The 57671-nt window shown below is 67.2% G+C and carries 51 protein-coding genes, 1 tRNA gene, 1 other RNA gene and 1 pseudogene (1 of these 54 running past the window's edge); 34 read left to right on the plus strand and 20 right to left on the minus strand.

Features of this window, described 5'->3' with window-relative positions; genetic code table 11:
* Positions 1–233: 233 nt before the first annotated feature.
* Genes EII35_RS01285 through EII35_RS01295 form a run of 3 tightly spaced genes read right to left on the minus strand, consistent with a single transcriptional unit; the run spans position 234 to position 3855 of the window.
* Positions 234–1670, minus strand: a complete 1437-nt coding sequence (locus EII35_RS01285; protein WP_125226660.1) for a recombinase family protein — start codon at positions 1668–1670, stop codon at positions 234–236.
* A 43-nt stretch (positions 1671–1713) separates the two neighbouring features.
* Positions 1714–1965 carry an LLM class flavin-dependent oxidoreductase gene (locus tag EII35_RS01290; protein ID WP_221739647.1) on the minus strand — a complete coding sequence of 84 codons (252 nt, stop codon included), beginning with the start codon at positions 1963–1965 and terminating at the stop codon, positions 1714–1716.
* Positions 1966–1992: 27 nt separating this feature from the next.
* Positions 1993–3855 (minus strand): alpha/beta hydrolase family protein, encoded by a 1863-nt coding sequence (locus EII35_RS01295; protein ID WP_185744099.1) that lies wholly within the window; start codon positions 3853–3855, stop codon positions 1993–1995.
* A 128-nt stretch (positions 3856–3983) separates the two neighbouring features.
* On the opposite strand from EII35_RS01295, the gene EII35_RS01300 reads away from it, so the two are divergent.
* Positions 3984–4508 (plus strand): DUF3145 domain-containing protein, encoded by a 525-nt coding sequence (locus tag EII35_RS01300; protein ID WP_125226662.1) that lies wholly within the window; start codon positions 3984–3986, stop codon positions 4506–4508.
* A gap of 70 nt (positions 4509–4578) precedes the next feature.
* Here the strand turns inward: EII35_RS01300 and EII35_RS01305 are convergent, their stop codons facing one another.
* The 7 genes from EII35_RS01305 to EII35_RS01335 all read right to left on the minus strand — a co-directional run bounded on the left by EII35_RS01305 (position 4579) and on the right by EII35_RS01335 (position 11963).
* Positions 4579–5835 (minus strand): beta-ketoacyl-[acyl-carrier-protein] synthase family protein, encoded by a 1257-nt coding sequence (locus EII35_RS01305; RefSeq protein WP_125226663.1) that lies wholly within the window; start codon positions 5833–5835, stop codon positions 4579–4581.
* Positions 5836–5915: 80 nt separating this feature from the next.
* Positions 5916–6161, minus strand: coding sequence for an acyl carrier protein (locus EII35_RS01310; RefSeq protein WP_125226664.1), 246 nt, complete (start codon positions 6159–6161; stop codon positions 5916–5918).
* A 32-nt stretch (positions 6162–6193) separates the two neighbouring features.
* Positions 6194–7189, minus strand: coding sequence for a beta-ketoacyl-ACP synthase III (locus tag EII35_RS01315; protein WP_125226665.1), 996 nt, complete (start codon positions 7187–7189; stop codon positions 6194–6196).
* 10 nt (positions 7190–7199) lie between these two features.
* On the minus strand, positions 7200–8135 hold the full coding sequence (locus EII35_RS01320; RefSeq protein ID WP_125226666.1) for an ACP S-malonyltransferase: 936 nt from the start codon (positions 8133–8135) through the stop codon (positions 7200–7202).
* Positions 8136–8319: 184 nt separating this feature from the next.
* Positions 8320–9510 (minus strand): PucR family transcriptional regulator, encoded by a 1191-nt coding sequence (locus tag EII35_RS01325; RefSeq protein WP_125226667.1) that lies wholly within the window; start codon positions 9508–9510, stop codon positions 8320–8322.
* Positions 9511–9556: 46 nt separating this feature from the next.
* Positions 9557–10216, minus strand: a complete 660-nt coding sequence (locus tag EII35_RS01330) for a carbohydrate ABC transporter permease (protein ID WP_260464973.1) — start codon at positions 10214–10216, stop codon at positions 9557–9559.
* Between the two features lie 367 nt (positions 10217–10583).
* Positions 10584–11963, minus strand: a complete 1380-nt coding sequence (locus EII35_RS01335; protein ID WP_125226668.1) for an ABC transporter substrate-binding protein — start codon at positions 11961–11963, stop codon at positions 10584–10586.
* A gap of 168 nt (positions 11964–12131) precedes the next feature.
* Between EII35_RS01335 and aceE the strand changes: the two genes are divergently transcribed.
* The 3 genes from aceE (at position 12132) to EII35_RS01350 (ending at position 17678) form a co-directional block, all read left to right on the plus strand.
* A complete protein-coding gene (aceE, locus tag EII35_RS01340) occupies positions 12132–14936 on the plus strand; it encodes a pyruvate dehydrogenase (acetyl-transferring), homodimeric type (protein ID WP_125226669.1) in 2805 nt (934 codons plus the stop codon).
* Positions 14937–15019: 83 nt separating this feature from the next.
* The gene (locus EII35_RS01345) at positions 15020–15439 is read left to right on the plus strand and encodes a DUF3052 domain-containing protein (protein WP_125226670.1); all 420 of its coding nucleotides are present in this window, start codon (positions 15020–15022) and stop codon (positions 15437–15439) included.
* A 25-nt stretch (positions 15440–15464) separates the two neighbouring features.
* On the plus strand, positions 15465–17678 hold the full coding sequence (locus EII35_RS01350) for a 6-phosphofructokinase (RefSeq protein WP_125226671.1): 2214 nt from the start codon (positions 15465–15467) through the stop codon (positions 17676–17678).
* 15 nt (positions 17679–17693) lie between these two features.
* On the opposite strand, the gene EII35_RS01355 is transcribed toward EII35_RS01350, so the two are convergent.
* Positions 17694–18692 carry a hypothetical protein gene (locus tag EII35_RS01355; protein WP_125226672.1) on the minus strand — a complete coding sequence of 333 codons (999 nt, stop codon included), beginning with the start codon at positions 18690–18692 and terminating at the stop codon, positions 17694–17696.
* Between the two features lie 280 nt (positions 18693–18972).
* Between EII35_RS01355 and EII35_RS01360 the strand changes: the two genes are divergently transcribed.
* The 10 genes from EII35_RS01360 (at position 18973) to EII35_RS01405 (ending at position 29142) form a co-directional block, all read left to right on the plus strand.
* On the plus strand, positions 18973–19881 hold the full coding sequence (locus EII35_RS01360; protein WP_185744100.1) for a 1-phosphofructokinase family hexose kinase: 909 nt from the start codon (positions 18973–18975) through the stop codon (positions 19879–19881).
* Complete coding sequence (locus tag EII35_RS01365; RefSeq protein WP_125226674.1) at positions 19878–20891, plus strand: LacI family DNA-binding transcriptional regulator; 1014 nt, start codon at positions 19878–19880, stop codon at positions 20889–20891. Before EII35_RS01360 ends, EII35_RS01365 begins: the two co-directional genes overlap by 4 nt.
* A complete protein-coding gene (locus EII35_RS01370; protein WP_125226675.1) occupies positions 20884–22206 on the plus strand; it encodes an FGGY family carbohydrate kinase in 1323 nt (440 codons plus the stop codon). Before EII35_RS01365 ends, EII35_RS01370 begins: the two co-directional genes overlap by 8 nt.
* 61 nt (positions 22207–22267) lie before the next feature.
* Positions 22268–23626, plus strand: coding sequence for an ABC transporter substrate-binding protein (locus EII35_RS01375; RefSeq protein ID WP_125226676.1), 1359 nt, complete (start codon positions 22268–22270; stop codon positions 23624–23626).
* 56 nt (positions 23627–23682) lie between these two features.
* The gene (locus EII35_RS01380; RefSeq protein WP_125226677.1) at positions 23683–24633 is read left to right on the plus strand and encodes a carbohydrate ABC transporter permease; all 951 of its coding nucleotides are present in this window, start codon (positions 23683–23685) and stop codon (positions 24631–24633) included.
* 1 nt (position 24634) lies between these two features.
* Positions 24635–25492, plus strand: coding sequence for a carbohydrate ABC transporter permease (locus tag EII35_RS01385; RefSeq protein ID WP_125226678.1), 858 nt, complete (start codon positions 24635–24637; stop codon positions 25490–25492).
* 16 nt (positions 25493–25508) lie between these two features.
* Complete coding sequence (locus tag EII35_RS01390) at positions 25509–26537, plus strand: zinc-dependent alcohol dehydrogenase (RefSeq protein ID WP_125226679.1); 1029 nt, start codon at positions 25509–25511, stop codon at positions 26535–26537.
* Positions 26534–27541 carry an alcohol dehydrogenase catalytic domain-containing protein gene (locus EII35_RS01395; protein WP_125226680.1) on the plus strand — a complete coding sequence of 336 codons (1008 nt, stop codon included), beginning with the start codon at positions 26534–26536 and terminating at the stop codon, positions 27539–27541. The genes EII35_RS01390 and EII35_RS01395 overlap by 4 nt, the downstream gene beginning before the upstream one ends.
* Position 27542: 1 nt before the next feature.
* On the plus strand, positions 27543–28298 hold the full coding sequence (locus EII35_RS01400; RefSeq protein WP_125226681.1) for an SDR family NAD(P)-dependent oxidoreductase: 756 nt from the start codon (positions 27543–27545) through the stop codon (positions 28296–28298).
* A gap of 7 nt (positions 28299–28305) precedes the next feature.
* On the plus strand, positions 28306–29142 hold the full coding sequence (locus EII35_RS01405) for a class II fructose-bisphosphate aldolase (RefSeq protein ID WP_125226682.1): 837 nt from the start codon (positions 28306–28308) through the stop codon (positions 29140–29142).
* A 66-nt stretch (positions 29143–29208) separates the two neighbouring features.
* On the opposite strand, the gene EII35_RS01410 is transcribed toward EII35_RS01405, so the two are convergent.
* Positions 29209–29282 (minus strand) — tRNA-Val (locus tag EII35_RS01410).
* A gap of 91 nt (positions 29283–29373) precedes the next feature.
* Complete coding sequence (locus EII35_RS01415) at positions 29374–29826, minus strand: GatB/YqeY domain-containing protein (RefSeq protein ID WP_125226683.1); 453 nt, start codon at positions 29824–29826, stop codon at positions 29374–29376.
* A 76-nt stretch (positions 29827–29902) separates the two neighbouring features.
* Between EII35_RS01415 and prfB the strand changes: the two genes are divergently transcribed.
* The 7 genes from prfB to ssrA all read left to right on the plus strand — a co-directional run bounded on the left by prfB (position 29903) and on the right by ssrA (position 35772).
* Entirely contained in the window at positions 29903–31018 is a 1116-nt protein-coding gene (gene prfB, locus EII35_RS01420; protein WP_125226684.1) for a peptide chain release factor 2, read from the plus strand.
* A gap of 119 nt (positions 31019–31137) precedes the next feature.
* Complete coding sequence (gene ftsE / locus EII35_RS01425) at positions 31138–31824, plus strand: cell division ATP-binding protein FtsE (protein WP_125226685.1); 687 nt, start codon at positions 31138–31140, stop codon at positions 31822–31824.
* Between the two features lie 15 nt (positions 31825–31839).
* Positions 31840–32742: a permease-like cell division protein FtsX gene (gene ftsX / locus EII35_RS01430; RefSeq protein ID WP_221739648.1), complete on the plus strand. Its 903-nt coding sequence runs from the start codon at positions 31840–31842 to the stop codon at positions 32740–32742.
* 17 nt (positions 32743–32759) lie between these two features.
* The gene (locus EII35_RS01435; RefSeq protein ID WP_125226686.1) at positions 32760–34166 is read left to right on the plus strand and encodes a M23 family metallopeptidase; all 1407 of its coding nucleotides are present in this window, start codon (positions 32760–32762) and stop codon (positions 34164–34166) included.
* A 23-nt stretch (positions 34167–34189) separates the two neighbouring features.
* A complete protein-coding gene (smpB, locus tag EII35_RS01440) occupies positions 34190–34678 on the plus strand; it encodes an SsrA-binding protein SmpB (RefSeq protein WP_125226687.1) in 489 nt (162 codons plus the stop codon).
* 114 nt (positions 34679–34792) lie between these two features.
* Complete coding sequence (locus EII35_RS01445) at positions 34793–35380, plus strand: DUF1707 domain-containing protein (RefSeq protein ID WP_185744101.1); 588 nt, start codon at positions 34793–34795, stop codon at positions 35378–35380.
* 22 nt (positions 35381–35402) lie between these two features.
* Positions 35403–35772: a transfer-messenger RNA gene (gene ssrA / locus EII35_RS01450) on the plus strand.
* Positions 35773–35861: 89 nt separating this feature from the next.
* Here the strand turns inward: ssrA and EII35_RS01455 are convergent.
* The gene (locus EII35_RS01455; protein ID WP_125226689.1) at positions 35862–37103 is read right to left on the minus strand and encodes an alpha-amylase family protein; all 1242 of its coding nucleotides are present in this window, start codon (positions 37101–37103) and stop codon (positions 35862–35864) included.
* A 116-nt stretch (positions 37104–37219) separates the two neighbouring features.
* Here EII35_RS01455 and EII35_RS01460 point away from each other — a divergent pair, with 116 nt between their 5' ends.
* The 8 genes from EII35_RS01460 to secA all read left to right on the plus strand — a co-directional run bounded on the left by EII35_RS01460 (position 37220) and on the right by secA (position 46693).
* Positions 37220–37870, plus strand: coding sequence for a TetR/AcrR family transcriptional regulator (locus tag EII35_RS01460; protein WP_185744102.1), 651 nt, complete (start codon positions 37220–37222; stop codon positions 37868–37870).
* On the plus strand, positions 37857–38417 hold the full coding sequence (locus EII35_RS01465) for a YqgE/AlgH family protein (protein WP_125226691.1): 561 nt from the start codon (positions 37857–37859) through the stop codon (positions 38415–38417). The genes EII35_RS01460 and EII35_RS01465 overlap by 14 nt, the downstream gene beginning before the upstream one ends.
* Before the next feature lie 52 nt (positions 38418–38469).
* On the plus strand, positions 38470–39174 hold the full coding sequence (mtrA, locus tag EII35_RS01470) for an MtrAB system response regulator MtrA (protein ID WP_125226692.1): 705 nt from the start codon (positions 38470–38472) through the stop codon (positions 39172–39174).
* Complete coding sequence (gene mtrB / locus EII35_RS01475; protein ID WP_125226693.1) at positions 39155–40717, plus strand: MtrAB system histidine kinase MtrB; 1563 nt, start codon at positions 39155–39157, stop codon at positions 40715–40717. Before mtrA ends, mtrB begins: the two co-directional genes overlap by 20 nt.
* Positions 40717–42408 carry a GerMN domain-containing protein gene (locus EII35_RS01480; protein WP_125226694.1) on the plus strand — a complete coding sequence of 564 codons (1692 nt, stop codon included), beginning with the start codon at positions 40717–40719 and terminating at the stop codon, positions 42406–42408. Before mtrB ends, EII35_RS01480 begins: the two co-directional genes overlap by 1 nt.
* A gap of 66 nt (positions 42409–42474) precedes the next feature.
* Positions 42475–43110 carry a ComF family protein gene (locus EII35_RS01485; RefSeq protein ID WP_125226695.1) on the plus strand — a complete coding sequence of 212 codons (636 nt, stop codon included), beginning with the start codon at positions 42475–42477 and terminating at the stop codon, positions 43108–43110.
* Positions 43111–43233: 123 nt separating this feature from the next.
* The gene (gene hpf / locus EII35_RS01490; RefSeq protein WP_125226696.1) at positions 43234–43836 is read left to right on the plus strand and encodes a ribosome hibernation-promoting factor, HPF/YfiA family; all 603 of its coding nucleotides are present in this window, start codon (positions 43234–43236) and stop codon (positions 43834–43836) included.
* 118 nt (positions 43837–43954) lie between these two features.
* Entirely contained in the window at positions 43955–46693 is a 2739-nt protein-coding gene (gene secA, locus EII35_RS01495) for a preprotein translocase subunit SecA (protein ID WP_464115348.1), read from the plus strand.
* A gap of 19 nt (positions 46694–46712) precedes the next feature.
* On the opposite strand, the pseudogene EII35_RS16665 reads toward secA, so the two are convergent.
* Positions 46713–47006, minus strand: a pseudogene (locus EII35_RS16665) (Rv3235 family protein); the annotation flags it as partial.
* Positions 47007–47324: 318 nt separating this feature from the next.
* Between EII35_RS16665 and EII35_RS01500 the strand changes: the two are divergent.
* On the plus strand, positions 47325–47795 hold the full coding sequence (locus tag EII35_RS01500) for a DUF6912 family protein (protein ID WP_125226698.1): 471 nt from the start codon (positions 47325–47327) through the stop codon (positions 47793–47795).
* Between the two features lie 12 nt (positions 47796–47807).
* Here EII35_RS01500 and EII35_RS01505 read toward each other — a convergent pair whose 3' ends face one another.
* A complete protein-coding gene (locus EII35_RS01505; RefSeq protein ID WP_185744103.1) occupies positions 47808–48284 on the minus strand; it encodes a DUF2505 domain-containing protein in 477 nt (158 codons plus the stop codon).
* Between the two features lie 57 nt (positions 48285–48341).
* Between EII35_RS01505 and EII35_RS01510 the strand changes: the two genes are divergently transcribed.
* Together EII35_RS01510 and trpS are read left to right on the plus strand one after the other, a co-directional pair.
* On the plus strand, positions 48342–49193 hold the full coding sequence (locus tag EII35_RS01510; protein ID WP_125226700.1) for a PHP domain-containing protein: 852 nt from the start codon (positions 48342–48344) through the stop codon (positions 49191–49193).
* Between the two features lie 77 nt (positions 49194–49270).
* Entirely contained in the window at positions 49271–50353 is a 1083-nt protein-coding gene (gene trpS, locus EII35_RS01515; protein ID WP_125226701.1) for a tryptophan--tRNA ligase, read from the plus strand.
* 130 nt (positions 50354–50483) lie between these two features.
* On the opposite strand, the gene EII35_RS01520 is transcribed toward trpS, so the two are convergent.
* The 4 genes from EII35_RS01520 to EII35_RS01535 form a co-directional block, all read right to left on the minus strand.
* Entirely contained in the window at positions 50484–51917 is a 1434-nt protein-coding gene (locus EII35_RS01520; protein ID WP_395858209.1) for a DEAD/DEAH box helicase, read from the minus strand.
* A gap of 84 nt (positions 51918–52001) precedes the next feature.
* The gene (locus EII35_RS01525) at positions 52002–52226 is read right to left on the minus strand and encodes a DUF3107 domain-containing protein (protein WP_125226703.1); all 225 of its coding nucleotides are present in this window, start codon (positions 52224–52226) and stop codon (positions 52002–52004) included.
* Between the two features lie 63 nt (positions 52227–52289).
* Positions 52290–53096, minus strand: a complete 807-nt coding sequence (locus EII35_RS01530; protein ID WP_185744104.1) for a PP2C family protein-serine/threonine phosphatase — start codon at positions 53094–53096, stop codon at positions 52290–52292.
* Position 53097: 1 nt separating this feature from the next.
* Positions 53098–53304, minus strand: coding sequence for a cold-shock protein (locus EII35_RS01535; RefSeq protein ID WP_125226705.1), 207 nt, complete (start codon positions 53302–53304; stop codon positions 53098–53100).
* Between the two features lie 95 nt (positions 53305–53399).
* Here EII35_RS01535 and EII35_RS01540 point away from each other — a divergent pair, with 95 nt between their 5' ends.
* Both EII35_RS01540 and EII35_RS01545 read left to right on the plus strand, forming a co-directional pair.
* Positions 53400–56414 (plus strand): ATP-dependent DNA helicase, encoded by a 3015-nt coding sequence (locus tag EII35_RS01540; protein ID WP_125226706.1) that lies wholly within the window; start codon positions 53400–53402, stop codon positions 56412–56414.
* A protein-coding gene (locus tag EII35_RS01545; protein WP_185744105.1) for an ATP-dependent DNA helicase crosses the window boundary here: on the plus strand, positions 56411–57671 show its beginning. It continues 1856 nt past the right edge of the window; 1261 of the gene's 3117 nt are visible here — the first part of the coding sequence; it begins with the start codon at positions 56411–56413; its stop codon lies beyond the right edge, outside the window. The genes EII35_RS01540 and EII35_RS01545 overlap by 4 nt, the downstream gene beginning before the upstream one ends.

Genomic DNA, 57671 nt, shown 5'->3' on the forward strand with positions numbered 1-57671 from the left:
ATAGGGGGATCGTGACGAGGATCGTCACGGTGGCCTCCTGGCAAGGCGGACGACGAGGAGCGCACTGGATTGTGCGTTCGAGGAGGACAACGCCGCCAGGGGGACACCGGGGCGACCGCAGTAGATTCGCCTATCCGCGCGCCCTCTAAGTCGCGGCCCCGGTGGGATCTTCTTGTCTGCAACCATTCTCCCACGAGTCGACTCACCATTGCAATGACGAGTCGACTCATGAGTCAGTCGCGACGCGGCTCTATCCGAATCAGGTCGGGGTCGAATTTCACGTGACCGGGCGTGATGGGCTCGATGGTCACCGTCACCAGCTCGTCCACGAGCATCCGGCGGCGGTCCACGTCCAACACCTTCCACTTCGCCTCGACCACCTCGCGGCGCTCCGCGGTGCCGACCGGCTCCTCGACGTCCGCGAGCAGCTTCGCCGCCGCCGACACCGAACGGTCGAGCAGCTCCGCGTCGATCTCGTCGATGCGGGCCTTCACGTCGTTGATCGCTGCCGTTATCTCCAGGACCGGCTGATGGATGTCGCGCAGCAGCGGGCTCAGCTCCTTCACCCGATCGACCAGGGCGTTCCGCTCCGTCAGCAGCTCCTCGCGATCCGGCCCATCGTCCTCCTGTGGCATCACGAGGTCGTGCACGTCCACCGAGGACAGACGCGTGAGCACCGCCTCGGTGACCATCGCATCGACGGGCTCGCGCTGGCGGGTGAGATGGAACTGCTCGCCGCAGCGGTACGTCGGCTGCTTGCGGCTGTTCGTCCCCGAGACGAGCGTCGCGCCGCACTTCCCGCACAGCCCGATCGTGGACAGGAGATACTTCGGGTGGTTCCCCTGCCTCGCCGACCTCCGCACGTTGTCCTCCAGCTTCGCCACCGCGGCCCGCCACGTCTGCTCGCCGACGATGGGCGGGAACGCCTCGCCCTGAACCGGGTACAGCTCGCCCGACGCGTAGTGCTTGATGTAGCCACAGTAAAGCGGGTTCGCGAGCAGGTAGCGCACAGCATCGACGGAGAACTCCGACCCACGCGCGGTGAAGTGACCGGCGCTGTTCAGGTCCTCGCGGATTCGCCGGATCGACAGGGACGGCTCGCCGAGGAACGCATCGAAGGCCCGCCGTACGGCGGCGGCCTCCTCCTCGATCAACTCGCCGTCCCTCGTCCAGCCGAACGCCTTCCAGGCGGACGTGGGGATGCCCTCGGCGCGTCGGCGCTCGTTCGACCTGATTTGTCGCTCGGCCTTGCGTCGTGCCTCGAACCGGGCGAGAGCGGCGAGCATCGTCGCCCGGAACTCCCCGTCCGCCGTCGAGAGGTCGATCTCGCCGTCAACGGTGACGACACGCAGGCCGAGATCGATCAGTGTGTTCAGGTCCTTCGTGCTACGCAGGAGCCGGTCCATGTCCACGGCGACCACCATCGAGAACTTGCCCGCACGGGCGTCCTCCAGCATCTCGGCCCACCGAGTGCCAGCACGGCGCTTCTTCGTCGCGGACACCGCGTTGTCGTCGTAGACCTCGACGACCTTCCAGTCCTTGGCCTCGGCCAGCGCCCTGATCTTTCTCAGCTGGGTCTCGACGGTCCATCGGTCGCCCTTGCGGTCCATCGAGGCGCGGATGTACGCCGCAACCTCGTTCGTCTTCCTCAGCGATACCAGTTCGACCATGCAACCAAGCTTACGTGAACGGGTGTTGCAACCGCTACATGCGCTAACGCATGTCGATCACCCCGGTGCCGATCTCGATGCTGGAGGTCCGTGCCCCGACGGCGGCCAGCAACGGGAAGGGGGAGCCCAGCTGCTGTGCGAAGTGGTGCACCCGGAAGTAGGCACCGTCGATCCCCACCTCCTCGGCGGCCACCGCCAACTCGATGGACTGCAGCAGCGTGTCGGCCCCGGTCCGCGCGGCGGAATGCGGCGAATCGGTCCAGTGCCCGAAGTTCAGGAAGCCAATCTTCTTCATACCCGGAAAACAAGTTGAAGATTGAATTTATTCCTCGGGGGTGCCGCCGCTGGAGAGGTTCTCGATGATGAGCCTGGGGACGTCATCGCTGGGTGGTAGGTCGAGTACCTGTTCCAGGAAGGAGACCTTCGATTCGAGAGCGCTGCGACGAGCATCGAGGGAACGGAAGCCGTGGCCCTCGTTCTCGAAGGTGACCAGGGCCACGGGGAGTCCTTGGGAGCGCACTGCTTCGGCAAGGGAGAAGGCCTGGTCCGGTGGGACGACCTTGTCCTGCAGACCCTGGAGGATCAACATCGGGGTCTTGAGGCGGTCCAAGTGGTTGATGGGGGAGCGGTCCCGATAGAGCTGTTCCGCCTCAGGGAACGGCCCCACCAGGCTGAAGGTGTATCTGGACTCGGCCTTGTGGGTGCTGCTGACCAAGGTGGTGAGGTCGCCGATCCCGTAGGAGCTCATGCCGGCTGCGAAGATGTCGCTGCTCACCAGCGCCTGCAGCGTCGTGTAGCCCCCGGCTGAACCGCCCGCGATGACCACCTTGCCCGGATCGGCGAGTCCGGCCTGGCAGACCTCCTGGACGGCGGCCGCGACATCGGCGACCTCCAGGACACCCCATTGACCCTTCAGGCGCTCGCGGTAGGCGCGTCCGAACCCGGTGGAACCCGAGTAGTTGACATCCAACACCGCGACCCCGCGGGAGGCCCAGAACTGCACTGAGCGATCAAAACTCGGATGGTGCACCGAGGTCGGGCCGCCGTGGGTGAGGACCAGCAACGGGGTGGGTGCAGTGGCGCCTGGTGCCGGGTAGAACCAGGACTGTACTGCACCGGCCGGGCCCTCGGACCACCGGGCCTGGGGAATCGAGGCCCCCTCCCAGCGCTGTGATGTGACGATCTCGTGACGCACCCCCGTCGGTGAGATCCGGACCAACGAGGCAGGCCGGTCCGGCCACTCGGCGATGACGAACAACTCCTCGCCGCGGGCAGCCACGGACTCGATCATCGCTGTCCCGGGCAGGGGATAGGTGACCCCGCCATCACTGGGTCTCACCAGGGCGAGGGCGCCGCGGCCACCGGCGATCTCGACGGTGGCCAGCAGGTCCTCCCCAACTGCTGCCGAAGGTGGTGCATCCAGGACCCAGGTGGGGATGCTGCAGTCGTGGGGGACGAGCCACTGGTGGCGGAAGTCGCCGTCACGTACCGTCCAGTTCCAGTACCCCGACTCATCCGAGACCCAGGCGAGGGTCCCGTTGCCCAACCACAGCGGGTGCTGGGCGCTCACCCCATCGGTCGCGGCGACCGCGACCAGCGCAGCCGGATCGCCCAGGGGGCAGGTGAACACCTCGGCGGTGTCCCAACTCATGTTCGGGTGCATCCACTGGAACCAGGCGACCTGGTCACCGTGCACGGTCACCCCGGCATAGAAATCAGCCCCGGTGACCAGTACCCGGCCACCCTCGGTGTTGTCCGCTGCCAGGTCAAGGGTGACGATCTCAGTGCGTTCCTCCGGGTCGACCGCGTGGTCCTCCCTGACGCAGACGATGAGATCGTGATCGGGGGCCAGCGCCAGGCCGCCGTAGCGGAACCTCTCCGAGGGCGGGGTCACGGCATGGACCCGGCCGTCACGGGCGACCCAGACCTGCTTGGTGCGGTCGTCGCACCAGGCGACCACGTCATCGGCCACGGCATAGGCTCCGCCTCCGTACTCCATGACGCGAGTGCGCACCTCAGAATCAGGGGTGAGGTCCTCAACCTGCTGACCATCCCACCGGCGGATGGTGGTGCGGCCATCCTCGGCGGCGATGCTGGCCAGCCAGAAGACCCCGTCCCGGGTCGCCCGTACCTGACGAATTGAATCGGTTCCCAGCAGGGCTTCATCCAGAGTCATTCGGCGCATGTCCTCCATTAAACCCCAGACACTCCTGTTGTGCGGGGCCCTTCACTGATGCAGAATGGAGGCGTCCGCACTGTGTGGAGACGCCGATCGCAGGGGAAGGCAATCGGGCCGAACCCACAGGAGGACACATGAATGCACAACGGGCCGCCGCTGGCCTGCCGAAGGCGCGAGGGATGATCTTCATCCACTCGACGCCCGCTGCGTTGTGCCCTCATCTGGAATGGGCCGCAGCTGCGGTCATCGGGCCAGGGGCAGCATGGCGTTGGTCGGAGCAACCCGCCCAACCGGGTACCAAGCGCGCGGAGATCTCTTGGACGGCCTCTCCCGGTACCGGGGCACGGTTAGCCTCCGCCCTGGCGGAGTTCGCGCGTATCCGTTTCGAGGTCACCGAGGATGCCAGCCCCGGATGTGAGGGGACCCGGTTCTGCTACACCCCGGCCCTGGGGCGCTTCGCCGCGACGGTGGGTTCCCACGGGGATGTCATGGTGCCGGAGGACCGCATCCGCCATGCGATGGCCGAGACCAAGGGGGATCCACGGTTGCTCCGTGACGCGCTCGATCGACTCATCGGAACTGCTTGGGACGAGGAGCTCGAGGAGTTCAGATACGGATCGGAGGACGCACCGATCCGTTGGTTGCACCACGTGGTGTGACAATGGTGGGTCACCCCGTTGGGTGACCCACCATCACCGAATCTGACCCCACGGTGGGGCGGGAACAGATTCAGTCGGAGATGTTGGCATTGGTGACCACCACGGCCACGTTCGCGCCGCCGAACCCGAACGAATTGTTCACGGCGGCGAGATCGCCGCTGGGGAGCGGACGGCTGGTGTTCACGGCGATGTCGATGGGGAGACCGGGCTCGAGGTTCTCGATGTTGATGGTTGGAGGGACCGTCCGATCCTTGAGGGCCATCACCGTGGCGAAGGTCTCCAGGGCTCCGGCGCCGCCCAGGAGATGACCGGTCATCGACTTGGTGGAGGTGACCACGCAGTTCTCGACGGCGTCGCCGAGTGCCGCGGCGATGGAGTGGGCCTCCGTGATGTCACCGGGAGGCGTCGAGGTGCCGTGCGCATTCACGTGGATGATGTCACGGGGGCTCAACCCCGCCGACTCCAAGGCCTTGCGCATGGCCGCGGACTGTCCCCGACCTGTCGGCTCGGGGAGCACGATGTCATGGTTGTCGTTGGAGATCCCCGCGCCGGCGAGGGTGCCGTGGATCCGGGCGCCGCGGGCCTTGGCGTGCTCGAGGGTCTCGATAACCATGATCACCGCGCCCTCTCCGAGGACGAAGCCGTCACGAGCGGTGTCCCAGGGACGTGAAGCGTGCTCCGGGTCGTCGTTGCGACGGGACAGGGCCTGCATCTGGGCGAAGGCGTTCAGTGGGAGGGGGTGGACCACACCCTCGGAACCCCCCACGACCGCGATGTCACAACGGCCCAGCCTGATCTGGTCGAGACCCAGCGAGATCGCCTCGTTCGACGAGGCGCAGGCACTGACCGGGGCGTGCACGGCGGCGGCGGCTCCGAAGGTCAGGCCGAGATTGGCCGCCGGGGCATTCGCCATGAGCATGGGAATGGTGAAGGGGGACACCCGGCGCGGCCCCTTCTCCTTCTGGATGTCCCAGTTGGAGACGAGGGTGTGGAGGCCGCCGATACCGGTCCCGACACACACCGCCAGGCGGTCGGGGTCGATGGGGTTGTCCTCCCCGAGACCGAGACCCGCATCGGTCCAGGCCTCGAGGCCGGCCACCATGGCCAGCTGCGAGGCCCGATCGAGCCGTCGGGCCGCCACTCGGTCCAGTCGCTCCGCGGGGTCGCTGATCACCTCCGCGGCGAAGGTGACGGGCAGCTGCTGAGCCCATTCATGCGTGAGCGTGTGCGCACCGGAACGTCCGGCGAGCATGGCCTGCCAGGTGCTGGGGGCATCGGTACCCAGCGGCGTGAAGGCGCCGAATCCGGTGATGACGACCTCGGTCATGGAGTCTCCTCGGGGTGCAAGCGGGTGCGGAATGAGGATTCGCCGGGTGCCTCTGGTCGAGGTCACCCGGCGAATGCGCCTCAGGACTGGGCGCGCTCGATGTAGGCGACGGCGTCGCCAACGGTCTTGAGGTTCTTGGAGTCCTCGTCAGGGATGGTGACCCCGAACTTGTCCTCGCAGGCGTAGATAATCTCCACCATGGACAGGGAGTCCACGCCGAGGTCGTCGATGAACGACTTGTCGAGCTGGACGTCCTCGGCGGCAACCCCTGCGACGTCGTTGACGATCTCTGCGAGGTCGGCGCGGATCTCTTCGGTGCTGGCCATGTTCTTCTCCTAGATGTTGGTGGCCGGTTGGGTCATGGCAGGACGACGACCTGGCCCGCGTAAACGAGCCCGGCGCCGAAGCCGATGATGAGGGCGGTCTGCCCGGAGGTGGCCTCGCCCGATTCGAGCAGGGCCTCCATCGCCAGCGGCACGGAGGCCGCCGACGAGTTGCCCATGTGGACGATGTCACGGGACACCACCACACTCTCGGGCAGCTTGAGGTGGCGCAACATCGAATCGGTGATCCGGTTGTTGGCCTGGTGGGGGATGAAGACGTCGAGCTGGTCAGGGGTCAAGCCGGCGCGATCCAGGGTCTCCTTGGTCTTCTCCGCGATGAAGGTGGTTGCCCAGCGGAACACGGCCCTGCCGTCCATGGAGATGAAGGGCATGGTCCGCCCGGCATCGCTGGCATCCTCCCAGTCCTCGATCTGGATGGCCTGCGCCTGGGCTCCGTCGGAGCCCCACACAACCGGCCCGAGGGCGGGGGTGTCGCTGGGACCGAGAACGACCGCGCCGGCGCCGTCCGAGAACAGAAAAGCCGTTGACCGGTCCGTGATGTCGACCATGCGGCTCAACGCTTCCACCCCGACGACGAGGACATGGCTTGCGGCACCTGAACGGATCAGGGACTCGGCCATCCCCGTGCCGTAGCAGAAGCCGGCACAGGCCGCGGAGAGGTCGAATGCCGCGGGCCCGGCCGACAGACCGAGCTCGTCGGCGATGTAGACCGCAAGTGAGGGGGACTGTTGGAAGTGCGAGACGGTTGAGCAGATCACGGCGTCGATCTGCCTGGGTTCGAGGCCGGAGCGTTCGATAGCCCTGCGACTGGCCGCCACGGCCATGGACAGGGGAGTTTCCTCCTCCGTGGCCCAGCGACGTTCACGGATACCGGTTCGCTGCTCGATCCACTCTGGTGTGGAGTCGATCATCGTGCACATCTCCTCGTTGTCCACGATGCGTGAACCACGATGTCCTCCCACGCCGAGGATGCGGGCATGGGGTGCGCCGATGGATGGGGTGATGCTCATGTGCGGCCTTTCAGGCGGTCTCGGCGTGGGCGGTGCAGAATGCGCGGGCGTCGTCGAGCTGGTCGGGGGTCGACAGGTTGAACACCTCGACACCCTTGAGGTTGCGCTTCGCGATGCCGGTGAGGGTTCCCGCGGGAGGGAGCTCCAACAGTCCCGTGACCCCCATCGAGGACATCGTCTCCATGCACAGATCCCAGCGAACGGGGTTCGCGACCTGGGCCACGATTCGTTCGAGGTGGCAGCGCCCCGAACCGACGGCGACGCCGTCGGCGTTGCTGAGCATGGGGATCCGGGGGTCGACGGCGACCATGGCCTCGGCGAATCGGGTGAGTCGCTCCACGGCCGGGGCCATGTGATGGGTGTGGAAGGCGCCAGCGACGCTCAGCGGGATCAAGCGGGCGCGCCGGGGGGCGTTGTCCGCCAGGGCAGCCAACTGATCGGTGGTGCCCGCGGCGACGATCTGGCCAGCGCCGTTGTTGTTGGCCGGCGTGAGGCCGGCCGCCTCGATCGCGGCCAGGACCTCGTCGCGATCCCCCCCGATCACCGCCGTCATGGAGGTCGGGGTCACGGCCGAGGCAGCCGCCATGCCACGACCCCGTTCCCGGACGAGCACGAGGGCGGACTCGGGGGACAAGACGCCCGAGGCGGCGGCAGCGGCGAGCTCTCCGACGGAGTGGCCGGCCAGGACCCCGACCTGGGAGGCCGCTGCCTCGGAGTCGGGGAACAGCTGCAGGAAGGCGGCGAGGGCAGAGGCGACCAGCAGGGGCTGGGCGATGGCGGTGTCCCGGATGGTCTCTGCGTCCGAGGTGGTCCCGTGCGCGACGAGATCGATGTCGGTCACGGCGGAGAACCACTCGAGTCGAGCGGCGAAGGTCGGGTCCTCGAGCCAAGGGGCGAGGAACCCCGGGGTCTGGGCACCTTGGCCCGGCGCAACGACAGCTAGCACGCAACCAACTCTGCCTGTGCGAGCCGGAGAATGTGGCCCGGAGGGCGACGCAAATGTTCCGCAACATTTGTGGGAACCCCACAAGCGGAGGTGAAAGGGAGGCCTGAAGGCGGGATCACCGGGGCCTCCACGAGAGGTCGGTCATGGTGGTTTCCCGACAAGCCTCGTGCCCTGGGCCGAGGGTTCAGTCCTGGAGTCGGCCCAGGGTGATGGCGAGACGCAGGACGTAGGCCTCCCTGGCATCCGTTGGGTTGTACCCGGTGAGTTCCTGGACGCGCTTGAGTCGATAACGAACCGTGTTGGGGTGGATGTACATGGCGCGGGCGGTGGCCTCCGTCGAGGAGCCGGCATCAAGGAATCCGACGCAGGTGTCGAGGAGTTCCTTCGAGCCACGGAGAGCCTCGTACACCTCTTTCGCGAGGGTCCGCCGTGCGTGCCCATCACCGGCCAGCGCCCGCTCGGGAAGAAGATCGGCGGCCAGCAGGGTGCGTGGTCCCTCCGGCCATGCCTTCGCGGCGCGGAACCCGTGCGCGGCCTCGCGGGCCGACTTGGGTGCGCCTCCGAGGCCGGCGCTGAGAGGACCGACGACCACCGGGCCGTCGGCGAAGCATCCCTCCAGCTGACGGACCACGGAGCACGTGGCCTCGGCATCCGTGAGGGCGGCCCCCGCGAGGATGCACACCAGGCGTTCCCCTTGGGGGGCGGCGAGGACGTCCAACTGGAGCCTCGATGCCGCCCGACGCAGATCCTCGACGCGTGGGTCCTTCGGCGCGCCGGCCAGCACCACCACGGTGGGCGCCTCGGAGTTCCACCCGAGGGTGGAAGCGCGGGAGAAGACCGATTCGTCGGTCTCGTCCCGCACCACCGCGTCGATGACGGTGGCCTCGATGCGCGAGTCCCAGGCACCCCGGGACTCCGCCGCCCGGGCGTAGACGGCGGCGGCGGCGAAGGCGATCTCCCGGGAGAACAGGACGATCCCGATCTGCAGCGGCTGCCGGTCCGCGCGGGGGAGCAACAACTGGATCTGTTCCTCCACGACGTCCGTCGTCGTGCGCACGAGGTCGACGGTCTGCTGGAGCGAGATCCTGCCCGCCATGGCCCGCGGCGCGGCATCGAAGACCCGCTCGGGGACGAAATCCTCACCGGAGACCCAGTCGACGAACCCGTCGATGCCGCCACGGGCGAGGATGCTGATCCAGGAGCGGGACTCGGCGTCGAGTTCGGCGAACCAACCGTGGCGTGTCTCGAGGGCCGTCAGGGTGGCGGTGTTCATGGCCGCACGTGCCGAGCGGAGACGTTTGAGGATCCCGGCACGGGTGCGTGCCGAGGGGACTGTGGCCGGCAGGGTTCCGGCGCGGGGAGACGAAACGGACATCGTGTCGTCAGCCTACCCGCGCCGGAACATGGGTGATTGGGTGGGGTCAGCCCTTGACAGCGCCGCCGAGCATGCCGCGAACGAAGAAACGCTGCATGGCCAGGAAGACGATCATGGGGATGAACATCGAGATGAACGCGCCCGCGCTCAGCAGGTGCCATTTCGCGCCGAGGGTCCCGGACAGCTCCGCGACCCTGACGGTCAGGGGTGCCACGTTCTTGTTGCCTCCTGCGAAGGTCAACGACACGAGCAGGTCGTTCCACACCCACAGGAACTGGAAGATCCCGAACGACGCGATCGCCGGGAGCAGCAATGGCAGCAGCACCCTGAAGAAGATCTTCACGTGACCGGCCCCATCCACCTTGGCGGCCTCGATGAGGGAGGCGGGGATCTCCTTCATGAAGTTGTGCAGCAGGAAGATGGCCCGCGGCAACGCGAAGATGGAATGGGACAACCACACCGTCCAGAAGGAGCCCGCGATGCCCCAGTTGACGTACTGGGTGAGCAGCGGGACCAAGGTGACCTGGATCGGGACCACCTGAAGGGCGAACACCGCCACGAACAGGATGTTGCGTCCGGGGAACTCGATCCAGGCGAAGGCGTAGGCCGCGATGAGGGCGATGAAGATCGGGATCACCACGGAGGGGATCGTGATCACGAAGGAGTTCAGGAAGAAGGTGCCCAACTCCGTCGACGAGTTGTTCATCGCCTCGTCGTAGCTCTGCAGGGTGGTTCACAGGGTCTGTGAACCACGTCCACCAACCGGTGGTACGGATCTCCTTGGCCGGGCGGAGCGACGTGAGGAACAGCCCGAAGGTGAGCATCAGCCCGGCAGGGAGCAGGAAACCGATGGCGGGCAGCCATCCTGGCCACAGGTCCGCGGTGAAGAGGATGATCGCCATGACCGCGGCGAACATCAGGACGGCGACGCACATCACCAGCATCCTCTCGGCGGGGGGTGTCGGCAGCGAGCAACCAGTCCATGGGGTCAACTCCTGTCTGAGTTGGTTCTCAAGGGGTTGGGACCACGGCCCTGAAGGCGCGGTCCCAACCCGTACGAGAAGACGTAGGCGTCAGTTCTTCGGCCAGCTGTTCTCGATCTCGGTGAGCACATCCGTGCTGGACTGATCAAGCGTGATCCAGTTGGTCATGCCCTTCCAGAAGGTCCCGGCCCCGACAGCACCCGGCATGATGTCCGAGCCGTCGAAGCGAACCAGGGTCTTGTCATCGGTGAGCAGTTCGAAGGCGAGCTTGTCGATCGGCGACTTGAGGTTGTTGGGATCCAGCTTCTTGTTGGCGGAGACCCAGCCGGCACTTGTCGCCTTGGCCTTCTCGTTGCTCCACTCCGGCGAGGTCAGGTAGGCCTGGAACGCCTTGACCTCCTCGCGGTCGGAGAAGGCTGCGGCGAACTCGCCACCGGTGAGGAGCGGCTGCGTGGCGGCATCCTGGCCGGGCAGGTAGAAGGCGAACACGTCGCCGTCCTCGGCGACCGTGACGTCCTCGGGCCAGTTCGCTTGGTAGAACGACGCCTGTCGGTGCAGGAAGCACGTTCCGTCGAGGATGGGTAGACCGGCCTCACCGGACGGGGTGGTGGCGATGCTCTTGACGTTGCCGTAGCCGCCGTTGACGTAGGCCTCGTTCTTCAGGATGCTGCCGGCCTTGTCGAGTGCGGTCACGACCTTGGGGTCGTTGAAAGGGATCTCGTGGTTCACCCACTTGTCGTAGTCCTCAGGGCTGGCGAAGCGCAGCATCATGTCCTCGAGCCAGTCGGTGGCCGGCCACCCGGTGGCGCCGCCCGACTGAATCCCCGCGCACCAGGGTTTCGCATCCGGATGATCCGCGACGATCTCGTCGGTCAGGGCCATGAGGTCATCCCACGTGGTGGGGATCTCGTAGCCGTTCTCCTGGAACTGCTTCGGGGAGTACCAGACGAAGGACTTGGCGTTGGCACCCACGGGAACCGCGTAGACCTTGCCGTCGACGGAGCCGTACTCCTTCCAGTCCTGGGTGTAGTTCTCCTCGATGTTGGTCAGGGCCTGGCCGCTGACCTCGACGACCTTCCCGGGGAACCGGTCGACGATGGTCTTGAGCAGGCCGGGCTGGGGCAGGTAGGCGATGTCCGGAGGAGAACCTGCCTCGATCTTCACGGGCAGCTGGGCCTCGAACTCGCGGGAGCCCTCGTAGTTGACCTTGGCACCCGTGCACTCCTCGAAGGCCTTGAAGGAGTCGATGTGAGGCTGATCCTCGGGGCTGACGATCGAGGTGTAGACATTGATGTTCCTGCCGGAGAGATCCCCGTACACCTCGTAGGCGGCGCAGTCCGTGGGGGAATCATCCCCAGCAGCTGACGACGCCGGGTTCGCGGAGCCCCCGGAGGAGCCACAGGCGGCCAGCGCCACCAGTGACAGGGCGCTGAGGGTGGCCAGGGCTCCCCGGTTCGTGATGCGGAACATCCTTGTCCTTTCCATCGGGTCGGAACACCACTTCCTCACCTCATCCCATCCGAAGCGGGAGGGATGGAGCAAGCCAATGTGGTCACGATCCAGTAACGATTTCATGTGGGAGGCGTTCCCGAGAAGTACCCGGAACCGCTTGGGTGTCCTCGGGGCAGGATGCGCGGTATGTTTGATGCACCTGTGCTCAACTGCGACGAGAGGACTCATGTGAGCATCAACGACGAGGCCGGGCCCATCCTGAACGGGCTGCCGACGAACCTCCCCGACACTGATCCGGGTGAGACCGCGGAGTGGCTCGAATCGCTCGATGGGGTGATCGAGCATGGGGGGCGCAACCGTGCCCGTTACGTGATGCTGAAGCTGCTTGAACGCGCGCGTGAACTCCACGTGGGCGTGCCGTCGTTGACGGGTACCGACTACGTCAACACGATTCCGGTCGACAAGGAACCGGAGTACCCGGGTGACGAGGATCTCGAGCGCCAGATCCGGCGCTTGCTGCGCTGGAACGCCGCCATCACCGTGCACCGTGCCCAACGCCCCGGCGTGGGTGTGGGCGGCCACATCTCGTCCTTCGCCTCCTCGGCCACCCTCTACGAGGTCGGCTTCAACCACTTCTTCCGCGGCAAGGACCACCCGGGTGGTGGCGACCAGGTGTTCTTCCAGGGGCACGCGTCGCCGGGCATGTACGCCCGCGCGTTCCTTGAGGGACGCCTCCAGGAGGTCGACCTCGACGGCTTCCGTCAGGAACACAGCCACATCGTCGACGGCCGGGTGAGGGCACTGCCCTCCTATCCGCACCCGCACCAGATGCCCGACTTCTGGGAGTTCCCGACGGTCTCCATGGGGCTCGGCCCCATGAACGCCATCTATCAGGCGCAGTTCAACCGTTACCTGCACAACCGGGGCATCAAGGACACCTCCGACCAGCACGTGTGGGCCTTCCTCGGTGACGGCGAGATGGATGAGCCGGAGTCCCGTGGTCTGCTCCAGCTGGCGGCCAACGAGGAACTCGACAACCTCACCTTCGTCGTCAACTGCAACCTGCAACGGCTGGATGGCCCGGTCCGCGGCAACGGCAAGATCGTGCAGGAACTCGAGGCCTTCTTCCGCGGTGCGGGCTGGAACGTCATCAAGGTCATCTGGGGACGCGGCTGGGATCCGCTCCTCGCGGAGGACTCCGACGGCGCCCTCGTCAACCTCATGAACACCACCGCCGATGGCGACTACCAGACCTTCAAGGCCAACGACGGCGCCTATGTCCGGGAGCACTTCTTCGGGCGCGATCCGCGGACCGCGGCGATGGTCAAGGACTGGAGCGATGAACAGATCTGGTCGCTCACCCGAGGCGGCCACGACTTCCACAAGGTGTACGCGGCCTACAAGGCGGCAACGGAGTTCACGGGGGCCCCGACCGTCGTCCTGGCCCACACCATCAAGGGGTACTTCCTCGGGCGTCATTTCGCCGGACGGAACGCGACCCATCAGATGAAGAAGATGGCGCTGGAGGACCTCAAGTCGCTGCGTGACCGAGTCCATCTGCCGATCTCCGACGAGGTGCTGGAGGCTGACCCGTACCGCCCGCCGTACTTCCGTCCGTCCGAGGACGATCCGCGCATGCAGTACCTGCAGCAGCGTCGTCGGGAACTGGGTGGCTACCTCCCCGAACGCCGGGGGGACCGCAAGTTCATCTCGCTTCCGGCGGAGAAGACCTACGACTCGGTCCGAAAGGGGTCCGGCAAGCAGGGTGTCGCCACGACGATGGCCTTCGTGCGACTCCTCAAGGACCTCATGAGGGACAAGGAGTTCGCTCCCCGTGTGGTGCCGATCATCCCGGACGAGGCCCGCACCTTCGGCATGGACGCGTTCTTCCCGACCATCAAGATCTACAACCCCCACGGCCAGAACTACACCCCCGTGGATGCGGACCTGTTCCTCAGCTACCGTGAGGCGGTCAAGGGGCAGATCCTGCACACCGGTATCAACGAGGCGGGTTCCGTGGCGGCCTTCACCGCGGCGGGCACCTCGTACGCGACCCACGGTGAGCCGATGGTCCCGATCTACGTCTTCTACTCGATGTTCGGGTTCCAGCGCACCGGGGACTCCTTCTGGGCCGCCGGCGACCAGCTGGCGCGCGGTTTCATCATCGGGGCCACCGCTGGCCGCACCACCCTGACGGGGGAGGGCACCCAGCACATGGATGGTCATTCCCCGATCCTCGCGTCCACGAACCCCGCTGTGGTGGCCTACGACCCGGCCTACGGGTACGAGATCGCCCACATCGTCAAGGACGGGCTCCGGCGGATGTATGGCGAGCAGCCGGAGAACGTCATGTACTACCTCACGGTCTACAACGAGCCCTACCAGCAGCCCGCGGAGCCGGAGGGCGTGGACGTCGAGGGCATCCTCAAGGGCATGTACCTCCTTCGCCCCGGTTCGACCGAGGGGCTCGGGGAGGATGCGCGCCGCGCCCAGATCCTCGCCTCCGGCGTCGGCGTGAACTGGGCGCTCGAGGCACAGGAACTGCTGCGACGGGACCACGGCGTGGTCGCCGACGTATGGTCGGTGACCTCCTGGAACGAACTGGCCCGCGAGGGGCGCCGCCGGGACCGTGAACGCTTCGACGATCCGTTCGGCGAGCACGAGCCAACCTGGGTGGAGCAGAAGCTCGAGGGCACCTCCGGCCCCATCGTCGCGGTGAGTGACTACATGCACGCCGTCCCGGACCAGATCCGGCCCTGGGTGCCGCGGGACTACTCCACCCTCGGGGCCGATGGTTTCGGATTCTCCGACACCCGCGCCGCGGCCCGTCGTCACTACCGGATCGACGGACCCTCCATCGCGGTGGCGGTGCTGCAGCGTCTCGCCATGAACGGTGAGGTGCCGCAGGAATGGGCGACGGAGGCTGCGGCGCGCTACCGTCTCGACGATGTCACGGCCGGGACGTCCGGCAAGGCCGGGGACGACGAGTGACCCGACCCGACGTGTTGTCAGGGAGCCCGGGTGCGCAGCACCCGGGTCATCTGGCAGGCTAGGGACGTGGCACCGTTGAAGGAATGGAAACTCCCGTGAACGCCGCGAACGAGGGGGAGGTGCTTGGCCTCAGGCCAGGCATGGTGGTCCAGGAGCTCGGCTGGGACGAGGACACGGACGCAACGTTGCGTGACCTCATCATGGACGCGATCGACGCCGAGATGGTCGAGGAGGCCATCGAGGCCGTCGACGTGGTCTTCCTGTGGTGGCGGGACGACGACGGCGACGTCGCCGACGGACTCGTCGACGCGATGACCGACCTGGCCGGGACCGGGTGGATCTGGCTGCTCACCCCCAAGGTCGGGCGCCCCGGCTACGTCGGCCCCAGCGACATCTCAGAGGGGGTGACCACCGCTGGTCTGTCCCTGACCAGCCAGGTCAACGTCAGCCCCCAGTGGCAGGCCCACAAGGTGGTGCGCCCCAAGGGGGGTGCGCGCCGCTGAACCCCGCAACCGAGAGAGGACCATCATGACCGTCAAACCCCGTATCGGAGTCCTCACCTCGGGTGGCGATGCCCAGGGCATGAACGCCGCCGTGCGGGCGATCGTGCGTGCCGCCATCCAGGCCGGGGCGGAGGTGTTCGCCATCCGGGAGGGTTGGCAGGGCGCTGTCCTCGGGGGCGACCACATCCAGCAGATGGGGTGGGGGGACGTGTCCGGGATCCTCAACACCGGAGGAACGGTGATCGGTACCGCCAGGTGCCTGGAGTTCCGCGAACGCGAGGGTCGGCTCCGGGCGGTGCGCAACCTCGTCCAGGCGGAGATCGATCGGCTGATCGTCATCGGTGGTGACGGGTCGCTCACAGGAACGCGGGAACTGCGCGTCGGATGGGGCGACCTGTTGGAGGAACTCGTGGCCTCCGGCGAACTCTCCTCGGAGCTGGCCGAACGTCACCCCGTGCTCCGGATCGCCGGTCTCGCCGGTTCGATCGACAACGACATGGTCGGGACCGACATGACGATCGGCACGGACAGCGCCCTCCACCGCATCACCGAGGCCATCGACTCCATCAGCAGCACCGCCGAGTCGCATCAGCGAACCTTCATCGTTGAGGTGATGGGGCGCAACTGCGGCTACCTGGCCCTCATGAGCGCCATCGCGGGGGGAGCCGATTACACGTTCCTGCCCGAGTCCCCGCCGCTTGATGGCTGGGAGGACCAGATGGTGGAGGTCCTGGAGCAGGGAAGGGAGGCTGGGCGGCGCGACTCCATCATCGTCGTCGCGGAGGGGGCCGCTGACCGGCAGGGAGAAGCCATCACCGCATCCCGGGTCCAGGGGGTCATCCAGGAGCGCACGGGTGAGGAGCCGCGCATCACGATCCTCGGGCACGTGCAGCGGGGTGGCACCCCGTCGGCCTATGACCGTTGGATGGCAACCTCCTGTGGGGTGCGCGCCGTTCAGGAGGTGCTCCGCGCGGATGCGGACTCGGAGCCACTCCTGGTCGGGGTCCAGAACCACGAGCTGAGCGCCGTTCCCCTGCTGGACGCGGTGGACCGGACCCGACGCATCGGTGATCTCATCGCCGAGGGGGACTACGAGGCTGCGATCGAGTCCCGGGGGTCGGGGTTCATGATGATGATTGACATCTACCGGACGTTGTCCGAGGCCACGCCGTCGGTTGCCTCCCCTGGAGGCACGCGGGTGGCCTTCATGCACGCTGGAGCGCTCGCGCCGGGCATGAATCAGTTGGCCCGGGTCGCGGTGCGTTCAGGGATCGACCTCGGTCACCATGTGCTCGCGGTGCACGGTGGAGTGCCGGGACTCATCGAGGGGCGCCTCGAGGAGGTGACATGGGGAGCCGTGGAGGGCCTTGCCAACACGGGAGGGGCCAGCTTCGGGACGCGCCGCCACATCCCCACCGAGCCGGAGCTGTACCACATGGCCCGTCAGCTGGAGGAGCATCGCGTGGATGCGCTGCTCATCATGGGTGGCTTCCACGCCTATGCCACGGCCGACCTGATGGAACGGGAACGTCGTCGCTACCCGGCGTTCAACATCCCGATCGCCGTGGTTCCCGCGAGCATTGACAACAACCTTCCGGGTTGGCCGATGGCGGTGGGCGCGGACACCGCCATCGGCGTCGTCGTGGACTGCATCGACATGGTACGGATGTCGGCGTCCGCGTCCAAGCGGGCCTTCATCGTCGAGACGATGGGTCGGGGATGTGGCTTCCTGCCATTGGTCGGTGGGCTCGCCGGTGGGGCGGAGAAGGCCTATCTCCCGGAAACCGGGATCTCACTGGCCGAGTTGGAGCGTGACATTGCCGCACTCGTCGACGCCTTCGACTCGGGACGCAGTTTCTACCTGGCCGTGACGGGCGAGAACGCCAGCGTCCACTACACGACGGATGTCCTGTCGAATTTGTACGAGGCCGAGGGCCGGGGACGGTTCACCGTGCGTGAGTTCGTGGTGGGGCACATCCAGCAGGGTGGGATCCCTTCCCCGTTCGACCGCATCAACGCCACCCGACTCGCCTGGAACGCGATGCGCAACCTGGATCAGCAGCTCAAGGAGGGGCGGGCCGACTACGTCGCGGCCCATGCCGGGAGCCCGGGCCTGTTCGCGCCGTTGCGTGACGTGGCCCACGACATGGACTGGGACAACCAGCGGCCGCGGGAACAGTGGTGGTGGCGGCTCCGGGAGACATTCGACACCCTGAGTCGGCGTCCCGGGCAGGAGTGAACCACCGCTGTTCACTCAGCAGAGCGGCAGGGTGACCTGAAAGTTCCTGCTGGCGGAGCAGTTCATCGCAGCCAGCTCCCCCCGTGCCGCCTCGGCTCCCGACGATTCCACCGCGGTGTCCGGGATGACGCTTCGCAGCGTGAGGATGTGACCATCGCTGACGCGAATCACCACCGTGAACGACACGGTGTTGGCCACCCCGTCGGCCGTTCGGGTGCCGCGGAAACCGCAGGTCACCCCGGTGCCCTGGGCCGGATCGATCCCGATCGGCAGGGTGGGGGTGGGGGTGACGTCGCTGAAGGTGGCCTGCATGCTGGCGGAGACGGCCTCGCAGGTGGCTGACGCATCGGGTCCGGCGGCGGCCAGCGTGGCGACCTGGAGTCGGATGTCAGTGGCGGCGTGGCTGAGCCGGATGACGCGACGGTCCCCTTCGATGATCTCGTCACGGTAGAGGTTCCAGCCGGGCGGAGCAGTGATGGTCGTGTCGTTGAGTTCCAACGGGCCGGGGGCCTCGGTTGCGCCCTCCGTGCTCTCGGGATCGGATGAGGGGGATGCGGGCGGTGAGGTCGCCTCGGTCGGAGTTGGAGATGCCGACTGCGAGGCGGGGACGCGGGGCAGCAGCGTGAACCAGCCGACCACCACGAGCGCAACGATGAGAAAGCAGGCGCCGACGAGCAGCAGCCATCGTCGACCCCTTCGGTTGGGCCGGTCCGGCGGCTCCGGCTCGGGGTCGGCGTCATCCTGCACGGGATGATCCGGGACCGGTTCCCGCTCGGCCCGGGACTCCGGGGTGGCGATCGTGGCCTGATCCCAGGCCGATTCCTCAGGGAGGACCTCTGGCTCAGCCGGCGCGAAGCGGCGGCCGGCCCTGCGTGGAGCCGACGGGGGATCCACGGGGTCCACCAGCGCACGGCGCCCAGGGCTGCTGGGGGCGGGAGGCCGCCAGCTCTCCGTCGGGGCGGGTTCGGGATCGGCGCAGCGTCGAGGAACCGTGCGCGACACCTCATCGGCCATGGGGCTCCTCTCACTGGCGTACAACCGCCAAGTCTAGATGAGTGACACCAACTCGGTGGGGAAGCGTGGGGCAGCAGCGTCGGATGGGAATCCCTGTCTCGGTCCTCGGGGCCAGCGGGCGGGCGCTGAGAGAACGCCACCCGGTAGCGCTTGGTAAGGGCTCATGTCAAAAAACAAGCAGAGCCCTTGACAGGTGGTCGGGAACGTGAAAACGTTTGCGCAACGAGCGGGTTCCCACGAGGAGGTGGGGAGGATGTTGCTGGTTTGTCCCAATCCGACGATGGATCGCCAGGTCTTCGTCGACGAGCTGTTTCCCGGAGCCGTCCTGCGTGCCACGAGGAATCGTGTGTTCCCCGGAGGCAAGCCCATCAACGTGGGCCGTGCTGCGCGCGCCCATGGTGTCGAGGCGGCTCTGCTGATCCTGCTGCCGGAGGTCAATCATGGGTATCGGCAACTGCTTGTCGAGGAAGGCACTGACGCCCTGGTCCACGCGGTCCCGGGACACGTCCGGGACACCGTCATCCTCTATGAGGGCTCCGGCCGGGTCACCGTGATCAACGGCCCGGGTGTCGAGGTGAGTCCTGCGATGTGGGACGGGTTCGTCGATCGTGCCGGGAGTCATGCGCAGGGTCACGAGTGGGTCGCGGTGACCGGGAGCTTCCCGCGTGGGGTCGGCCCAGTGGGTGTCGCCGATCTGATCCGAGCGATCCGTGGCACCGGCGCGAGGGTCGCGCTGGACACCGGACCACAATGGTTCATGGCGGGGCTGGAAGCCGGCGTGGAGCTGGTCGCCCCCAATCTCGCCGAGGCCAGGCAGGCCCTCACGGGTGCCCCCCTGGTGGAGGCCGTGGAGGTGCCGGAAACAGCCGAACATGATGCGATGGAGGCGGCCCGTCACCTCGCAGGACTTGGCGTGGAACACGTCGTCGTGACCGTTGGAGCCGCGGGTTGCGCATGGGCCAACGGGAAGGAAGCAGGCTTCGTGCCTGCCCTCGACGTCCCCGTGGTGAACCCGATCGGGGCAGGGGATGCCTTCCTCGGGGGCCTGTTGGCGCGGCTGGAACGGGGGGAGGACCTGCATGAGGCCGTGGCCTGGGGGAGCGCCACCGCCGCTTCGGCGGTGGGTCAGTGGGTTCCGGGAGGAGCTGATGCCGAGCGGACCGGATCCCTGCGCAGGAGGCTGCCATGACGAGCAGTCCGGCCAAGTCCCGTCCCACCCTCGTCGAGGTGGCCCGCGCGGCAGGGGTGAGTGTGGCCACGGCGTCGCGTTCCCTGAGCCGGCGGGGCCGGGTGGCGAAGGCCACACGTGACCGGGTCGAAGCGGCGGCCGAGCGTCTCGGGTTCACCAGGAACGCCATGGCGACGAGCCTTCGAGGACCCCGGGCCTCCACGATGCTCGGGCTCATCGTGCCCAGCCTCGTCGATCCGTTCTTCGCGGCTGTGGCAGCCGGACTCCAGACGGCGGCAGCCCAACGACACCTCGGCGTGATGGTCGCCTGCCACCATGGCGAGACGGGGGAACTCGAGCGTCTCGTCCGAACCATGGTGGCCCACCGTACTCTCAGCGTCATCTTCGTGCCCATCCCCGGGCCCGCGCCCCGATCCCTCGCCGCGGAGGCCGAGTACGGGACCGTCCTCATGGCCCTGGATGCGCCGGCCGAGGGGGTTCGTTGCGACACGATCGTCACTGACAACCGTTCCGCCGCCGAACGGATCACCTCGACCCTGTTGGCGCGGGGACACCGAAGCTTCTTCATCGTCGCCCTGGCCCTGGAACTGTGGACCCAGCAGGAGCGACTGATCGCGATCCGGGAGACCCTGCAGTCGGCGGGGGTGCCCCTGGACCCCGGGTCCGTGGTGGCGGCCCCGGCGGCTGGCGAACCGGACGCCACGAGGACGCGTGCCCTGCTCGAGCGGCAGCGCCCGGACGCCGTGATCGGCCTGAGCATTCTGCCCCTGGTCTGCGCAATCCGGGTTGCCCGGGAGGCAGGACTCGCCCCCGACTTCGCCTGCTTCGACAAGAACCCCCTGTTCGATCTCATTCCCGAGGCGATCCTCGGAGTGGAACAGGATCCTGTGGCCATCGGCAGAACGGCGGTGGAACGCGTCAGCACTCTCCTCGAGGTCGGCCGGAACGATCCGGAAACCCTGGTGCTCCCCTGGCGGGGCCCCTTCGTCTGGGGAGGCCGGCATGGCTGAGTTGACCATGGGTGTCGACATCGGCACGACACGCCTCAAGGCGGGTGTGGTGGATGAGGAACGGGCCCTGATCCACGCCGAGGCCACCGCCACCCCATGGCGGATCACGGATGAGGGCCCGGTGGTCGACGTGGCTGAACTCGGCGACGTCGTCATCGGGATCGTCAGGCAGTGCGCCCGTGAGGTTGCAGCACTGGGGCACTGGGTCGTCGGGATCGGGACCACCGGCATGGGTGAGACCGGCGCGCTCCTCGACGCGGGTGGGGAGCCCTTGGCCCCCGGGTTCGCCTGGCATCACACCCTGGGGGATGCCGACGCGGTGCAACGTGCCCTGGGGCGCGACCGGTTCGCGGCGGTCACCGGGCACGGCTGCGATCTCGCTCCCTCCGTCATCAAACTGGACTATCTCCGGGGCATGGGGCACCGGTTCGCGCCTGGGCAACGCTGGCTCAACATCCCCGAATACATCTCCTACCGGCTCACGGGGGAGCAGGCCTGTGAGTTCTCCCTGAGCGGTAGGACAGGTCTCTACGACCTCAGGGGACAGTGCTGGTGGGATGATGCCCTCAACCTGATCGGGGCGGGCACGTGGCTCCTGCCGGGGGACCCCTTGCCCGCCGGAGCGGCGGTGGGAAAGGTTCCTTCCTCCATCCCGGAGGTGGCCGGGGCGGTCGTGACCACCGCGGGCCACGATCACCCCGTGGCGGCGGCGTCCGTCATGTCTCCCGTGCCGGGCACCCTGTGCTACTCCCTCGGGACGTCGGAGGCGCAGCTCCGGGTGGTCACGGCGGATCTGGCCGAGGAACAGATCAGGGCGCTCGTGGCGATCGGCGCCACCGTGGACCGCCATCCCAACGGGGAGGCCTGGTACGTCCTCGGCACCCTTCCCACGGGGTTGACCCTGGAACGTCTCGCAGCATTGCTCGGCAGGAGTGACACCCGGGAGCGGCTCGCCCTCAGTCGGGAGGCCATGACCGTGGAACGGGCACCCGGGGCGCGCCTTCGAGAGGTGTCGCTCGACGGCTTCGACATCGTGGGCGTCACCTCCGGGGACACCCCGGCCGGGCTGTGGCTCACAGCGGTGGAGAGCCTCCTGGCGGTCTCGGACGGGCTCCGGGATGAGATGTCCGCAGTCATCGGAGCACCGCGGGCGGAAACAGTCCTCGGTGGCTGGACGCATGACCCCTTGGTGATGCGTGAACGGGGCCGACGCGGCCAACGGGCCACCGACAACAGTCCACTGGAACCGGGGATCGTCGGGGCCGCCATGGCCGCTGCCAAGGCCAGTGGACAGGTCACGGCGTTGTGGCAGTGACCACCCGGGTCGGCACCACCGACCCGACCATCCAACCCAACCTGAACACAAAGGAGTCGAAATGGCTGGGATCAGCAGAAGGACACTCTTCACCGGGCTCGCCGCCTCCGGGACGGCATTCGCCCTGTCCAACTGTGCGGGGGCCGGAGGATCCTCCGGTTCCGCTGGAACTGAGGGTGGCGGCGCGTTGAACGTCCTCATGGTGGGCAATCCCCAGATGACCGATCTGGAGGGGCTCGCGAAGAAGTTCACGGAGGAGACCAAGATCGAGCTGAAGATCACGATCCTCCCCGAGAACGAGCTGCGCGACCGCGTGGCCCAGGACGTCTCCACCCAGGGTGGCCTCTTCGACGTCGTCACGATCGGCGCCTATGAGGGATCGGTGTGGACCGCCAACGACTGGCTCCACAACCTGCAGGAGAAGGCGCAGGGCGACGCGGCGTTCGACGTCGATGACATCATGCCCGCGATGAAGGGCGTGCTGTCGAAGGACGGCGACCTGTACGCGATCCCGTTCTACGGTGAGTCCGCCTTCACGATGTACCGCAAGGACATCTTCGACAAGCACGGCCTCACGATGCCCGCCAAACCGACGTGGACCGAGATCCGCGCCCTCGCGGAGCAGTTGAAGACCTTGGAACCGACCATGAACCCCATCGTGCTCCGGGGCCTCCCCGGCTGGGGCGAGAACATGGCGGTCATCGGTTCGATGCTCAATGCCTTCGGCGGCGGTTTCTTCGACGCCGACTTCAAGCCGATGCTCACCTCTGACGAGACCAAGCAGTGCGTCGAGTTCTACGTCAACCTCGTCCGCGATCTCGGACAGTCCGGGGCCACCACCGCGGGATTCACCGAATGCCTCAACACCATGAGCCAGGGGGAGGGCTGCATGTGGTTCGACGCGACGAGTGCCGCCAACAGCCTCGAGTCCCCCAAGTCCTCCAAGGTCGTCGGGAAGATGGGATACGTCGATGCGCCGAGCGAGGTCATGCGCTCTGGCTGGGTCTGGGCCTGGGCCTGGGGGATCCCGAAGACCACCAAGCATCTCGAACAGGCATGGAAGTTCGTGTCCTGGGCCTCGAGCAAGGAGTACGAGCAACTCGTGGGCAAGGAACTCGGCTGGACCCGGGTCCCTGACGGCAAGCGGCAGTCGACCTTCCGGATCCCCGAGTACAAGGAGGCATCCGCCGCCTACAGCCAGGTCATGCTCGATGCGATCAACGCGTCGGATCCGCTCAACTGCGGCGCCTACCCCCACCCCGGTCCTGGCTGCCAGTACCTCGCGATTCCCGAGTTCGGCGAACTCGGCACCACGTTCGGCCAGGAGATCAGCGCTGCGCTGGCCGGACAGAAGACCGTCGACGATGCCCTCGCGGTCTGCCAGCAGGCGGCCCAGGAAGTCGCTGACAAGCACAAGTAGCAGTCCTCGCCCGGGGCGCACCTGCGCCCCGGGCATCGACGGAAGGCAGGTGTGGCATGACCGCCACTCCCCAGGCCGCCAAGGCCCATGCGATCCGGTTGAGCAGACGGCGCAACCGCCTCCGGCTGCTCCCGCTGCTGCCGGCGCTCATCTTCCTCATCGTGGTGACCCAGGTCCCGTTCGTGGTGACGATCATCATCTCGTTCACGCGCTGGAACATCATGTACCCCAACGACATCGCCTTCGGCACCCTCGACAACTACATGGCGGTCCTGAGGGACACACGGATCATGGCCGGTATCGGCAACACCATCATCATGGTCGTGGCCACCGTGATCGGGTGCCTCCTCCTCGGACTGGTTCTGGCATTGCTCCTCAACCGACGATTCTTCGGTCGCGGCGTGGTCCGGACCATGATCATCACGGCGTTCCTCGTGATGCCCATGGCCTCGTCACTCATCTGGAAACACCTCTTCTACAACCCGCAGTACGGGTTGCTGCGCGGGATCCAGATCTGGCTGTCGAAGATCGGCATCAACCTCCCCGCCCCCAACCTGACGGGCGACCATCCCATGCTGTCGATCATCATCGTTCTCATCTGGACCTGGACACCGTTCATGTTCCTCATCCTCCTGGCGGGGCTCCAGTCCCAGGACCCCGAGGTCCTCGAGGCCGCGGACGTGGATGGGGCGGGAAACTGGGCCAAGCTCCGCTTCATCACTCTCCCCCTGCTGCGTCCCTACATGGAACTGTCCGTGATCCTCGGCGTGATCTACCTGCTCAACGCCTACGACCAGGTGTTCTCGATCACCCAGGGCGGTCCCGGCACCGCGACCACGAACCTCCCCTACGCCATCTACATCACCGCCTTCAGGGGCTACGACTACGGCGAGGCATCCGCAGCCGGCGTGCTCGTCGTCCTCGGCAGCATCGTCGTGGCCACCTTTGGCCTGCGGCTGGTCTCCAGCCTGGCCGACGACACCATCTCACCGAAGGAGGGGAAGTGACATGGCCGAGCAAGGAACCGCCAAACGCCGTGCGACTGCCGGAAGGCGAGGAAACCGATGGGGATGGGTGCTCACCCTCCTCGCCTGGATGTTCGGCGTCCTCTTCGTCCTCCCGGTGGCCTGGACCGTCTTCATCTCCTTCCATCGCGAGGTGGACGCGGCCACCGCGCCCCCGGACCTCCTGGCCCCCCTCACCACCGAGCAGTACGGCAGGGTGATGAACGGCAGGATCGTGCCCGCGCTGCTCAACTCCGCGATGACGGCGGGCTTCTCCACCGTGCTGGTGGTGCTCCTGGCGGTTCCGGCCGCCTACGCCACCGCGGTGAAACCCATCAGGGGTGCCAAGGGGGTTCTCCAATGGGTGCTGTCCACGAAGTTCCTGCCCCTCGTCGGGGCCCTCGTGCCCGTGTACGTCGCCTTCCAGAAGCTGGGGCTGCTCGACAACATCTGGGCGCTGATCGTCTTCTACACCGGGATGAACCTGCCCGTGGCGATCTGGATGATGCACTCGTTCCTGAGGGAGATCCCGAAGGACATCATGGCGGCCGCGGAGGTGGACGGAGCCAGCCTGTTGCGGATCCTGCGTTCGGTGGTGCTGCCCCTGGCCATGCCCGGGATCGCGGCCACCGCCCTGATCTGCTTCATCCTCTCGTGGAACGAGTTCATGTTCGCACTCAACCTGACGGGCACCGTCGCCGGGACCTCATCGGTGTTCCTGGTCAGCTTCATCACCTCGGAGGGATTGTTCATCGCGCAGCTCTCGGCGGCGTCGCTCGTGGTGTCGATCCCCGTCGTCATTGCCGGATGGGTGGCCCAGGACAAGCTGGTCCAGGGGCTCTCCCTCGGCGCAGTCAAGTAGCCCAGAAGGAGACATCATGAAGCGAGTACTCGCCCAGCGGATCGGCAGCATCGCCACCGTGGAGGCCGAACCCCCGCTGCCCGGTGAGGGTGAGGCCGTCGTCCGCACCACCTACGCCGGCATCTGCGGCTCCGACACCCACGCCGTGGCGGGCCACCACCCGCTCCTCCCGCCACCGTACGCCCCCGGTCACGAGGCCGTTGGTGTCGTCACTCGACGGGCCTCGGACGGTTCCGGACCAGAGGACGGGACCCGCGTGGTCCTCAAGCCCAACATCACCTGCAAGGAGTGCATGAACTGCGTGAAGGGCCGCAGCAACGCATGCCAGACCCTCACCTGGATCGGCTGTGACCCCTCGGGTGCCCACCCGGGTGCCATGGCGGACTTCTTCCTCGCCCCCGGCGGGAACCTCTACGCCGTCCCCGACGGCGTCACGGACGAACAGGCGGCCCTCGTGGAGTGCCTGGCGACACCGGTGCACGCGGCACGCATCGCGGGCGACATCACGGGAGCCCGGGTGGTCATCATGGGGGCGGGAACGATCGGTCTGCTCATGCTCGTGGCCGCACGGAACGAGGGGGCGGGGAGCATCGTGATGACGGACCTGGACCGGAGCAAACTGGACAGGGCCCTCCGGCTCGGGGCCGACGGGGTGGTCGACGGTGGGGATCCGGACGCCCCGAGGAGGGTGACCGAGCTCCTCGGCGACCTGGCCGACGTCGTCTTCGACTGCGTCGCGATGGAGGCATCGGCGCGGCAGTGGACGGGCATGGTGCGGCGGGCGGCGACCATCTGCGTCGTCGGTGTGCCGCCGAGGGACTTCATCGTCCCCATGCCCTACATCCAGGACTGGGAACTGCGCATCCAGGGCTGCGCCAACTACAACGAGGATGACTTCGGCCACGCGTTGTCCCTCGCCCATCTCATCCCGGCCGACGAGATCATCGCGAGGAGCTATCCCCTCGACGACGCGGAGAAGGCCTTCGAGATGGCCTCACAGCACTCCTCCGGGAAGGTCCTCGTCCGCGGCGGGGCCACCCCATGAGAGCCGCGGTCCTGACGGAGGGCGCCCATTGCGAGATCAGGGATGTCCCAGCGCCGGTTCCCGGGCCGGGCGAGATCAGGATTCAGGTGGCGGCGGCCGGGATCTGCGGTACCGACCACTCGATCCGCGTCGGCCAGTTCCCCTCGGCCCGGGGACGGCCGTTGATCATGGGGCACGAGTTCTCCGGGACGGTTGACGCGGTGGGGCCGGGAACCGGGGGGTTCGCCCCGGGGGATCGGGTCGCGGCGGATCCGAACTTCTTCTGCCGCGTCTGCGAGTGGTGCGCCCGAGGTGCCCCCAACCTGTGCGTCGCCTGGGGCGCTGTCGGACTGACGGCGCCCGGGGCCCTCGCGGAACTCGTCTGCATCCCCGCAGCCGGGGCCGTCCATCTGCCCGATGACGTCTCCTTCACGGCGGGTGCGTTGATCGAACCGCTGTCCTGCGTCCTCCACGCCTTCGACTACGCCGGGCTGCGCCCGGACTCCACCACCCTCATCGTCGGGGCGGGCATGTTGGGGCTGTCCAGCCTCATCGTGGCCAGGAGCAGGGGGCACCGGGTCCACGTCATCGAGCCCCACGCGCCACGAAGACGCCGTGCCCTCGATCTCGGCGCCGAGCAGGCCGTGGCGCCGGGGGAGTCCCTCAACGTGACGGAGTTCGACGTGGTCATCGAGGCCACCGGGGTGGGGGAGGCCGTGGTCGATGCCCTCTGTCGGTTGCGGACCCGGGGCACCTTCCTGCAGCTGGGGGCGACATCACCGGAGGTCGAGGTCGCGATCCGTCCCTTTGACGTGTTCCAGCGGGAATTGCGGATCATCGGTTCCTTCTCGGTGGCCGACCGCTACCCGGAGGCAGCCGACGTGATCCGGGACGTCGCGGACGAGTTCGAGTCCCTGGTGACCCATACATTCCCCCTCGAGGAGTTCGAGGTCGCCATGGCGACGATGACGACCCCCGAGGCGGTCAAGATCCACATCACACCCAACGAGACAGGAGCCAAGTGACATGACCGTGCAGATCGACCTTCAGGACAAGGTGGCCGTCGTCACCGGCGCCGCCCAGGGCATCGGCGAGGCCATCGCCCACGCCCTCGCTGACGCCGGGGCCCGAGTCGTGGTCGCGGACCTCAACGAGGAGCTCGGACCACGGACCGCGGAGCGGGTCGGTGGAACCTACCGCGTGCTCGACGTGACGGATTCCGCGTCGGTGGCAGCGTGCGTCGAGGGCGTCGTCGAGGAACTCGGCGGGATCGACATCTGGGTCAACAACGCGGGCATCGACATCAACGAGGCCGCGGAGGACATGACGGACGAGCAGTTCACCAAGGTCATCGACGTCAACCTCGTCGGAACCTTCTACTGCTGCCGTGAGGTGGGCAGGCACATGATCGGTCGAGGCGGCGGAGTCATCGTCAACATCGCCTCCATGTCCGGCATCATCTCGAACCACCCGCAGCCGCAGTGTGCCTACAACGCCTCCAAGGCCGCCGTCGCGATGCTCACGAAGTCCCTGGCGGGGGAGTGGGGACGCAAGGGGATCCGCATCAATGCCGTGTCCCCCGGCTACACCCGCACCGCCATCCTCGACTCGGTGGAGGCCCTCCAACCGGAGTGGACCAACCTGTGGTTCCAGGAGACCCCCATGGGACGTGCGGCCGACGTCAAGGAGATCGCCTCGCTGGTCCGCTTCCTCGCCTCCGACCATGCCACCTTCATGACCGGCAGCAATGTCGTCATCGACGGTGGCTACACCTGCTGGTGAGGCCGTCATGACGGTCGCGGACCTTCGTGAACTGGCTGCCGCTGCAGCGGCCGAGGGAGGGGGCCTGGGCGCCTTCAACGTCATTCAGCTGGAGCACGCCGAGGCCTTCACCGAGGCGGCGGTCGAGGTTGGACGGCCGGTCGTGCTGCAGATCAGCGAGAACGCCGTGGCATACCACGGTTCCCTGGAGCCCATCGCAGTTGCGACGCTGGCGGTGGCGAGGAATGCGCCGGTGCCCGTCGTCGTGCATCTGGACCATGCCGAGTCCTTCCCCCTCATCCAGGAGGCCGTGGGACTGGGCATCAACTCCGTGATGTTCGACGCCTCCCGGCTCGACCACGCGACGAACACCGAACGGACCCGCCAAGTGGTGCTGTGGTGTCACGAACGGGGGGTGAGCGTGGAGGCCGAACTCGGTGAGGTGGGGGGCAAGAACGGGGTCCACGACCCCACCGCCCGAACCGACCCCGACGAGGCGGCTCGATTCGTCGCGGACACCGGGGTGGATCTCCTGGCCGTCGCCGTCGGATCCTCCCACGCGATGGTGGATCGGGACGCGGTGCTCGACCTGGACCTCATCACGCGGATCCGGGACGCGGTTCCGGTGCCCCTGGTGCTCCACGGCTCCTCGGGGGTGAGCGATGAGGGGATGCGGGCGGCGATCCGGCACGGGATGACGAAGATCAACGTGTCCACCCACTTCAACAAGGTGTTCACCGAAACGGTGCGCCACCAACTCGTTGAGCATCCGGAACTGGTCGATCCGAGGAAATACGTCGGACCGGGGCGGAAGGCGATCACGAGGGAGGCGGCCCGCCTGCTCGCGTGGTACGCAGGAGGGTAGGAATGGACCCTGTGTGATGGGGCCGGGATCGATGGCGTCACTGCCACGATCCCGGCCCCGAACGGGTGGGCGCAGAGGGACTTGAACCCCCGACTCCCTGCTTGTAAGGCAGGTGCTCTGACCACCTGAGCTATGCGCCCGCACCCCGCTCACCGTGAGGCGGCGGCACCAGCACAATCTACTGGGCGGCCGCCGACGGTGCACCTCGGGTGCCCCGAGGGGGCGGCAGGCTCAGCCGAGCGCGGCCCGAACCAGTTGCGCGACCAGGCGGCCCTCGGCCCTGCCTGCGACCTTGGCGTTGACGGCCTTCACGATGGCGCCCATGTGCTTCATCGTCGCTTCCGGCACGGCGGCGACCTCCTCGTCGACGAGGGCCCTGACCTCGTCATCGGTCATCGGAGCCGGCAGGTAGGTCGCCATGAACTCGGCCTCCCGTTCCTCCTTCTCGGCCAGTTCGGGCCGTCCTGCCTCGGCATAGGTGGCGGCAGAGTCGCGACGCTTCCGCTGTTCCTTCGTGATGACCGCGATCTCCTCCTCGTCGCTGAGCTCGCGGGCGACATCCCCGGCCACCTCCTCGACGGTGATGGCCGCCATCATCATCCGGATCACGGACTTCGCGAACTCATCCTTGGCCCTCAGTGCGTCGGCGAGGTCGTTCTTCAACTGGGTCTTCGTGGCAGCCACTTCATTCCTTTCTCAGCTCCTGCCCCCAATTCAACCAGCCGGGGAAACCCCGGGGCTCAGGGTAGACTCACGGATCGTGGCTGAAGCTGACCTCTCCCTCGTGATCGACCAGTTGTCCAAGTCCCTCGAGTCCATCGAGGCCGTGGCCGACCTGCCCAGGCTGCGTGCCGAGATCGCCCAGCTGTCGGAGGAGGTGGCAGCCCCCGACCTCTGGGATGACCAGGAGAACGCCCAGCGTGTGACGTCGACGCTCTCGGCCCGGCAGAACGAGGTCGAGAGGCTCGAGTCGCTGCGGGGCCGACTCGAGGACGCCTCCGTGATGCTGGAACTGGCGATGGAGGAGGACGACGCCGAGACCCGGGGCGAGGTCGACAAGGAGCTGGCCCGCCTCGCGAAGGAGATCGAGGCTCTCGAGGTGCGCACCCTCCTGTCCGGCGAGTACGACTCCCGCGAGGCGCTCGTCACCATCCGGGCCGAGGCCGGGGGAGTGGATGCGGCGGACTTCGCCGAGAAGCTCATGCGCATGTACCTGCGGTGGGCGGAGCGTCACGGTCATCCCGTCGAGGTCTATGACACCTCCTACGCCGAGGAGGCGGGGCTCAAGTCCGCGACGTTCGCCGTCAAGGCCCCGTTCGCCTACGGCACGCTCTCGGTCGAGCAGGGTACGCACCGGCTCGTGCGGATCTCCCCCTTCGACAACCAGGGGAGGCGGCAGACCTCCTTCGCCGGGGTGGAGGTGCTGCCGGTCACGGAGGAGACGGACTCCATCGACATTCCCGAGGGGGACATCCGGGTCGACGTCTTCCGGTCCTCGGGCCCGGGCGGGCAGTCCGTGAACACCACTGACTCCGCCGTCCGCATCACCCATCTGCCCACGGGGCTGGTCGTCAGTTGCCAGAACGAGAAGTCCCAGCTCCAGAACAAGGCGGCCGCGCTGCGCGTTCTCCAGTCGCGACTCCTCGAACTCGCCCGAGCGGAGCGTGAGAAGGAGATGAACGCGCTCAAGGGCGATGGCGGAAATTCCTGGGGGGCGCAGATGCGTTCCTACGTCATGAATCCATATCAGATGGTCAAGGACCTGCGCACCGAGTACGAGGTGGGAAACCCGGACGCGGTGTTCGACGGTGACATCGACGGTTTCATCGATGCGGGGATCCGCTGGCGCAAGCGTTCGGAGAGCGCCGAGAGCTGATCCGCTCCGCCCTTGCGGCGTGTTGGTGTGGGCGTCGCCTTGAAGGGTGTGCTTGACTTCTAGTGGCCGTGTCCTGGGGATCACCCAGGATTCTTCCCCTAGTCGGTCGGAGATGCACAGTGATCACGTTCGAGGACGTCACGAAGTTCTACCCCGGGCAGGACCGCCCGGCGCTTCGGAACATCAACCTTGAGATCGCCAAGGGGGAGTTCGTGTTCCTCGTCGGCCAGTCAGGGTCCGGCAAGTCGACCTTCCTCCGGCTCATCCTGCGCGAGTACCGTCCCTCGACGGGCACGTTGTACGTGGCGGGAAAGAATCTCTCCAGCCTCAATCAGTGGAAGGTCCCGGCCCTGCGGCGACAGATCGGAACCGTTTTCCAGGACTTCCGACTGCTCCCCGGCAAGACCGTCTACGAGAATGTTGCCTTCGCCCTCCAGGTGATCGGCAAGCCGAGTCGCGTCATTCGCAAGATGGTCCCGGAAACCCTCGAGCTGGTGGGACTGGAAGGCAAGGAGAACCGCCTCAATGAGGAACTCTCCGGCGGTGAGCAGCAGCGTGTGGCCATCGCGCGGGCCTTCGTCAACCGCCCCAAGATCCTCATCGCCGACGAGCCCACGGGGAACCTTGACCCGGAGACGAGTGTCGGCATCATGAAGCTGCTCGACCGGATCAACCGTTCCGACACGACCGTCATCATGGCCACCCACGACTCCACGATCGTCGACCAGATGCGACGCCGCGTCCTCGAGCTGCGCCAGGGCGAGCTCGTGCGAGACCAGGCCAAGGGCGTCTACGGCGCGAACTGAGAACGAGGACTTCCAATGAGGCATTCACTTCGCGAAACCTGGTCGGGGCTCAAGCGCAACCTCGCGATGACCATCGCCGTCATCGTGACGACGTCCGTGTCCCTGACCCTGTTCGGGCTCGGGCTCCTCACCTCGCAGGAGGTCGACCTGGTCAAGTCCCGGTGGTACGACAAGATCGAGATCTCGGTCTTCCTGTGCACCGAGCGGACCTCCGGCGGCACCTGCGAGGAGGGCAAGGCCACCACCGACGCCCAGCGTGAGGCGATCAAGACCGCGCTGGAGGCCAATCCCGAGGTCAAGGAGGTCTTCTACGAGTCCAAGGCGGAGGCCTTCAAGGAGTTCCAGCGGGTGTTCAAGGATTCGCCCATCCTGGCCTCCCGCACGGAGGAGCAGATGCAGGACTCCTTCCGCATCAAGCTCGAGAACCCCGAGAACTACAAGGGGGTCGTCAGCGAGGCCGAGGGCCTCCAGGGCGTGCAGAACGTGCAGGATCTGCGTGGCGTCCTCGACCCGATCTTCAAGTCCCTCAACACCCTCCAGTGGGCGACCCTGGGCATGAGCTTCCTCCTGCTGCTGGCAGCGGCTCTCCAGATCTCCACGACCATCCGCATGGCGGCGTTCACCCGTCGTCGGGAGATCGGCATCATGCGGCTGGTGGGCGCCTCCAACTTCTACATCCTCCTCCCGTTCCTCCTGGAGAGCCTCGTGGCTGCGCTCGTCGGTGTCCTGCTCGCCAGCGGGGCGCTGACGGTGACCTACTTCGTCGTCATCGAGAACACGGCTCGGGTCAAGCTGCCCGCTCTCCCCTGGATCGGGGAGTCCCATCTCATGATGTGCATCGGTGCGATCGCCGCCGTTGGCATCGCCCTGTCCATCATTCCGACGCTTCTGGCAACCCGGAAGTACCTGAGAATCTGACCGCGAAGGAGACCAAGGTGATTCGGGATCTTCCCCCTCTGCCCGAGAACCGTAAGCTCACACGCATCAAGCGTGGCCTGGTGGCGCTCGCCCTTGGTGTGACCGTGGCGTGCGGGCCGATCGGGCCCGCAGCGGCCGACGAGCTCGACGACCGCAGGGACCAGCTCGACAAGGAGATACAGGCCCAGAACCAGGCCGTCGAGGGTGCATCCAGTGAGGTGACCAAGGCCGTGCAGGCCTTCGAGGCGGCCAAGAAGGACCTCGCGACGGCCGAGCAGGAGCTTGCCACCGCTGAGGAGGAGCGCAAGGCAGCCGAGGAACTCGACACCCAGCGGGCCAAGGAACTCGAGGCGGCCGAGGTACGCCTCGAGAAGGCGATCGCCGATGTCGACTTCGCCAAGGCCTCCTACGACGTCGTCGACCGGCGCACGAGCGAGGAGGTCAACGTTATCGCCCAGCAGAACGGCGGGTTGATGCAGCTCTCGCTCTTCGTCGGGGACGTGTCGGCCGCCGACCTGAACCAGCGCGCGCAGCTCTCGGACACCCTGTTCTCCTCATCGGCCATCGAGCTCGACGAACTGACCGAACGCCGATTCAGGATGGAGTCGGCACAGCAGGAGGCCGAGGACGCGGAGAAGGCGGCCGAGGAGGCGCGACAGGCGGCTGCTGAACAACTCAAGGTCACGGAGCAGAAGAAGCAGGAGGCCGAGACCAAGAAGGCCGCGGTCGCGAAGAAGGTCGAGGAACGTGACGCCGCCAGCAAGGCTGCCGAGGAGCAGTTGGCGGCTGAGAAGCAACGCCAGAGCGAGTTGGCCGCCGAGTCCAGCGACCTCGACCGTCGTATCCAGGAGCGCATCGCCGAGCAGAAGCGGCTGGAGCAGGAACGTATCGCCCGCGAGAAGGCCGAGGCGGAACGACGTGCCGAGGCGGAACGGAACAAGGCCACCAATTCGAGACCCACCGATTCGGGAGGGTCGTCCAACGGCGGGGGTGGCGGTTCCGGATCGACCTCCTACAGCAGCGGCTCGGGATTCATCCGTCCGGTCAGCGGCAGCCTGAGTTCCCCCTACGGGATGCGACTGCATCCGGTGCTGGGGTACTGGAAGCTGCATGATGGCACCGACTTCGCGGCCCCGTGTGGCGCGGAGCTGCGTGCACCCGCCGACGGTACGGTGGTCGAGAAGTACTTCAACGCCGGCTACGGCAACCGACTCATGATCGACCACGGCAAGGTGAACGGCGACTACGTCACCACGGGATACAACCACGCCACCCACTACGTGGTCTCGGTGGGGCAACACGTCTCCAAGGGACAGGTCGTCGGCTACGTGGGCTCCACGGGCTACTCGACGGGATGCCACCTGCACCTCATGGTGTGGGAGAACGGCAACCGGGTTGATCCCATGGCCCGCTGGTTCGACTGAGTCGCGCGTGGCATGATTGCACGATGCCCAGGGAAACCGGACGCACGATGGTTGCGCAGAACAAGAAGGCCCGACACGACTACGAGATCGGCGAGTCGTTCGAGGCCGGCCTGGTGCTGACCGGCACCGAGGTGAAGACGTTGCGTCTGGGAAGGGTGAGCCTTGCCGAGGCCTACGCCACGGTCGATGACGGGGAGGTGTGGCTGCGCAACGTCAACATTCCCGAGTACGAGTTCGGCACCTGGCGCAACCACTCGGCAACACGATCCCGGAAGCTGCTCCTGAACAAGCGTGAGATCGCCCGGCTGTCGCGGGAGACCGAGGCGACGGGACGAACCATCGTGCCACTGTCCCTGTACTTCAAGGACGGCTATGCGAAGGTCGAGATCGCGGTGGCGACGGGCAAGCGCGATTGGGACAAACGCCAGTCCATCGCCCAGCGCGATGCCGACCGGGAGGCCCAGCGTGCGTTGCGGGCCAGGAACCGGCTGGGTGCCGGACGCAGGAGGTAGTACCCCGGTGACGGCCCGTGCCATGGGTACGCGACCGGGGGCCCGACGCCGCCAGGGCACGATCAGGGCGAACCCCCATGGAGTCCGATCCCATGTGGGTGCATCATGGATGACATGACTGACCCGATGCTCTCGACCCTCGTCACCGACATTCAACGGGATCGTGCGGTCGAGTATCTGCAGCGGGCCTACGCAGCGAACGTCATCTCGGACGAGATGTTCGAGGAGCGCCTCGGGCTGGCTCTCACCGCAACGACCCGCGCGGAACTCAACGCCTCCCTCAAGGGGTTGGCGAGGGTGGCCCCGGCGATGTTGACGCAGGCTCCCACAGTGCAGGACACACCCTTCGACGGGGCGCGCAACGTGGTGTCGGGTTTCATCCATCTGGGGACGCTGCCCTCCTGCTTCATCATCCCAGCGGTGGCCAAGGCGTTGGCCCCGAACGGCTCCCGGATCTCGCTGGAGGCCTCGCGGGCGATGTGCTTCCAGTTCAGCGCCGTCGTCTACGGCGGAATTGCCATCCTGCTCACGATCATGGGCTTCACCCCACCAGCCCTGCTGTTCGTCGGGTTCGTGGCCTGGGGGCTCATGACCCTGTGGTTGGCGATCCGGGCCTTCAACGGGGAGCGGAGCACGGAGCTGATCGAGAAGCTCATGCTCATGCGGCCCATCGAGGACAGGACACGTGGTCGGATGCGCTAGACTTGCTTCGTACAACTCAAGAGGGGATGACTGGTTTCGACTTGGACGGTGGTTCGAGGAGAAGCGGGCCGAGGATCCACGCTCATCTCGTAAACGATGTGTGGAAACCAACAAGTGCCAAGAACAATCGCACTGACTTCGCTCTCGCTGCCTGATCAGCGATCGAAGGGTCACGCCCGGGTTTAGCCTTCGACCCGGTGCCTGGCCTCATTTCAGAAGGCTTGCTGAACGACCTGCGCCGCGGGGGTCGTTCGGGACTTCACTGCGGCTGGGCCTGGCTGCGACTTGCTGACATGAGTGCAGGGGCTGAGTGAACCGTCACGTCAGCTGCGCCCGGAGAAGCCCTGGTTCGCCTTTCAAGGACGCGGGTTCAATTCCCGCCATCTCCACGTTTCCGTCCGCCGGTTCACGGCTGACATCCGACGCGCCCCGCCGGGGGCGCGTCGTCGCGTTTCCGGGCCCGTCTCGCGGGCCGTGGGCCTCAACCAGAGGTCCACACCACGGTCCCGAAGGGATCCGTGACCGTTGCCCGAGGCATGTTCGACAGATCCAGCTCGACCTCGAGGGACTGGGAACCGTCCTCCGAGGAGGTGCGGTACCGATAGCGTTCGTTCTCGACGACGAGGGGCTGCGTCCGGGCGCGGAGCAACCATGGGTACCGTCGCCTCATCCCGATGAGTTCCTGATGTGCTCTCACCATGTCGTCCCCCAAGGAGGACATGCCGTCGGGGGCCTCCGGGAAGCTGGGGCGGATCGCGTCATCGCCGCCGAGCCCTTCCTCCTTGACGCCGGTGCATCCCTGCTCGTCCCCGTAGTAGATCGACGGGATGCCCCCGACCGTCATGAGGATGGCCAGGGCCAGCGCCGAGCCGTCCTGGCCGACCCTGGAGGCGATCCGAGTGACGTCGTGGTTGCCGATGAAGGTCTGCGGGACGAAGTGCTCCAGGAAGGTGTTGTGTCGTTGCAGGGACCAGTCGAGTTCGAAGAAGTTGCGATCGACGATGGACGACCAGATTGCCTTCCACAGTTCGTACTGGGTGACGGTGTCGACCCCGGACCGACTCACGAAGTCCGTGTAGTCACCGTGCAGGACCTCGCCCAGGAACCATGCGTCCGGGTATTGGTCGCGCACGGGGGGCAGGACCTGGGCCCAGAACTCGGGTGCCACGGAGTAGGCCGCATCGAGCCGCCAGCCGTCGGCACCGCGTCCCAGCCAGTACGTCATCACGGAGCGGACGTGGTCCCGGACGGCGGGGGAGGAATGATCGAAGCGGACGAGTGAGTCGTGACCCTCGAACACTCGGGGCGTGGGAGCTTCGGCCGTGCTCCTGTCGATGTCGAACAGCCGCCGGGTGGGATCGGGATCCGGTGAACGCAGTTCCGCCTCCACCCGGGGGTGTCCACGGCCGACATGGCTGAACACCCCGTCGAGGACGAGGCGAAGGCCTCGGGCCCGGCACTGCGCCACCAGGTCGTCGAAATCCTCCAGGGTGCCGAGCCGCGGGTCGATGCCGAGGAGATCGGTGGTGTCGTAGCCATGGGTCTCGGACGCGAAGATGGGGCCGAGAAGCAGGCCCGAGCACCCGAGGGCGATGGCGTGATCGAGCCAGGGGATCAGGCGCCGCAACCGTGGTCGTGGGGTGCCGTGGTCCTCACGGATGGGGGCGCCCGTGAAGCCCAGCGGGTAGACGTGCCACCAGATGGCGTGATCGATCCAGCCCATCCCTGCCTCCGTTCCGGGGGGTACGACATCGAATGTAGCGCGCATCGCGACAACGATTCATGAACTTGGTTCAACAAGCCCTGTTGAAGTGGATTCAACAAGGCTACAGTGAGGCCATGAGCCCACCTGACAAGGAGGGGCGTCGGAGACTCCGGCCCGACGCGCGGCGAGCGACGATTCTCGCCGCGGCGAGGGAACTCTTCCTTCAACGTCCCTACCGTGACGTCACCATTGCCGCCGTGGCCCAGGCGGCGCAGAGTTCGACGGGTCTGGTCTACCGATACCACGAGAGCAAGGAATCGTTGTACGCCGAGCTCATGCTGGAGTCCGTGATCGATCTCATGGCCCGTCACGTGGCGGCACAACGTGCCACACCGCCCGGAGCCGGCCCGGGAGTGCTGGTTCGGGTGGCTCTCGAGGTTCACTTCGACCATGTGGCCTCCCGCTCGGGAGCGTGGATGTCGCCCCACTGGAGTCAGGCTGAGGAACCGCCCATGATGCGTCGGCTTCGGGACGAACTGCGGGAGCGGTATGCCTCAGGCCTGGTCCGGCTGATCGGTGGGGTCAACGGGCGACGGGAGGAGTACGCGGTCTGGGGTTGGCTGGGGCAGGTCGAGGCAGCAGGTCATCGGTGGTTGGAACTCGGGTGTCCCGCATCCGATCGGGAACCCCTCATGAGTTCCCTGCTCCAGGGGCTCGCTGGCGCCCTCGGGGGTGCGTGGTCCCGTTCGGAACGTCCGGCACAATGGCGTCATGCAGCTGGGTGAGCCACGAGCGGGACAATTGCTCATCTCCCGGGATCCGGGGGATGGCAGTTATTTCGACCGGAGTGTGGTCCTGCTCCTCGATCATGACGACGAGGGCTCCATCGGAGTCTGCCTCCACCAGCCGGTCACCCGAAGACTTCCCGAGACCCTGGAGCAGCTACGCCCTCTGCTGACACCGCCGGCTGATCCCTTCGAGGGCGGTCCCGTGAATGAGGATGCCGTCGTGGGGTTGGCCCAGCTGCGCAGTCCCGGATCCCGTCCACCCGGATGGAGTCCGTTGTTCGACGACATCGGGACGGTGGAGTTGGGGAACCGTGCCGAGGACATCGACGGCCACTTCTCCCACCTCCGGCTCTTCGTCGGCCTTTCGGGGTGGGGCCCCGGCCAGCTCGTCTCCGAACTCCTTCGCGGGTCATGGTTCCGCACGAGGGCCACGCCGGAGGAGATCTTCGCCACGCCTGACCGGTTGTGGCAGCGGGTCCTCAGGCGGTGTGGGGGTGAGTGGGGATTGTGGTCCACCTGGACCCCTGAGCCGGGGCTGAACTGATTCCGACGGATACGCCCTACCATGGACCACAGGTTTGAGCAGGAGGTGGAAGTTGGCCGAGGCACGGAGCCGTAACCTGATCCTCATTGTCGATGATGACGCTGCGTTGTCCGAGATGCTGCAGATCGTCCTGAGGCAGGAGGGGTTCGACACCGTCCACTGTGGCACCGGATCCGGGGCGCTGGCCGCCATGCGTGAGTCGCGTCCCGACCTCGTCCTGCTGGACCTGATGCTCCCCGGCCGGGACGGTGTGAGCGTGTGTCGGGACATGCGGGCCGAGTCGGGGGTTCCCATCGTCATGCTCACGGCGAAATCGGAGACCGACGACGTCGTCGCGGGTCTGCAGGCCGGTGCCGATGACTACGTCGCGAAGCCCTTCAAGGCCAAGGAACTGCTGGCCCGCATCCGCACCAGGCTCCGTCGGGTGACCGCGGACCCCGGGGCCGACCAGCTGACCATCGGCGACCTGGTGATCTCCACGTCGGCACACACCGTCAAGCGGGGCTCCGCGACGCTTCCCCTCACCCCGCTGGAGTTCGACCTGCTCCTGGCCCTCGCGAAACGCCCCACGCAGGTCTTCACGAGGGAGGCCCTTCTCGACGAGGTCTGGGGCTACCGGAATGCGGCCGACACCCGGTTGGTGAACGTCCACGTTCAGCGGTTGAGGTCCAAGGTGGAGAAGGATCCCGAGCATCCGGAGATCGTGGTGACCGTTCGAGGTATCGGGTATCGGGCCGGTGAACCCCAACAGTGGTGAGGGCGGGCTCCGGCGGTTGATCCGGTTCTGGTGGAGTTCCCTGCCGCTGCGGGTGCTCGCCACCACCTTCGTCGCCTCCTGCGTCATCCTGGTGCTCGCAGGGCTGCTCCTGACCCAGCAGACCGCGACGGGCATCGTCGACGCCAAGCGCGCCTCGGCCGTGCGGGAGGCGGCCGGAATGCAGCGGTTCATGCAGGAGCAGTTGATGCTGCCCGAGATGCGAGGGGTCGCCACCTACGAACAGCTCAGCCGACTCGCGGAACTGGCGGGAGCGCAGGCGGGGCAGTTCCAGGTGATCATCCAGGGGCCCGCATCCCGGGTGTACTCGGCCACGGGGATCCTGTACGAGTCGATCCCCGTGGAGATGGCGGAACGGGTCCGGACCGCTGATGGAATGTTCATCGTGCCCACGAGGCTGCGTGCGACGTCGGCGGCTCTACAGGGACAGCCGGGCATCATCGTCGGATCGGCTCTGCTGTCCCCGGTGGGGGAGCGGTTCCCCGTGTTCTACGTGTTCCCGATGACCAGCGAGGTGGCGACCCTCGTGGACGTCCAACGCGCGGTGGTCTCCACGGGGGCCGCCCTGCTCATCGGGCTGACGGCCATCGCCTACCTCGTCACCCTGCAGGTGGTGCGCCCCGTACGGAAGGCGAGCCGCACCGCACTGCGGCTGGCCTCCGGGCAACTCGATGAGCGAATGACCGTTCGGGGCAGCGACGATCTCGCCTCACTGGCCGTGTCGATGAACACCATGGCCTCGGATCTGCAGCAACGCATCCGGGAGCTGGAACACCTCTCCGCCGTGCAACGGCGATTCGTCAGTGACGTCAGCCACGAACTCCGCACGCCCATGACCACGATCAAGATGGCATCGGACCTGCTCTACGAGGGACGCCAGGACCTGGGGCCACAGGACGCCCGCACCGTGGAGCTCATGGCCTCCGAGATCGAGCGATTCTCCGACATGCTCGCCGATCTGTTGGAGATCTCCCGCATCGATGCAGGCGTTGCGGTACTCGACCTGGAGGACACGGACCTCGACGCATTGGTCCACTCCGAGATCGACGCCCAGCGGAGTTTCGCCACCAGCCAGGGCAGCGTCGTACGGTTCCACGGTGCCGACGATGCCCGCGCCGAGGTGGACCCCCGACGCATCAGCCGGATCCTGAGGAACCTCCTCACCAACGCCATCGACCACGGGGAGGGCAACCCCATCGACGTGACCGTCGCGGCTGACGACGAGGCGGTTGCAGTGACCGTTCGGGACCGTGGGGTGGGGTTCGAGGCCAACGACTCGGCGCGGGTCTTCGATCGTTTCTGGCGGGCGGATCCGGCGCGGGCCCGGCGGGCGGGAGGGACCGGACTGGGACTGGCCATCTCGCTGGAGGATGCCCGGCTCCACTCGGGTTGGTTGTCGGCGTGGGGCAGGCCGGGGCGGGGCGCCCAGTTCCGTCTCACCCTGCCCCGCCGTCAGGGCACCGTGTTGACGAGTTCCCCGCTGCCGATCATCCCGGTCGATGTCGATCCCCGGAAGGAACCGTGATGCGGGCACTGCGAACCATGGCATTCCTGCTCGCCGTGCTCCTGGCGGCGTGCAGCGAACTCCCCACGAGCGGACCCATCGTCGAGGTGAGTGTGAACAGTCAGGGCAGGGGCGTCCAGATCGCTCCCGAACCCCCCGCCGAGGGAATGGCCCCGGCCCGCGTGGTCGAGGGGTTCCTCCAGGCCATGTCGGATCCGACGGGTGGCTACTCGGTGGCACGGCAGTACCTCACCGCGGAGGCGGCGGAGGGTTGGCAACCCGACCTGGCCACCGTCATCTATGACGGCGCCCTGAGCGAGGTCGACGGGAACCAGATCCTCGAAGGGACGACTCAAGGGATCCTCGATCAGGAGGGGCGGTTCACGGTGGAGCGCCTGCCGCTCACCCATGACTTCCAGATCGTTGAGGAGGACGGGGAGTGGCGGATCGGGGCCGCGCCGCGCGGGATCCTGCTCTCCCGCTACATCTTCGAACGCTCCTACGCGCTCGTGAAGTCCTACTTCGTGGCGAGACAAGGGCAATCCGTCATCGCCGATGTCCTGCACATCCCGACGGTTTCCCTCACCCCGGAACGCGTGCTGCGCGCCCAGTTCGCAGGCCCGTCCAAGAGGACCGGCCTCATCACCCGTTCGGCGATTCCGGACGGGGTGCAACTCGGGCCGGGTGGGGCGACGATCGATGCCGAGGGCACGGTGCTGGTGGACCTGACGGGTCTGCCCGCCGAACTCCCGGACCAGGAGCGTCGCGAACTCGGGGCCCAGCTGCTGTGGTCGCTGGCCTCCATCCCGCGGGTCACGGGGTTGAGGGTGACCTCTGACGGAGCCCCGTGGGTGATTCCCGGCCAGAATGCGCGTCGAGTGCTGGAACTGTCGTCGCAGCAGGGATACCAGCCTCTGTCCCGAGCCAGTGCGGTCGATCTGTTCGGGGTCAGGGAGACCCGGCTCGGACGACTGAGCCCGGAGCAGAACTTCATCCCCCTCAACGGCGACGGTCAACCGCTCGACATGGCAGCCGTCTCCCTCGACGGGGCCACCACCGCCTACGTCTCCTCGGAGACCGGCGTGGTGCGGATCGGGCCGGCCGCGGGGACACTCAGCACCGTCGACAGCACGGTGCGGCAGGCGAGGGCCGCCCAGTTCGCCGCGGGACGACTGTGGCTGCTCGGTGTGGACGCCACCGGCGTGCAACGACTGGTCACCCTGTCCGCCCAGGGTGAGGTGGTGGAGGTGGGGCTCCAGGACCTGCCGGGAGCGGTGGTCGACTTCGCCGTCGACCCCTCCGGCACCAGGGTGGGGGTCATCGTGGATGTGGCCGGGGCGCGGCAGTTCGGTCTGGCCATGGTGGACGAGACGCCGCGTTTCGTCTCCTTCGAGGAGTTGCGTCCCGTCACCGAGTCCCGCGAGGCGCTCTCCGACGCCGGTTCACTCGACTGGACCAGTGAGATCGACCTGGCTCTCATCGGGCGTTCTGGCGCCGGGATGTCGGTGTTCATCGTCCGCAGCGACGGCTCCTCCGTGACCGACATCGGACCCAGCCACGGGGAGGAGCCGGTGCAGTTGACGGCCCTTCCCCGTCCCGGAGGCGACTCCGTTGCGGTTCGTCATGCCGGCGGGGACGTCCTGGTCTACTCCGCCCATCGTGCCTGGCAGCGGGCCAACGCTGCCTTCGACTGGATCAGCTACCCCGGCTGAGTCCGTCGACGGGGTCCGGGCTGTGGAGAAGCGTCCTGAGGGTCGGGGGACGCCCATGATGCCGGTGTGGGTTTCATCGATGCCGCCGCTGACCTGCTCCTCGGGTCCCGGTGTCCCGGTTGCGGTGGCCCCGGCCTCGGGGTGTGCCGCGGCTGCACCGTGGCACTGCGGGGGAGGGAGCCGCACCGGGTCCGTCGGGCGGGCCTTCATGTCGATGTGGTTGCCGCAGCACCCTACAGGCCGTTGCTCAGCCACATCATCCCGAGCTTCAAGGACGACGGGGCCTGGGGACTGGGCCCTTTCCTCTCGCTCCTGCTGGCCACCGCGATCACTCACCTGGAGCCCCCACCGCAGGCCCTCGTGGTGCCGGTGGCCACGTCACCCAGCTCGGTGCGACGCCGTGGGTTCGACCATGGCCTGCACCTGGCCAGGGGAGCCGCGCGTCGCCTCGGCCAGGAACACCGTCGTCTCCTGCGTCGTTCGCGCGGCGGGCTGGCGCAACGTGGTCTCGGGAGACTCGCGCGACTCGAACTCACCTCGGAGACGTTCCGGGCCCGGTTCACCGATCGGCCGGTCATCCTGGTCGATGACGTCGTGACGACGGGGGCCACGCTCAACGGCGCCTGCGAAGCACTGCGTCGATGCGGGGTCCACGTCTGGGGTGCAGCGGTCATCGCGGATGCGAACACGGTTGTCAGTTGACGGGAATCTCCGTGTCACCCCCGCTCGGAGGAGTACGCTCGAGGACATGGAAGACGTCAGCATCGACCGGCCGAAAGGCGGGTTCGGGCTGGCGTCCGGCTTTTGGGGACCCCAGGAGGAAGCATGGACATTGTCGTCAGCGGCAGGCACTGCACTGTTGGCCCGGATCTGAAGGAACTCGTCCACGAACGCATCGCGACGGTGGAGCGACTCCGGGATCGGGTGATCCGCGTGGAGGTGGAGTTCTCAGCCTCCGAGGCACGCAACCCCTCCGATGCCATCGAGGTGCAGATCACACTGCGGAGCAAGGGGCCCGTGGTCCGGGCGGAATCCAAGGCCAACGACAAGACGTTGGCGTTCGAGCAGGCCTTCGACCGTCTCAAGGTCCAACTCCGGAAGGCCGCGGACCGACGGAAGACCCACCGTGGACTGCGCACCGCCATCGTCGAGGACCCGACTCCTGTCACAGTCGTGGAGGAGGAGGCCGAGCCGGAGGTCTCGCGCCGCGAGGTGGCGGGACTCGTCGTCGACGGCGACGGGCCGCTCGTGGTGCGGGTGAAGGAGTTCGAATCGGCGCCGCTCACGTTGGCCCAGGCATTGGACGAGATGGAACTGGTCGGGCACGACTTCTTCCTCTACCAGGACGCCGAGACGGGAAGGCCCTCGGTGGTCTACCGGAGGAAGGCCTACAACTACGGGGTGATGCACCTGAACGTGACGAAGTGATCGACGCACGGCGGGCCGGGGTTCCCGGCCCGCCGTTGCTTTGAGGTGACGGGGAGGCTGGCTAGGATTGTGCCCGGTGCGCCGTTGGCCACACTCGTCTTCCTGAAGGAACATTGCCGTGGGTTTTATGGATTTTTTGAGCGGGCTCGGCTCAGGAGCACAGCTCAAGAAGCTGAAGAAGGTGGCGGATCAGGTCAACCTGATCGAGGACGACTTCCAGGCGATGACGGATGCCGAACTGAGGCAGCAGACGGACGAGTTCCGCGCCCGGGTCGCCGATGGTGAATCCCTCGACAAGCTGATGCCGGAGGCCTTCGCGACGGTGCGTGAGGCGTCGGTGCGTGTGCTCGGCAAGCGTCATTTCGACGTGCAGATCATGGGCGGGGCCGCCCTGCACTGGGGCAACATCGCCGAGATGAAGACCGGTGAGGGCAAGACCCTGGTCGGTACGCTGCCCTCCTACCTCAACGCGCTTGACGGCAAGGGCGTCCACATCGTCACCACCAACGACTACCTTGCCAAGTACCAGTCGGAGCAGATGGGACGCATCCATCACTTCCTCGGGCTCGAGGTCGGGGTGATCCTCGCCTCCATGACGCCGGCCGAACGCCGCGTCGCCTACGCCGCCGACATCACCTACGGCACGAACAACGAGTTCGGGTTCGACTACCTCCGGGACAACATGGCTCTCAGCCCGGACGATCTGGTCCAGCGGGGACATCACTACGCGATCGTCGACGAGGTGGACTCCATCCTCATCGACGAGGCCCGAACTCCGCTCATCATCTCGGGCCCGTCCCAGGACAACCACGAGTGGTATCCCGTCTTCGCGAGGCTGGCCCGCCAGATGGCCCGGGACACCGACTACGAGGTCGACGAGAAGAAGCGCACCATCGCCATCGCCGCCTCCGGGATCGAGCTCGTCGAGGACCGGCTGGGGATCGACAATCTCTACGAATCGGCCAACACGCCCCTCATCAGCTACCTCAACAACGCCATCAAGGCGAAGGAGCTGTTCAAGCGGGACAAGGATTACGTCGTTCTCGACGGGGAGATCCTCATCGTGGACGAGCACACGGGACGCAGTCTCGCCGGCCGTCGTTACAACGAGGGGCTGCACCAGGCCCTTGAGGCGAAGGAGGGCGTCCAGATCAAGGACGAGTACCAGACCCTCGCGACCGTGACCCTCCAGAACTTCTTCCGCATGTACGACAAGCTCGCGGGTATGACGGGTACCGCGAAGACGGAGGAGTCCGAGTTCCAGAAGATCTACGGTCTGGGGGTCATCCCGATCCCCACCAACAAGCCGATGATCCGGACGGATCAGCGGGACAAGATCTACCGGACCGCGGAGGCGAAGTACGAGGCGATCGTCCAGGACGTCGTGGAACGACACGAGAAGGGGCAGCCCATCCTCATCGGCACGGCATCCGTGGCGAAGTCGGAGACCATCTCGGGCATGCTCAAGAAGGCAGGCATCCCGCACGAGGTGCTGAATGCCAAGCAGCACGCCCGTGAGGCCGCGGTCGTGGCCCAGGCGGGTCGCAAGGGCGCGGTGACCGTCTCCACCAACATGGCCGGTCGAGGCACCGACATCATGCTCGGCGGGAACCCTGAGTTCCTCGCCGACCTGCAGCTCCGCAAGCAGGGGCTCGACCCCGTCGAGAATCCTGAGGAGTACGAGGCCCAGTGGCCGGACACCCTCAAGGCGCTCGAGGAGCAGGTGCAGGCCGAACACGATGAGGTCGTCGAGGCCGGGGGCCTGTACGTGATCGGATCCGAGCGCCACGAGTCCCGACGGATCGACAACCAGCTGCGTGGGCGCTCCGGCCGTCAGGGCGATCCGGGCGAGTCGCGGTTCTACCTGTCGCTGCGGGATGACCTGATGCGACTGTTCACCCCGGACCACCTGGAACGTTCGCTGTTGCTCATGAAGGTTCCCGACGACGTCCCGATCGAGTCCAAGCTCGTGAGCAACGCCATCGAGTCGGCACAGAAGCAGGTCGAGTCGCAGAACTTCGAGATGCGCAAGAACGTGCTCCGCTACGACGACGTCATGAACCGGCAGCGTCACGTGATCTACCGCGATCGGCGCCGCGTCCTGGACGGGGAGGACATCTCCGAGCAGCTGCGGGATCGCGCCGGAGAGGTCGTGGCGGCGGTCGTGCGCCAGCACACGGTCGGGGTGCCCGAGGACTGGGACCTCGACATGCTGTTCAACGAGCTGAGGACGGTCTACCCCGTGAAGGTGGACAAGGCCGATCTCGAGGAGGAACTCCCGTCGCAGGATGAGCTCGTGGAGATGTTCGTCGAGGACGTGGCCGAGGCCTACGAAGCCCGCGAGGAGTCCCTCGGCGAGGAGACCATGCGCGAACTGGAACGTCAGGTCCTGCTGTCCGTCGTGGACCGGAACTGGCGTGAACACCTCTACGAGATGGACTACCTCCGAGAGGGCATCGGGCTGCGGGCCATGGCCCAGCGCGACCCGCTGGTGGAGTACCAGCGAGAGGGAGGCGACATGTTCGTCGCCATGCGCGAGGCCTCCTTCGAGCAGGCCATCCAGATGCTCTTCAACGTGCCCGTCACGAAGCCGGAGCCGCTCGAGGTCGGGGTGGTCACGGACGCCGAGGGCAAGGCCGAGGACATCACGGGGAAGGTCGAGAAGCTGAAGTCCTCCCGTCCGGCACCGTTGGCGAAGGGGCTGGAGGGCAAGAAACAGGAGAACCTCACCTATTCCGCGCCGGACGAGTCCGGAGAGGCGGCGACCACGCGTCCCGGCTCCACGACGCCGAAGCGGAGCGGCCAGGGCGGCGGGAACCGAGCGGCCCGCAGAAAGGCCGCCAAGAAGCGTCGCTGACGCCCAGGAGACGGAGTTCCGAGCAGGTCCAGCGTTCCCCCAGCTCCAGGCGCAGGCACAGGGCCAGCCAGTGCGATCCGGCCAGGACCGTGCCCACCGCCTCAGCCGCGCCGGGGCGGGGGCACTGGATCCGTAGGCCTCCCAGGAGGCCGGGCCGCAGCAGGAGGGTGTCCGTGTAGTGGGCCAACTGCTCGAACGCCCGTGGGCTCAGCCAGGGACGGATCTGGTGCAGGGCGCGTGACCCGATGAGGGCCTCACGGATGGCCGTGGCGACGAGACGGGCGCCGTGGACGGGGGAGACGTCGTGCAACATGGCGTCACGCTACGTCCACAACACCCGCATCGGAACCCTTACGACCCCACGTGACAACACCAACCCTCCCATTGACAACACCCGGGCTTTGGCCGCCAACACCAAGGAGCCCCTCCGACGTCACGATCCCCATCCGTGCACCCTCTAAGAGGGTGCGCGGATAGGCGCATCTACTGCGGCCGCCCCGGTGGCCCCCTGGCTGTGTTGTCCTCCTCGAACGCACGATCCAGTGCGCTCTTCGTCGTCCGCCTTGCCATGAGGCCACCGTGACGATCCTCGTCACGATCCCCCTATCCGTGCACCCTCTAAGGTTGGGGTGTGACTGGAGTATTGGTGTTCATCCCCATTGATGAATCGGAGTTGGGGGCCATGGACGGTTCGGTCGTCCTGACAAATCGGGAGGCTCACCGGGTCACCCCACAGTTGTTGGAGGCCCTCGGCTACTCCCCGGAGCAGGGGGAGGACGCGGAGTACGCCGCGCTGGTGCTGGCCTCGGTGGCGGCGCTCGCACGGTACGGAAGGCGCCTGGTGCTCGTCGCGGAGGTGGACCCGGCCCTGGTGTCCCAGGGCCGGGATCTCGACAACGGGGCCTGTGTCGTCTCCTCGGTTCCGGTGGGGGCGATCACCTGCTGGTTCAGCGAGGATGATCGCGTTGACCCGTCAGCTGCCGCAGCGGCCTGTCATGGGCTCGACATCGACACCGCGTGGGGATTCGAGGAGGTTCAGGAACTCCTCTCGGAGGCCGATCTGATGTGGAACGACGTGGAGGAGTACCGCCGAGGGATGTGAGGTGAACCTCGTTCAGGACTTCGTGAGCCAGGCGTTGACGCGACGCTCGATGCCGGCGAAGGCGCTCTTGATCATGGGCTCCACCTGGCTCTCGACCTTCTTGCCGACGAGGGGGATCTTGACCTCGAGGTCACCCTCGTACTGGGCGGTGGAGGCGTTCTCGCCGTTGGGGGACAACAGTCCCTGGGCCTCGACGGCGACGGGCACGCCGGCCACGTCCACCGTGACCGTGCCCCGACGGGTCCCTGCCTCATCGGGGTCTCCCCAGGCGAAGGACTGGGCGATCTTGATGCCCTTGCCGACGAAGGGCGCGATGGCGCTCGGTGCCGGCAGGGTCAGGCGAAGATGGGTGGTGTCACCCTCGACGGTGACGGTGTGCTCGAGGGCGCCGGCGTGCTTGGCGACGTCCTCGATGAACTCCGGCTTGCGGAAGAGGGCGACGACGTCGTCCGTGCTGCCGTGGTACTCGTGGCTGTAATTGAGCTTCATGGCGGACAATATTGCACCATTCCTACTGATGGTGTCTTCCTTGATTAGCATGTGAGTATGAGGATCGACCTGCACACGCACTCCCGTGTCACGGATGGCACCGACACGCCGACGATGTTGGTGATGAAGGCCTTCCAGGCGGGCCTCGACGTCATCGCGCTGACCGACCACGACACCTTCGACGGGGTGGCGGAGGCCCTCGAGGCGGGCAAGCGCATCGGGGTCAAGGTCCTCACCGGCATCGAACTGTCCTGCTCCCTGGGCGGCCAGGTGATCCATCTGCTGGGCTACGGCTGCGACGTCTGGAACCGCGCCCTGAACGAGGAATTGGCCAAGGTCAGGGTGGGGCGCACTCAACGACTGCCGGAGATGTGTTCCCGGCTGCGGGAGCAGGGCGTGGAGGTAACCCTGGAGGAGGTGATGTCGGTGGCGCAGGGGGCGCCGTCGATCGGTCGCCCACACGTCGCGGACGCGATGGTGGCCAAGGGCATCGTCAAGGATCGCCAGGAGGCCTTCGACCGCTACCTCGCGCAGGACAAGCCGGCCTACGTGCCCCGATACTCCATCGAACTCGGCCGGGCGATCGACCTCGTCCACGAGGCGAAGGGAGTCGCCGTGCTGGCGCACCCGTGGGGGAGGGGTGGCCGGGAGGTCCTGACCGCGCCCGTCATCGAGCGGCTGACCCGCGAACACGGTCTCGACGGCATCGAGACGGACCACCGGGACCACGACAGGGACACGCGGCTGCTGCTGTTCGAGCTCGGAGCGCGCCTCGGGCTCATCCGCACCGGGTCGAGCGACTACCACGGTGCCAAACGCCCCGATCGTGAGCTCGGCTGCTTCACGACGCGCAAGAGCGCCTACCTGGAACTCGTGGCGAGGATCCGGGCCAGGGGCGGTACGGCCTGACCCCGCGGTCACCACGAGCATCCTCTCGGCGTCGCCCCCGCTGGCGCCCCCTCGGGGAGGACGATAGGGTGGCCGGCATGGAAACGGAGTTCCACGACCCGGACAGGACCCTCGCCCGATCGGAGGAACGCAGCCGGGAACTCGAGGCCCAGATCGCGAAGGACCCATCGCGGTTCCGGTTGCTCACGGGGGATCGTCCCACCGGTCGGCTCCACATCGGCCATTACTTCGGCTCCCTCATGAACCGGGTCCGGCTCCAGCAGCTGGGTATCGAGACCTATCTCATCGTGGCCGACTACCAGGTCATCTACGACCGTGACGGCGTGGGTGAGCTCAAGGACAACGTGCTCAACATGGTGGCCGACTATCTGGCCGCCGGCATCGACCCGCAGCGCACCGTCATCTTCACGCACTCGGCCATCACCGCGCTCAACCAGCTGATGCTGCCGTTCCTCGCCTTGGTGACCGATGCCGAACTGCGACGCAACCCAACCGTCAAGGACGAGTTGGCCACCTCCAACCGTCCCATGTCGGGACTCATGCTGACCTTCCCTGTGCACCAGGCGGCGGACATCCTGTTCTGCAAGGCGAACCTCGTGCCGGTGGGCAAGGACCAGCTGCCGCACATCGAGCAGACCCGGGTCATCGCCCGCCGGTTCGACGAGCGCTACGGCCGTGTCGATCCCGCCCGGCCCATCTTCCCCCAGGCCGATGCGCTGCTGAGCCGCAGCGGTACCGTCCTCGGTCTCGACGGCCACAAGATGAGCAAGTCGAGGGGCAACACGATCGAACTGGGCATGACCGCGGACGAGACCGCGAAGCTCATCAAGCGGGCGGTCACCGACTCGGACCGCAACATCACCTACGATCCGCAGCACCGGCCGGAGGTGAGCAACCTCGTCAACATCGCGGCCATGTGTCTGGATCGCGAGCCCGTCGACATCGCCGCCGAGATCGGCGACGGCGGGGGCGGCGGCCTGAAGAAACTGGTCACGGCGGCCGTCAACGATCATCTCGCCCCGCATCGCGCGCGTCGTGCGGAACTCATCGCTGCTCCCGACCACCTGTGGCAGGTGCTCAAGGAGGGCAACGACCGCGCCAACGAGGTTGCGGAGGCGACCCTGGCCGAGGTTCGCCAGGCGATGCGGATGGATTACTGACCCTCGCCTCACCGCGCCCCTGGGGGGGGACCCCCGGGCCGTCGACGACGAGCGCTCAGGATCGGCGTCCCCGGCTCACCCTGTCGGAGATCGAGCCGGGGACGACGGTTCGCCGACGCCAGGCGTTGGGTCAGTCCTTCGTGACGTCGACCCCGGCCCGTCGACGCCTCCGTCGACGTCGTGGCGCCCCATCCTCCGCCCTCGGGGTGGGGGCCTGATCCCCCTGGGTCTCGGTGCTGCGACGCCTGCGGCGACGCCGCGTGCTTCCGTCCGCCGTGGTCTCCTTCCGTGCCCGGTCCTCCCGCGCCGGACGGGCCGAACGAGGCAGCCGACCCTTCGTGCCCTCCGGGATGTCGAGATCCGTGAACAGGTGGGGCGACGAGGAGTAGGTCTCCTCCGGGGAGTCGAAGTCGAGGTCAAGGGCCTTGTTGATGACCTTCCAGCGGGTCACGTCCGCCCAGTCGACCAAGGTCACGGAGACGCCGGTGTTCCCGGCCCGGCCGGTGCGACCGATGCGGTGGACATACGTGGCGTCCGTGTCGGGACACTCGTAGTTGATGACGTGACTGACCCCGGTGATGTCGATCCCCCTGGCCGCGACATCGGTGGCGACGAGGGTGGACACCGTGCCGGCACGGAACTTCTTCAGAGCACGTTCCCGCGACACCTGGTTGAGATCACCGTGGATGGCGGCGGCGGGGAAGCCCCGGTCCAGGAGCTCATCGGCCAACCGCTGCGCGGCGCGCTTCGTCCGGCAGAAGACCATCACCTTGCCGACGTCGCGCGCCTGGATGATCCGGGCGACCACCTCGGGCTTGTCGAGATCGTGCGCCTGGTAGACGAACTGTGTGATGTCAGGGACCGTGGCCGACGCATCCGCGCCCTCGGCCCGGATGTTGACCGGGCGGTTCAGGGTGGCGCGGGCCAGCGCAAGAATGGGGGCGGGCATGGTGGCCGAGAACAGGAGCGTCTGACGGGACGCAGGGGTTTTCGCGAGGAGCTTCTCGATGTCCGGGAGGAATCCGAGGTCCAGCATCTCGTCGGCCTCGTCGAGGACGAGGATCTCGATGCGCGAGAGATCCAGGGATCGACGATTGGCGAGATCGAGCAGCCGACCGGGGGTACCGACCGCGACATCGATCCCCTTCTCCAGCTGGCTGAGCTGTTCGTCGTAGCTGGTGCCGCCGTAGATGGTGAGGACGCGCATTCCCAGACGGGAGCCGGCGAGATCCAGGTCCCTCGCCACCTGGAGCGCGAGTTCGCGGGTGGGGGTGATCACCAGGGCCCTGGGCCTGCCGTGGTTGACCGGCTCGTCGGCCTCCTCAGCGATGGTCTGGAGCCGGTGGAGGAGGGAGGTTCCGAAGGCCAAGGTCTTACCGGTTCCCGTGCGTGCCTGTCCGATGAGGTCCGTGCCGCTCAGGGCCAAGGGGATCGCCAAGGCCTGGATCGGGAAGGGGTGGACGATCCCGGCTTCGGCCAGTGCCGCCGTGATCTCCTCTCGGATACCGAGGTCGGCAAAGGTCTCGGGGGATGTCGTCGTCTCGCTCAGGGCTCCACACCTCACTGTCAGGCGGTCACCCGAGTCGCGGGCGGCCGTGGGGGCCGTCCAGCCCCCGGACGAGTCTAGCGCGCCGACGCCCTCAGCGGCTCACAGGGTGCCGAAACCCACCGGGCGGGTGTCCGCGGGGCCGAGGTCGAGGTAGGCCACCTTCGCCGCCGGGACGAGAATCCTCCGGCCCTTCTCGTCGGTCATCTCGAAGAGCGATCCGTCCGTGAGGGCCTTCCGGAGACTGCCGAGCACCTCATCCGCCGTCTCCTTGGTGCGCAGTTGAAGCTCACGGTTGATGTCGCTGATGCCGATGCGAACGTCCATGCCCCCAACCATAGCCGTAGTGGCCACGCTGTTGGGGGAGCGTGAACCGTGGACGTCGAGGTGTCACACCTCGTGGCGAAGAATGGCGACGGTGATGTTGTCACGGCCGCCGAGATCGTTGGCCCAGGTGACGAGGGACTCGGCCAGGTCCACGAGGGATTCGGTGGTCGTGGCCTTCTCCTCGAAGACCTCGCGGAGCGCCTCGGGAGCACTGGCGTAGTTCCACAGCCCGTCGGAGCACAGCAGCAGCCAACCTGCGGAAGGGGGGCTCAACTCGACCAGGGCGGGCGCCACATCGGACGCGTTGCGGCCCAGCCATCGGGTGATGGAGTGGGCCTGCACGGAGGCCTCCGCCTCCTCACGGGCCATGCCGAGCATCATCCGGGCCTGTGCCATGGAATCATCCTGGGTCAACTGCCACGTGGCACCGTCGTCTCCGAACCAGTAGGCCCGCGAGTCACCGATGCTGCCGACGAGGAGGTTGCTGCCGTGAACCGTCGCCGCGACGAGGGTGCAGGCCGACGCCTCATGGTCGGGGGCGGCGTCGAGGACGGCCTCGTGCGCCGCGGTGAACGCGGCATGGAACGCCTTGGAGTCCGGGCCCGGACCCGAGACCGCCTCGGTCAGGACCGAACACGCGGCGTCCGCCGCGACCAAGGAGGCCCGTTCCGACCCGTGCGCGGTGCTCACCCCGTCGGAGACGGCCATCACGGCCTGCCTCACGGGGCCCTTGCGGGCGGCGAGGCTCAGCGCGTCCTGGTTGGTCGGGTGACGTCGTCCCTTGTCACTGCAGCCGGCCAGCCACGGGGCAGGGGCTGCCGCGTAGTGGAACCGGGCCTGCGGTGAGGCGTCACCCTCGGTTGCAGACACGTCACAGGGGGCGGACGCGGTCCGCCTGCTTGCCCTTGGGGCCCTGCACGATCTCGAACTCCACCCGCTGGTTCTCATCGAGGGTTCGGAACCCGGTGGTGTCAATGGACTTGTAGTGCACGAAGACGTCCTCGCCGGGGGCACCGTCGACAGCGATGAAGCCGAAGCCCTTCTCCGCGTTGAACCACTTGACGGTTCCCTGAGCCATTTGTGTTCTCCTGCTCTCGCTGTCCGTCGCACGGCGCGACGAACCTGAGGGACACTGTTGCACACTTTGTGGGTACGTCGTGCTTCGATGGACACATGACTTCGGCGAATCTGTGGCGTTTGGTGGCGCCTGAGCCCTCCGGGGTCATCCAACTGGATGACGCGCAGCGGGTCGCGGCGACGCCGCGTGACGGGGTGCGGGTGGTGCTCGGCGGGCCGGGCACCGGCAAGTCGACGGTGATCGCCTCCGCCGTCGTGGAACGTATTCGTACAGGTAGCTCGCTGGAGCGTCTCGTGGTCCTGGCCTCCTCCCGATCCGCCGCCCAGTCCCTGCGACGGGACATCCTGCGGTTGCGCGGTGGGGCGGAGGTCGGTGCCCGTGTGACGACCGTGCACGGATTCGCGCTGGCCCTCATGCGGGACCTCGGCGACCCCGAGCAGGACCTGCGTCTCCTGCGCGCACCGGACCAGGAGCAACGACTGCGGGATCTGCTCGAGGGGCTGCCCACGGATTTCTGGCCCCTGGAGGTGCGCGAGGCCGCCACCACGAGGACCTTCGCCCGGCAGCTCCGGGAGGTTCTCGCCCGGGCACGGCAGCTGGGGCTCGACCCCGACAGGGTCGAGGAGATCGCGGGCGAGGAGGAGCTGTACCGCGCGGTCGGGCGTTTCTTCGAGCTGCACCTCACCGTCGGCGACTTCGACGGCGCGCTGGACTACGCGGAACTCGTGCACCGGACCCGCATCCTCCTCACCGAGGACAGCGTTGCCGAGGCCGTCCGGGCCCGTTTCGACGCGGTTCTCGTGGACGACGGTCAAGAACTCGACGAGGTCAGTTTCCGACTCGTGGGGGACCTGGCCAGGATCGGGTCACCCGTGCTGGTCACCGCAGATCCCCAGCAACGCCTCGGTGCCTACCGGGGGGCCTCGGCAGCGGCCGTCTCCCACCTGCTCCAGCTCCCGGGTGCTGAGCGGTTCGATCTCTCGACGGGGTACCGCAACCAGGAGGCGGTGACGCGGGGGTTGAACGGCCTGAGGCGTGCCCTGGCCCTGCCCGAGGCGGCCCAACCTCCCACTGCCGCCCCCGGGCCGGTGGGGCGCGTGACCGTCACCCACTACGACGATCCCGCCGCCGAACAGGCCCACGTGGCCGCCCTCCTCCGGCAGGCCGTCCAGGAGGGATGTCAGTGGCGGGAGCTCGCGGTGGTCACCCGTCGGGGTGGCTCCGAGCTCGAGGTGTTGGCCCGGGAACTGAGCGCCCGGGGCATCCCCGTGGACGTCGACGGTGAGGACCGTGCCCTCGGCGTCCAGGCGGCGGTGCGTTCGCTCCTCGGCGCACTGGCCTTCGCCGCCGCCCCTGAGGAGATGGCGGCGGATCTCGCCCCGCTGCTGCTGGGCCCGCTGGGCGGGTTGACCGCGGTGCAGTTGCGCCGGTTGAGACGCGCCGTGATGCAGGCGGGCGAGAACTCCTGGGAGGCGCTCAGACGGGCCGCCGGGGACCCCATCATCCTCGATCGACTGGAGGACGCCGACGCCGATGCCGCAGCCCGGCTCATCAGGCTGCTGGACCGGGTCGGTGGCGAGCTCGCTGACGGGGCGCCCGTGGCTGGTGCCCTGTGGTCGTTGTGGGCGGGAACCCCGTGGCCCGAACGTCTCCGGCAGGCGGCGCTCGGGGGGCAACGCAGCGCCGAGGAGGACCTCGATGCGCTCGTCGACCTGTTCGACCTGTCGGCCCGTCGTGCTGAGCTCAACGGGATCTCGGGTGCCCTCACGTTCATCCAGGAGATCGAACGGGAGGAGATCGCAGGCGACACGGGCCGGGAGCTCAGCGCCCTTCCCAAGGGGGTTCGGGTGCTGACCGCACACCGGGCCCGTTCCGGGGTGTGGCGACGGGTCTACATCCCCGCGGTCACCGAGGGCAGCTGGCCCCGCAGTCGTTGGCAACCCGGGCTGCTCGATCCCGATCGTCTGGCCCCGGACCACCTCGACGCCGCCTCCACGGGGGGGCTCGTCGCTGCGGAACGGCGCAGCTTCTACGTCGCGTGCGCCAGGGCCAGGGAGGAACTGCACGTCTCGGCGGCCGTCGCCTCCGAGGAGCGTCCCGACCCGCCGTCCCGCTTCTGTCGTGAACTCGGGGTGGAGCCACGTGAGGTCCACGGGATGCCCGACGGGTTCCTCACGCCCCAGGCCCTCGTGGCTGATCTGCGTCGGGTCGTTGAGGATCCGGCGAGTAGCCCAGGGCTTCGTCGGGCAGCGGCGCTCCGTCTGGCCAGGTCGCCGCATCGCGACGCCGCCGTGTCGAGCTGGTGGGGGGTACGTGCCCCGTCCTCGAGGGGATGGTCCATGTCGGATCCCGTGGTCATCACCGGCTCCTCGCTGCAGGGAATCCTGCGGTGCCCCAGGAACTGGTTCCTCAGCCGCAAGGGGGGAGGGGAGAAGGACCGGAACATCCAGGCCACCGTCGGTGACGTGGTCCACATGATCGCTCAGCGTGCGGCCAGGGACGGGCTCGACCTGTCCCGGATGCTGGATCTGCTCGATGACGTGTGGCCCAGGCTCCGGTTCGTGCGGGAGTGGCGCGGTCTTCTCGAGCGGGACCGACTCGTCGAGGCCCTCATCAGGTTCGACCGTTGGCATCGTCACAATCCAGGTCGGCTCCTCGGGGTGGAGCTGGACTTCGAGGTGGGGCTCGAGGTGAGCGGGGTGCCGGTCCTGCTCCGTGGCACGGTGGACCGACTGGAACTGCACGAGGACCGTCTCGTGGTGGTCGACCTCAAGACGACACGCAAGCCCGCCACGTCGGCCGAGCTCGCGGAGCACTCCCAGCTCGGGGTGTACCAGTTGGCGGCGCGTCTCGGTGCGTTCGCCCGGCTGGCCCCCGAGGCGACCCGCATCGGCGAGCCCTCCCTGCTCCAACTGCGTCACGGCGAGGTGCTGCCCATGCAGCAGTACCAGGACGTGCTCCCTGAGGGACGGAGTTGGATCCACGACCAGCTGGAACAGGCGGTCGCCACTCTTCGTCTGGGTGACTTCCAGGCGTGGGAGTCCAGTTTCTGCCAATGGTGTTCGTTCCAGGACTCCTGTCCTGCGGTGAGGCCGGGAGGTCTGCTGTGAATCCGTTCCACGAGCCCGAGGATGTCGTCAGGGCCACGGGAATCCCCTTCAGCCGGGAGCAGCTCGACGTGATCTGCTCCCCCCTGGAACCCCAGGTGATCGTGGCCGGGGCGGGTACCGGCAAGACCACGGTGATGGCTGCCAGGGTCGTGTGGCTGGTGGGAACCGGCCAGGTGCGTCCTGACGAGGTGCTGGGGCTGACCTTCACGCGGAAGGCGGCAGCCGAGCTGGGCGCGAGGATCTCCCGGGCCCTCGTGCAGGGAGGCCTCATCCAGCAGCAGGACCGCGAGGAGCAGGAGGTCGTGCTGACCTACGACGCCTTCGCCGGGCGCATCGTCCAGGAGCACGGCATCCGGTTGGGGCGGGAACATGGCCACCGGATGTTGGCTGGGGCATCCCGGTTCCGGCTGGCGCAACGGGTCATCGAGGAGCTCGATCGGCCCTTGCCGATCCTGGACGCGGTTCACCCGTCGGTGCTGCCACAGCGGTTGCTCGCGTTGGATGCGTCGATGGGGGCCCATCTCGTTCTCCCGGAGGAGGTGCGGGAGTTCACCGACGCCACCGTGGCACGCTTCGGGGCCGCGCCGCTCCACCGGGGCAAGCGGTACAAGGTCATCGAGGAAGCCATCGCCACCACGGTGAATCGGCTTCAACTGCTGGACCTCGTGTCGGCCTACCGAGGGCTCAAGTCGAGTCTGGGGCTGGTGGAGTTCGCCGACCAGCTCGCCACGGCCGTGGAGGTGGCGCGGTACTTCGCCCCCGTCCGCGCGGCCCTCCGGGAACGGTTCAAGGTGGTGTTGCTCGACGAGTACCAGGACACGTCCTCCGCCCAGGCGGAACTGCTGCGCACCCTGTTCAGCGGCCCGGACCCGCAGCGGGGGCGTGGCTTCCCGGTCACCGCGGTCGGGGATCCGAACCAGGCGATCTACGGTTGGCGGGGGGCCGCCGCCTCGAACATCCTGGACTTCCCCAGGATGTTCCCGCGCAGCGACGGTGAACCCGCCACCAAGTGGTCGCTGACCATCAACCGTCGTAGCGGTGACCGGATTCTGGCGGTCGGCAACGCGTTGGCTGCTCCGCTGCGGGAAACCGTGGGTGGGGGAGTCTCCCTGGTGGCCCCGGAGGGCGCCATCCGTGGGACCGTCTCGGCCTTTGCGTTCGACACCCAGGCCGACGAACTCGACCATCTGGCCGGGGACGTCGTGGCGCGTCACGGGACCGGCATGGCGTGGCGGGACATGGCGGTCCTCAGCCGTC

Source organism: Arachnia propionica (genome assembly GCF_003932785.1).
Lineage (GTDB): Bacteria > Actinomycetota > Actinomycetes > Propionibacteriales > Propionibacteriaceae > Arachnia > Arachnia propionica_B.

Excerpts from the sequence above, each read along its gene's own strand:
- EII35_RS01510 (WP_125226700.1), top strand. The coding sequence starts at position 48,342 with ATGAGGATCGACCTGCACACGCACTCCCGTGTCACGGATGGCACCGAC.
- EII35_RS01380 (WP_125226677.1), top strand. The coding sequence starts at position 23,683 with ATGACCGCCACTCCCCAGGCCGCCAAGGCCCATGCGATCCGGTTGAGC.
- EII35_RS01310 (WP_125226664.1), bottom strand. The coding sequence starts at position 6,161 with ATGGCCAGCACCGAAGAGATCCGCGCCGACCTCGCAGAGATCGTCAAC.
- ftsX (WP_221739648.1), top strand. The coding sequence starts at position 31,840 with ATGAGGCATTCACTTCGCGAAACCTGGTCGGGGCTCAAGCGCAACCTC.
- EII35_RS01330 (WP_260464973.1), bottom strand. The coding sequence starts at position 10,216 with ATGAACAACTCGTCGACGGAGTTGGGCACCTTCTTCCTGAACTCCTTC.
- smpB (WP_125226687.1), top strand. The coding sequence starts at position 34,190 with ATGCCCAGGGAAACCGGACGCACGATGGTTGCGCAGAACAAGAAGGCC.
- EII35_RS01290 (WP_221739647.1), bottom strand. The coding sequence starts at position 1,965 with ATGAAGAAGATTGGCTTCCTGAACTTCGGGCACTGGACCGATTCGCCG.
- EII35_RS01300 (WP_125226662.1), top strand. The coding sequence starts at position 3,984 with ATGAATGCACAACGGGCCGCCGCTGGCCTGCCGAAGGCGCGAGGGATG.
- EII35_RS01465 (WP_125226691.1), top strand. The coding sequence starts at position 37,857 with ATGCAGCTGGGTGAGCCACGAGCGGGACAATTGCTCATCTCCCGGGAT.
- EII35_RS01375 (WP_125226676.1), top strand. The coding sequence starts at position 22,268 with ATGGCTGGGATCAGCAGAAGGACACTCTTCACCGGGCTCGCCGCCTCC.
- EII35_RS01315 (WP_125226665.1), bottom strand. The coding sequence starts at position 7,189 with ATGAGCATCACCCCATCCATCGGCGCACCCCATGCCCGCATCCTCGGC.
- EII35_RS01350 (WP_125226671.1), top strand. The coding sequence starts at position 15,465 with ATGACCGTCAAACCCCGTATCGGAGTCCTCACCTCGGGTGGCGATGCC.
- trpS (WP_125226701.1), top strand. The coding sequence starts at position 49,271 with ATGGAAACGGAGTTCCACGACCCGGACAGGACCCTCGCCCGATCGGAG.
- hpf (WP_125226696.1), top strand. The coding sequence starts at position 43,234 with ATGGACATTGTCGTCAGCGGCAGGCACTGCACTGTTGGCCCGGATCTG.
- aceE (WP_125226669.1), top strand. The coding sequence starts at position 12,132 with ATGTTTGATGCACCTGTGCTCAACTGCGACGAGAGGACTCATGTGAGC.
- EII35_RS01305 (WP_125226663.1), bottom strand. The coding sequence starts at position 5,835 with ATGACCGAGGTCGTCATCACCGGATTCGGCGCCTTCACGCCGCTGGGT.
- EII35_RS01345 (WP_125226670.1), top strand. The coding sequence starts at position 15,020 with ATGGAAACTCCCGTGAACGCCGCGAACGAGGGGGAGGTGCTTGGCCTC.
- EII35_RS01535 (WP_125226705.1), bottom strand. The coding sequence starts at position 53,304 with ATGGCTCAGGGAACCGTCAAGTGGTTCAACGCGGAGAAGGGCTTCGGC.
- EII35_RS01455 (WP_125226689.1), bottom strand. The coding sequence starts at position 37,103 with ATGGGCTGGATCGATCACGCCATCTGGTGGCACGTCTACCCGCTGGGC.
- EII35_RS01325 (WP_125226667.1), bottom strand. The coding sequence starts at position 9,510 with ATGTCCGTTTCGTCTCCCCGCGCCGGAACCCTGCCGGCCACAGTCCCC.
- EII35_RS01395 (WP_125226680.1), top strand. The coding sequence starts at position 26,534 with ATGAGAGCCGCGGTCCTGACGGAGGGCGCCCATTGCGAGATCAGGGAT.
- EII35_RS01540 (WP_125226706.1), top strand. The coding sequence starts at position 53,400 with ATGACTTCGGCGAATCTGTGGCGTTTGGTGGCGCCTGAGCCCTCCGGG.
- EII35_RS01480 (WP_125226694.1), top strand. The coding sequence starts at position 40,717 with ATGCGGGCACTGCGAACCATGGCATTCCTGCTCGCCGTGCTCCTGGCG.
- EII35_RS01460 (WP_185744102.1), top strand. The coding sequence starts at position 37,220 with ATGAGCCCACCTGACAAGGAGGGGCGTCGGAGACTCCGGCCCGACGCG.
- EII35_RS01355 (WP_125226672.1), bottom strand. The coding sequence starts at position 18,692 with ATGGCCGATGAGGTGTCGCGCACGGTTCCTCGACGCTGCGCCGATCCC.
- EII35_RS01370 (WP_125226675.1), top strand. The coding sequence starts at position 20,884 with ATGGCTGAGTTGACCATGGGTGTCGACATCGGCACGACACGCCTCAAG.
- EII35_RS01285 (WP_125226660.1), bottom strand. The coding sequence starts at position 1,670 with ATGGTCGAACTGGTATCGCTGAGGAAGACGAACGAGGTTGCGGCGTAC.
- EII35_RS01445 (WP_185744101.1), top strand. The coding sequence starts at position 34,793 with ATGACTGACCCGATGCTCTCGACCCTCGTCACCGACATTCAACGGGAT.
- EII35_RS01335 (WP_125226668.1), bottom strand. The coding sequence starts at position 11,963 with ATGTTCCGCATCACGAACCGGGGAGCCCTGGCCACCCTCAGCGCCCTG.
- EII35_RS01385 (WP_125226678.1), top strand. The coding sequence starts at position 24,635 with ATGGCCGAGCAAGGAACCGCCAAACGCCGTGCGACTGCCGGAAGGCGA.
- EII35_RS01405 (WP_125226682.1), top strand. The coding sequence starts at position 28,306 with ATGACGGTCGCGGACCTTCGTGAACTGGCTGCCGCTGCAGCGGCCGAG.
- EII35_RS01390 (WP_125226679.1), top strand. The coding sequence starts at position 25,509 with ATGAAGCGAGTACTCGCCCAGCGGATCGGCAGCATCGCCACCGTGGAG.
- EII35_RS01505 (WP_185744103.1), bottom strand. The coding sequence starts at position 48,284 with ATGAAGCTCAATTACAGCCACGAGTACCACGGCAGCACGGACGACGTC.
- EII35_RS01360 (WP_185744100.1), top strand. The coding sequence starts at position 18,973 with ATGGATCGCCAGGTCTTCGTCGACGAGCTGTTTCCCGGAGCCGTCCTG.
- EII35_RS01365 (WP_125226674.1), top strand. The coding sequence starts at position 19,878 with ATGACGAGCAGTCCGGCCAAGTCCCGTCCCACCCTCGTCGAGGTGGCC.
- EII35_RS01400 (WP_125226681.1), top strand. The coding sequence starts at position 27,543 with ATGACCGTGCAGATCGACCTTCAGGACAAGGTGGCCGTCGTCACCGGC.
- EII35_RS01525 (WP_125226703.1), bottom strand. The coding sequence starts at position 52,226 with ATGGACGTTCGCATCGGCATCAGCGACATCAACCGTGAGCTTCAACTG.
- EII35_RS01295 (WP_185744099.1), bottom strand. The coding sequence starts at position 3,855 with ATGCGCCGAATGACTCTGGATGAAGCCCTGCTGGGAACCGATTCAATT.